This window comes from Rhizobium leguminosarum (assembly GCF_002953715.1).
In the GTDB taxonomy this organism is placed as follows: domain Bacteria; phylum Pseudomonadota; class Alphaproteobacteria; order Rhizobiales; family Rhizobiaceae; genus Rhizobium; species Rhizobium leguminosarum_V.
Genome location: NZ_CP025015.1, coordinates 57,672 through 115,342 on the forward strand (window position 1 = coordinate 57,672; position 57,671 = coordinate 115,342).

Here is a 57,671-nt window from a genome sequence, read left to right on the forward strand (position 1 = left end):
GACGGCAGCCGGTTGCGGATCTTGGCGGGCCTCGGGCTCGACGGAGTTAGCGTTGAGGACATCGAAATAGACGAACTTGTCGCACGCGGTAATGAAGGGGCGCGGTGTCTTCCGCTCGCCGAAACCGTAAACGGTCACGCCCTGTTCGCGGATGCGTGACGCGAGCCTCGCGAAATCGCTGTCGCTCGAGACGATGCAGAATGCGGAAAAGCGGCCGGTATAAAGAAGGTCCATTGCGTCGATGATCATCGCCCCGTCCGTCGCATTCTTGCCTGTCGTATAGGCAAATTGCTGGACGGGCTGAATTGAACGCTCCAGCAGGCACTCTTTCCAGCCGTTGAGATTTGGCTTGGTCCAATCGCCATAGATGCGCCTTACACTGGCGGTGCCATAGGTGGCGATCTCCGCAAGGAGCCCGCTGACGATCTTCGGCGAGGCGTTATCGCCATCGATGAGGAGAGCCAAGGTGTCGGATGTGCCGGCCATCTGTCAGCCTCTTCCTATGGCCATGCTCCACACGATGGTTGGCAGGCTGGATAGTTACAACGTCCTGGAGTTACAGGACCGATACATTCTCTGCTTTGGACTTTCCGGTTTTGCGATCCTGTCCAACTTCGAAGCTCACCTTATCGCCTTCACGGAGTGAACCGCCACGTTGCAGTGCAGACACATGGACGAAGACGTCCTGTCCGCCATTCTCGGGTGTAATGAAGCCGAAGCCCTTGTCGTCATTGAAGAATTTGACGGTACCGGTTGCCATGGAAATTCCAATCCTATCTAAGCGTGCCGCGATTTCGCAGCGAAGCTACAACGGGAGCTGGACCGCATCAACCAACAAAAGCCATTCCGTCGCTGGCGCTGTATGGCCAAGCTTCGTTAATATCGGCGGAACGGTCCGGCGGGGGCAGTCTATCCCGACTTCCGCTTTTGCGCACATCGCTGAAAGCTCCGATGCCTTCCATCGTTTGTTCGAGACTAGGCTTGGCCTCGGCGGAAGAGTGGAGGACGAGGGGGAGGCGAGACGCACTCGGTTCAGGCTTGGGAAGTCGAGGTGCCGGTTGCCGTGGAGGATCATCTGGACTGGCTACGGCCGGCGCTTGATGCGCCGGATTCGCGACCAGAGCAGGATCACGAGGATCGTCATCCGCAGCGTGACGGCGAGGAACGGCTTTTAAAGGAAATGCACCGCGAGGATTTGGAGCCGGAGGATTATCTGGATTGGTGGAAACGTTAAATTTAGGGACAGCCCGGCGTTAGCGGAGGGTGATTCACGGCCGGCAGCCGACCGCAGACGGTCCCAAAACGAGAACTGACAAATATTGAAAGCCTATGGACTTGGAAGCTATGTTTTCGCGGGCGCCGGCGATAAATAGTGTGAGTGGAAAAGTTCAACTCCCGTGGTCTCATCATGGGCGACGGCTGATACCAAGCTCGTGCCGTGAAGCTCGGTTTGGGCCCATTCCAAGAACTTCAGGTGTACCACCATTGCCAGCCCATTAGTCGCGACGGTTGCCGGCGTCGGCATGCGTAAGGAACCGTCACGCGTGAAGTCGTTTTCATCCTTGGTCTTGAACTTAATCAGAACGGTCATAATCGCACCAAATCTCTTTGCGTTTTCGAAGTAGCGCTTGCCGATCTCGGGCGAGAACATAGCTGCAGCGAATGAGTCGGCGACAGCGAGCGCCAAATACATGGTGAAGTCCGAAAGCTCGTCGGCGTGCTTCTGGTCGTCAGGCCGCCGTGAATCCCTTCGCTTGATATTGCCATGAAAATAGAAGCCCCGTCTCTCGACAAGGTGTTCGATCATGGCTTTGGCATCAGGATATTCCGCGACAAGCTCCTTTGTCTTTGAGCCATTATGGAGGGGATCGGTGCGGAAATCGCTGATCGTTGCCGAAACCATCACAACAAATTCGACGCTCGAAAGCATTTCATCCACCAACTGGGACTTTTTGAACTTTCCGTTGCCATACAAGGATTCAAACAAAAGGAAGCAGTAGCGGAACGCGTCGATATAACGACGTTCCATGGATGCCTCTCGGGCCATTTGCAGAAATGAGGTCACGAAGGACGGGTCGTCGCTGCTCTCTGTGGCAAAGAAGGCCTGCGCAACCATAGAAAACCCTATCCGCGATTTCGGTGTGACGGTGGACGATTGGAAATTAAAGATTTTGATCTGCGCCCGTTCCGCGTCATCCTTCGGGATGAAGGCGACCTCAACGTCATCGGCGTTGATTTCCAAAGAATGGTGGATGCTGAGAAAGTGTTGAAGGCGCTTGACGATCTGGACTGCGACGCTGCCAAGGCTGTCCCGCATCTTAATATCTGCGGCGATTGGACCGTGATCAGAAGTCGTCAGTTGAGGCGCCATGCTCAGCGGCTGGTCACGGAATGTCACCGTGATATGAGTGACCTCGTGGTCCTTCCGTTCCAATTCCAACACCGCGCCACCGTGTCCCTCCAAGGGCCAGGAGTCGTCGAGGATAAATGACCGTTTAAGAGGGAAGCGGTAGCGGATGTGCATATGGAAGCTATTACCTCATGAATACAATGGCGTCACGGAAATCGCCCGATCGTACCCGATGTATTCACTCCTTCGCGTACGCTATCTCCTCAACTTTCGGCAAATCTGCCGTTGAAGGCTGCAAGGTGGAGATATTAGCCTTCAAGACCGGCAGGCGATTCAGATAAGCTTCCGATTGCAGCGCTGCCCGCCGTTCCTCTAGCGTCGGATGTGTCGACAGCAGAGAGCCTGCCGCCACACCCCGAAACATCAGCCCGGCATGCTGACGCTCGAATTCGCTCAGTTCCGGCCCGTTATGCAATTTTTCCAGCGCGGCGATCATGTGTTCCTTGCTAGTGAGGGCGGCGCCGATGGCATCGGCCCAGTATTCCCGGCTGCGCGACAGGCGCAGCACTAAGCCAGGTCAGGAGCCAGCGGCCCCAGCGTTGCAAGGTGTCGGAGAAGCCGAGGTACCAGACCAAGGAATTCTGGAACGAGCGGGCCAGACCCATGCGGCGCATGTCATTGTTGGCGACATGGCCGAGTTCATGGCCGATAATGGCATCAACCTCGTCTTCGCTCAGGCTGTCGATCAGTGGCTGGCCGATAACGACCAGCGCGTTGTCGGCGCTGGCGCCGATGGCATAGGCATTGTTGTGCGGCATAACGGCCACCCATGGGCGGGTTTTGAGACCCAACTGCGCCGCCAGAGCATACACTCGCTGCGCAAGCCGGATCATCTTCCTTCAGCAGGCTGCCGAGCCCGACCAGGCCCCAGAGCGTACCCCAGACCGGCACCACCAGGAAACCGCCCAAGGCGCTTCCCGCCGCAACGCCAACGCCGATGCCGACCGGCGCGGAAATCAGGCTGCCCCACGCCAGTCCAACCCAGCTCCCGGCGACCAGTCCCAGCTAGGTCGGCAGGCTGCTACTTTTGAGGTGCCGATAGTTGATGGTCATTTCGGTCATCGCTTTCCCCTCTTGTCATCAGGCCGATGCGTTGTCGGCAGGTTTCGCTCTTTTCATGCACCACAAGCTGCGTCTTGAATGGCCTCGTGCCCGCAATATCGGTAATCCCGTAGCGCCAGCCGTCACCCTGCCAGCCGCCCAGCAGTTCCCTGACCTCGTCGCTGGTCAGCAGCGGGCGGCCAAGAAACTGGACGCTTTCAGTCATCGAGAAGCTCGTGTTGGTGGAGGCGTCGCCGTACCACTCGCCAAGATGGGACGAGATGCTGGCGCTGGCGCGGGTCGTCCGGATTGCATGGGTCTTGTGGCCGAGATAGCCGCCGATCATCTTTGCGGTGTCGTCATCATTGATGCCGAAGAACTGCTTGACGGCACAATTGAGGAACGGGCGCCAGCTGTTGCCCGGATAGTGTTCCTCGATCGAGTAGATGTCCTGCAGGAAGAACCAAAGCCGGATTCCAGCGCCGGCGTGAGTGCGGATCGCGTCACGGTATTCGGGGAAGGCGCCGATATTCAGAAACTCATCGAGTACGAACAGAACCGGGATGTCCGGAACGCGTGGATTGGTAAGCATGGCATCAAGTGCTGTTTTCAGCACCACCCGGAGCCATCCCGAGAAGGTCTTCATCATATCGAATGGAATCTCAATATAAACCGTGGCGGGCCGGTCCTTCAGGCTCTCGAAGCTGACATCGTTGCCGCTAACGCTGCGTTGGATATCCGCGTCCTTCCACTTATAGAGCTTGCTGGTCAGCGTCTCCTGCAGAACCTTCAGTCCCCGCAGCGGATCTTTTTCGAGGCTCGCGCGCGCGCCATCGGCGGACGGAGGGAAAGCTTCCATCTCCTTTGCGACTTTGAGCAGACTGGCGCCTTTCAGCGATGCCATCTGGCACACGGTTGCTAACGTTCGGCGGTGCGGCGGCGCCTTATATCGCACGAACATGACGATCGCGGTCATAAAACCGACCGCGTCATCGGCAAAGAACGCCGGTGATTTCGGGTCGCGCGGGAACATCTGCATGGCGATCGCGCGGGCATCGGACTCCCGGCGGACTCGGCTGACGGGGTCGAAACGGTGGACAGGCTTGCCGGATCCACCGTCCAGCGGCGCGATCCGATACACGGGCCCGAGTGTGCTACGCCATTGCGACGTTGCTTCGAACAGTTCCCCCTTCGGGTCGAGCACGACGCAGCTCCCCTGATAACGCAGCAGGTTCGGAATGATGGTTGTCTTGCCTTTGCCTGAACGTGTCGGGGCGATGGTGAGCAGATGGCCGTCGCCGTCCCAATGTGCGAACCCGGCAGGTGTGGCCTGGCCTTCGTCGCTGAATGTGCCGAGCTGGATCGACCGGGGATCGTCGAAAGCTTTCCTGTCCCGAAGGTACGGCCGAAGATCCTGCGACGTCGGCCACCTGGCCGACCCGTAGAGGGGCGGAGGATCGGCAATCTGGCGCTCGCGTTCCTGACGGGCCGCGAGATCACGCTTCGCACGTTCGATAATCGGTCCGGGATCTCGTCCTGAGCGCACCGCAGCGTCCACCGCGTCAGCCACTTCAGGCCCATACAATTCCTCGACGTGCTGCCGCGCTGAACGGGCCTTCAGATTCCTGCCGGTTTTTGCGCCCCATTTCCCCCATCTCAACGCAAGCGAGAGATGACGCTCCAGATCGCCAAACAGATCGAATTTATTACTCATTGATTGCCCCAGCCGTTATAGTTAGAGTAGCAATCACAAATTGGAACGCAACCGGCCTTTATTGCGCTATACTTGATTTGTAGGGCTATTACCGCAGTCGAAAGGCCCAGCAAGGGCGGGACCGACCGCGCGGCTTGGGCCGAGATATGAAACGCCATTTGACGCGTGAACACGCGGGCGCAAATGACAAAAAGCATTGTCATTGGTCATTGTTGCAATGGCAACACAGCCTCCGGAACCGGAGGCACAGTCAGAAGCTCTTAAGGTTGGACAACCTGAAGAGATATAGGTGAAGACATAACTGATTACGAAGCGCCTGCTGTCCGACAACCAGACAAACGGGGCGTTCTGCGTAGTGGTGCAACTTTATATGGCGGTTAGGATCTTGGATGCTCCTGGGGGAGGTGCATATGACGATCAGTGATAGTGAATTCACGCTTTTACTTGCAAGTCTAGACAGAAATAGTGACCGGACACGGTCGGCTGTCTATTTTTTTGTCATTGTATTTGCCGTTAGCGCGACGTTTGTCTTCAGCGCCTACTTTAACGACGTACCCAAAGCGCGCGTCGAAGCTCAGGCTCAGAGATACCGTGTGCTTTTGGATCACGCGGCCTCATGCGCCAGCCTCAAGGAGACCATGTATTTCGATCCTACGTTCAATGAGCATGGTCTTCTCACCGATACGGAGCCTTGCACCGTAGGGACACCCGATGAAAAGTCATCGCTGATCTCTTTGCGATACAGTTTGATAGCGCACCACATTCAGCAGTTCATGGATGATAGATTCAGAAAGGGCAGCACCTTTAGCATTCCGATCTTAGGTGTTGCGATCGATCGAACGGTCTTCTGGATTTTCAATGGAATTGCCGGCCTATTGGGAAGTTTCATCTTGTACTGCCTGATTCAGAATGAAGCAGAGCTGCTAAGATTTCTGATTGACTCAAGCAAAGGGAATGCCATTCGTCTCAGGTTGATACTCGCAACGCAAATATTAGGTGATCGTGGCCGGCCGCGCCTCGACCAGAAAACCGAAGGATCCTCGCTCGTGCAACGCGACGAGTGGTTTCGACCCATACGATGGGTGTTCGTGTTGCCGATCTTGGCATCGCTTTATGTGCTTTTGGATCAATTCTACGTATCCGAATTCTTGCTTACGATTAAGAATGATCTTTTTAGACTGACATTCCATCCAGCGGACGCCTTCATGACTGTCTACGGCGCGGAAAATGGGATTCGCAAAGACTTTAAATTTGCACCGGTTTTATTTGGTGCGGAGTTTGCGTGCCAGATTTTTTTCCTCGTCCTGCAGATCGCTTGGTTCGCCAGATTGCGGCATGCAATGATTGATCTGAGTTCCTGTTCTGGTAAAGCGCGCATTGACCTTGCGGAGGAAGAGCTGAGATCCGCCTACGATGGGGACGGTAACGATTCTGGCCGCGGTCGAGCTTAGATATCACCGGCCCAGACGCTCGCAGTGATCACCCCGCAGGAGGTATTTCAGGATGAATTGGCGGACTATGTGGTCAAGAAGAGCCGAGCACTGGCGCTTCCGGTATCTACCAGGCTTGGTGGACCTCCTAGTTACCGCTTCGACTTTCCAGGCACGAAAACGCCTGAGCGGGATATCTCGGCGCGTCCTGGTTGATAGCAGCGTGCTTGGTCATAGCATCACGCATGAGACGGCGTGGATATCCACCGGAACCAAGAAGTGGGGCGACATGGATATCGAGGGCGGATATGCCGCCAGAATCTGCGTCCACGGCCCCGATTGCGATACCGAGGTCTACAGGAACGTCACGTATATGCCCGGTATCGCCCATCTGGCGCGAAAAGGGATGCTGGAGCTCTGCACATCCGCCGACGAGCAAGCGCGGCAGCCGGTTGGTCGCTTTCGCGGCTATGGCTTAATGGATCACGGCTTATTCCGTGATATCCGGATGAGAAGCGTAGATGGCTTTGCGTTTTCAATGATGGGACCGGGCGGGCTCACAAGGTCTGACCCGAAAGAAGAGCAGCAAATACGTCTGGCTGGCTCAGACGATGTCCTCTATTCCGCGTTGTTGGAGAAACTTGGTCCGAGGAACAACCTGGACGCCTGGCATATCCGCACCGCCGAGCGCCACGACATGTTCTGCCTGTTGACAATGGATTTCCGCCTGAAGCGCCTGGTTGACGCTAATGCGCAGAAAGAGCCGTTCCGCAGCCTGCGCACGCGCGTCATGACACCGATGGACTTCGGGCGCCTGCTGGGCTTAACGCCGATCCCTCCGGCATTTTTCAGTTACCACGATGCGAGCTGGTTTGTCCGCCCTGACCTTCATTGGCCGGAGAATACCCGAAAGCCAAGAAGTTCGTACCGAAAACGAGGCCAGGATTAGGCTCGCTTGACCGATGTGTATGACATGACACCGATCAGTGCGGACCGCGCTTTTTAACAGGATTGTTTCCAAGCGTCCTATGGATGGCCGTTTCGATCTCTCCGCAAAGCTCAGGACGCGTGGCAGCAATTCCTTGCAATTGCGATGAGGTGTGAGATGCGCATAATAGCTTGTCTTCAACTCCGTTCGGAGAAGCGCTTATGGGAAAGTGCATGCGCTGCGATGGGACCGGTTCGATTGATTGCCCTGATTGCGGGGATCTGGTGACTACAATGATGACGGTGAAGTTGTTCCTTGCCTCAATTGCGGCCATGGGAACCAGCCTTCCGGGCAGGTTTGTTGTCCGGAAGATTGCGACGAGGGTTACGTCGATGATGGCGAGGACGACGACTAGACTGGCCGCGCAAGAATTCCGGCGATAATCTGGTTATCGGCAACAGCTGCGTACTCATTGGAGTAAAGTCGTACGTGCCGGGCAAACGACCGCCGCGCCGTCGTCTCGATCCAAACTGCGCAGGTTCCATCTGTGTGTGCGTGATCTAGCGCGTACGGATAAGCAACCCATTGCCCGTCGACCGGGGGTGAAATCATTGGTGGACACTCAACGATGCCGAGCTGGTGGGAAAAGAAATGCGCATACTCAGCCCATTTCGCACTTTCTAGAAAAGCCACCTCGGCCCGCTCAGATTTGAAGGTTTCGCCAATGGTCGCGCATTGGCGAAGGCGCGGGGCGTGAAGTTTGGTCGTAAGCCGAAACTTGGGCCTCGGGAGTTAAGGAAAATTGCTGAATGGCGGGCAAAAGGTGAGCCTTCTGCTCGTATTGCCAAGATATTCGGTGTCAGCGAAAGCACGATTCTCCGCACCTTATAAACAAGCGATTAATGCCACGTCCAGATCGCCATGGCGGTACTGCTGCACAGGGTGATCAGCGCCAATACGGTCAGCGCCAGTTTGCCTTCCGCTTTGAGTGATAAGTAGCGGCTGAGCTTCACCTCCAGCCTATCCGTGGGCTCGATCCTTTCGAGCTAGTTGCTATTTCTATTATGATGTCATATAAATTCACTGATGTCTGTGGATCCATCTCCTTCAGGCGCCACGGGCGCTATCACTCCCGCTCAATGTCGGGCGGCGCGAGCTCTTTTGGCTTGGTCCCAGCAGGATCTAGCGACTAATGCGCGGGTAGCCACGTCAACCGTTGCGGATTTCGAGCGTGGGCATCGAACTCCCATTTCACAAAACGCCGAGGCAATCCGTGGCACTCTTGAAGCGGCGGGTATCGCCTTTCGTGAGGGAGGAGCTGTCATCGGCCCTCCATTGCCTGCGCTCCCCGACCATGGCGGAGGTGGTTCACCTATCCGATGGGTTGATGCAACCGACCTTGCGCAATGGGCCGAGCGCCGCGATGGACAAGATTCTCTGCCTACCCTTCTGGCAAAATTGGCCAGGGCCGTACGGCCGATGTCTCTGCGGTTTCCCTCCGACGAGGGTGTACAGTATTCCGGTTGGGACGGCATAACCGAGGCGAACGAGGACACGGAATTCGTCCCGGCGGGTAACGCCGGTTGGGAGATCGGGTCGCAGCGGGACCGCATTGCCGCCAAGGCCAATGACGATTTCAAAAAGCGTGCTAAAGATCCGTTGGGTCTTGTGCCCAACCATACAACCTTCGTTTTTGTTACCCCCCGTCACTGGCCCGAAAAGGCGGCTTGGCTAAAGGCGAAGCGGGCTGAGAATATCTGGCGCGACGTCCGCGCTTACGATGGTAGTGATCTGGTCCACTGGATCGAGTTATACCCCGCCGTTGGCCTATGGCTTGCCATTGCGCTTGGTAAGCGCCCTGCAGGAGCGCTTGATCTTCGTGAGCATTGGCTTGAGTGGTCCCTCGCAACCCGCTGGCCGTTGTCGACCGAGTTGTTGCTTAGTGATCGCGATGAAAGCGCAACCCGTGTTCTCAGGTGGCTTCGGGAGCCTTCGTCAATTTTAGCTGTGAAGGGCGAAAGCCCTGAAGAAGTTTCCGCATTCTTCTATTCTGCCATCTCCCAACTTCCTCACGAAATTGCCGAACATTATCTTTGCCGATGCCTCGTTGCGGCAAGCCCTGAGATGGCGAGGTTGGCCGGTGATAGTGCGACACCCTTGATTATTGTCGCCTTGGACCCCGAACCGGGATTGGTGCAAGTTCTGGCTAAGAAGGGACATCACGTCCTCGCAGCTTATGGCCAAGACAGTTCGTCTTCAAAGGTTGAAGTCGTGCTAGAGCGTCCGTCACGCGAGAGTATCGAGGTTTCGCTAATGGGAATCGGCATTCAGCCAGAGACTGCAAACGGGCTAGCTCGAGAGTCTTCCCGCAGCCTGAGCATTCTGCGGCGCTTGATACCCAGCGTCCCCGGACGTGTACCGCGATGGGCGAAAGAGACTCCGTCACAATCGCTGATCGCGTCACTATTGGCGGGCGGATGGGATGAGAGCAATGAGGGGGACAGGACAATCTTGTCCCGTTTGGCCGATATGCCATACGAACAATTTGCAGCAGAGATAGCGGGTCTCGCAGGGAATTTTGACAGTCCACTCCGCCACGCCGGTTCCACTTGGAAGCTTGCCTCGCCGCGCGATGCATGGGGATGGCTCGCCCGGCACCTATCAACCATTCACGTCGAGCGGTTCGCTGCGGTCACTTTCGACGTTTTGAGTGCGACAGATCCCCGATTTGAGATGTCTCAGGAGGAACGCTGGTACGCGCCCATCCGGGGTGTGCATCCGCAGTTTTCCGAGCATTTACGCCATGGACTGGGTGAAGTGCTGATCTTGTTGGCTTTGTTCGGGAGTTTTGCGTCATCGGCGCCGTCCGCCGATCAATTGCCTGATCGAATTGTCCGCAATTTGCTTGATGGCGCGGACCGTCAGCGCTGGTGGTCTCTATCGAGGGATTTCCAGCTCTTGGCCGAGGCTTCTCCCCTAGGCTTTCTTAGCGCTCTTGATGATGCGTTAGGTCGAGACAATACTCCTATTGCCGTCCTGTTTGGGCAGGACGATTCTCCGCTTTTTGGGACCGAGCATCTGTCACCATTGTTGTGGGCGCTCGAAACTCTTGCTTGGTCACCCGACTATCTTGGCCGTGTTTCGTCCATTCTTGCCGCACTTGACGAAATAGACCCAGGCGGTCGCTACAGCAACCGTCCTGCTAATAGTCTGAGAACTACGTTCCTCCTCTGGGCACCGCAAACGCATGCAACCTTGGATCAGAGGCTCCGTGTGCTTGACCGATTGCGGGAACGATATCCCACGGCCGTTTGGAAGCTGATGTTGGGCATTCTTCCGAAGGGGCACGATTCCTTTTCACCCGCTCCACCCCCCCGCTGGCGAGACTTTTCCACAACGGCACCGGAGGTCGTCACATACGCGCTAATTGAAAAGGGTGCGTTAGCCATAATTGATCGCCTACTTGCCGATGTTTCGACGGATGTTCCTCGATGGGAGGCGTTACTTGATCTGTGGGCAAACTTGGGAGCAAAACGTGAGGAAGCCCTAGGGAAGCTTAAAGAACTCAATCATCAGATCACCGATGATGGTGCCCGCCGCGCACTGCGAAAAAAATTGCGCGCCATTCTGCACCATAACCGCAATTTCAGCGATGCAGCGTGGGCGCTCCCCGAAAAGGAACTAGCTCACTTTCAAGAAATCTACGATTCCCTGAATCCCGATGACCCGGCTGGGCAAATTTCTTGGCTTTTTGAGACCTCCGCAGCAGTTCCGAACCCTGTCGGGGGATGGAGTGAGAGAGAGGCGCAGCTTCGGGAGGAACGACGGAAGGCTGTTGAGATTGCATTCAGCAATCTTGGCGTCGAAGGATTGTTTGCTCTTGTCCACACAGTTCAGGAAAGAGGCTTTCTAGGAATGGCCGTGGCGGACGCTGATTTAGGTGATCCGATACGACAAGACGAAATCTTGCTGCGTGCGCTCACGAGTGAAGGGGAAGATGGTCTATGGCTGGCGCGAGGCATAATACTTACTCTTCGGGGAAATAGAGGTGATGGCTGGGTTGAAGCCTTGCTTGCGCAGGTGAGAGAGAGTGGCGCCACCGACGATGCAATCCTCACAATTCTGCTCGCGCTTCCAGTCTCTTCGGGGACGTGGTCATTCGCCCAACAGATGGGTGTAAATCTAGAGACACAATACTGGAAAAAAGCACCGATCCTTTGGGTTGACGAGGAGCCTGCCGATACGGCTTTCGCCTTGAACAAATTGATAGAGGTTGGTCGGGCTCGTCATGCGATCCACCTTGTCGGCCTACGCTCGCACAAAGGCATGAAGCTCGATTCCAATTTGCTCGTACGCACATTAAAGGAGGCTGCTCAGGAGCCTGTCGATTCCGAGACCGACGGTAATGAGGCAACCATGTTCCAACACTACGTAGCTGAAATTCTGACGGATCTGGACAAGCGCGAGGATTTGGACACAAACGAAATGCTGATGTTGGAGTGGATGTATCTTCCCCTGCTCGAATACTCGCAGCGTCCAGCCAAGATGATCATGCGCGAATTGGCTTCCAACCCGAAGCTTTTCATGGAGATGATCTCAGCAATTTATAAACCCAGCGACGAGAGCGGTGTTGTTGATGAGGTACAACTAGATCCAGATCGTGCGAAGATTCTCGCCCATAAAGCCTTTGACCTTTTGCGTCTTTGGAACGTCGTCCCCGGAACAACCGATGACGGCGGCATCGACCAAACGACTCTCGAAGGTTGGGTCAGAGAGGCAAGGCGATTGGCAAGGTCTGCGGGAAGAGAAGATATTGCGGACCAGAAAATCGGCGAGATACTCGCTTGCTCTGGGAATGGCAAGGACGGCGTTTGGCCCGCAGAAGCTGTTCGTGAGGTGATTGAAACTGTTCGAAGCGGACATGTCGATACCGGACTAATGATTGGTCGTCGCAATCTTCGAGGTGTCACAACTAGGTTGCCTCGTGATGGGGGATCGCAGGAACATCAGTTGGTCCTGAAGTATCGTGAATGGTCGCGCGCAACGGCGTTAGAGTGGCCGCGCACATCCGCCATTCTTGAAAATATAGCTAAAAGTTATGAGCAGGACGCTCGCTTGCATGATGATGATGCTGAGAGGCTCGATTGGTGATTGCACTGAGCCACATTCATAGGTGTCGGATCATGATTGCGCGTGGGTTGCTTCAAGACAGAATGCATGTCGCCGCTATGGTCGCAGGCGTGAGGCAGCCTGATCGATTTGCTGCTGTGCATCGCATCGGCTCAATGATACCGTCGGACCTCTTCGGATATTTCATCCAACTGACGCAACACCTCTTGGCCCTAATCTGTGATCGCCATTCCATGGACCAGCAACGGGAGTTTCTCACATCCAGGAAGTCTGGGCGTGAGGTTCATCGGCATTGGCCTGATGAGGTGAAAGCGCAGATCGTATCGGAGAGCCTTCGGCCCGGTGCGAAGGTGAATGAGGTCGCCGAACGCTTTGGATTGCGGGCGAACCGCCTTTCGAGTTGGCGGACCATGGCGCGGCAGGGCAAGCTGGTTCTGCCTGCACCCGAGGATGCGGTGGAGTTTGCAGCGGTGATCGTCGATCCACCCGTTTCGGAACCGCTGATCAATAAGACTAGCCGCCCCGCGATCATCGTCGGTTCGGTCACGATCCGCCTGGAAGAAGGCGCGTCTGCCACCCGCATCGCTGCCGTGGCGCTTGCCTGCGCGGTTCCGGCATGATCTTTCCATCGAACCGCGTTCGGACATGGTGGCGACCAAGCCGGTCGACTTCCGCAAGGGCCACGATGGCCTGGCGGCGCTGGTCAAGAACGAGTTGCACAAGGACCCATTTACAGGGACGGTCTTCGTATTCCGGTCGCGCAAGGCAGACCGATTGAAACTGATCTACTGGGACGGCAGCGGATTGGTGATGGCCTACAAGCGATTGGAGGAACACACCTTCACTTGGCCGGGCATCAAGGATGGTCTGATGACACTCGGCCACGCACAATTCGAAGCGCTGTTTGCAGGACTCGACTGGCGTCGGGTCCGTTCCGTGGAGGCAAGAGCACCGGACAAATGCGATTTCTGCTCCGACCTTGACTGTCTTCCGTCTGCACGGATCCTCGTAAGCATCGCGATCGCGAAACCCGGCCTGACAATTCCTGCCTGCGTCCCGGCAGCCGCGAAACTCAACCTGAGGAAACTGATCGAGCTGGTGAGGGCGACGTTGGTGTCATCCAACATTGCCACCACGGAACTTGATGTCTCGCCGCGCGCGGCGCTGCGGATTGTCGACAAGCTGGGATGGCGCGAACGCGACGGGGAGGGAGAGGTTTCGGGCAAAGGGCGTAGAATAGCGGCTATTTTCGTCGGACGCGCGGCAACTTTGAATCCAGACCTAGTCGGGAAGTCCAGCGTCGAGGGTTCAAGGGGAACAGGTGACCTTTCGCCCATTTGATCGCGAAATGTACCTTTCGAGTGCCCCGCTGGGGACATCTGCACTTCACCTATTCACAAACGACCGGTACGGGGTTGTTTGTATCGCTTGATATTCTGTAAGAGCCATTCATCCGATAATTGTCAGGTCAAACCTATGCCGCTTCACAAAGACGAGATTCTCAACTCCCTGGCCTCTACCGCGAATGTGGCTCAGTTTGTGAGTTTCCGCCCTGATAGCCACAGCTCCCTAATCCAGAGCTTTTGCCGAATTCTAGGACATGACGAGAACCATCGATTTACGTCGGTTCGCGAGGCGGTCACCGCGTTGCTGGAGGGTAGCTCCGACAAAATGGTAAATGTTCGGAGTTATGAACCTAATAGCCCACGGAGCAGGGAATTTGTTTACGGTTTGCAGCACGTTGAAGAGGTACTGGGGGTACTTCAACGGCTTGCGGCAGATAACCTCCATCTCATCGTGAATGAGACTATCGACATCAACGACGGGGGAGTGTCCGGTGTCGTTCAGGGACAGTTGATTGAATTCGCGCCTGATGATACACCGCGTTGCGTCGAAAAACCTGGCGCTGCCTCGCTTCCCTTTGCCCTAGGCGCCAAGCTTCTGGAAACAGTGTATCGTTTTCCTCCAGATCTAAATTTCCCAGCGAACACCCGTGTCGAGTTCAGCATTCATCCGAAGCCTAGGGGATACCATGGGCGGCACACAATTATTTGGGAGTTAGAGCGGGATGCGCCGAGCTTCCTTCCGGCAGCGATCACGTGGCCGAATAGATTTAGCCGCCATCTGGGCGACAAGGCATTCGGCCTTCTTGTCGCGGAAAGTCTAGGAGTGCCCGTTCCAAAGACTACTGTCATCGGTCGACGCACGGCACCCTTCACTTTTGGTCGAGAGACGGGCTCCTCTGAAGTTTGGACTCGAACGGCGCCCACTGAACCACAGCCCGGTCTATATACTACCGTGAAAGGGTGGCTCGATCCGTTTACTTTGCTGACAAACGAAGATTCATCGGGACAGGAAATTCGATCCGTATTGTGCCAGTCAGCTGTTCGCGCAAGGTTTTCAGGTGCCGCCGTGACAGGGCCGAGAGATCAGGTCATCATCGAAGGCCGCCGAGGCGAGGGTGATCAATTCATGCTTGGTCTCCAGTTTCCGGAATCGCTCCCTCCCTTTGTTTTGGAAAATGTTCGAGCGACATACGCTGTCTTGGCGAGCCGCCTTGGTCCCGTCAGGTTCGAATGGGTTCATGACGGCGACGTCGTGTGGATCGTGCAACTACATTGCGGGGCGACGGGCACGATGGCTGACGTCATCGTCCCCGGACTCGCTGACAACTGGATTGAATTTGAAACCTCGACTGGCTTGGAAGCTCTTCGTACATTGCTCGCCTCACTTCCCGCTCACCATGGGATCGTGGTTGTCGGCAGAGTGGGCCTGACGAGCCACGTTGCCGATCTGTTGAGAAAAGCTAAGGTTCCTGCCAAGCTCAAGACCCTCTGAGTTTGATTGACCCTTGCGGATCGTGTTGGGACACCGTCATCGGGTCGAGGTAAGGTAGCAGCTAAAGATTGCTGATCCCGCCCGATTGGGGAGGTCCTCGGATCCTCTTTTAACCTTCGTGTCGTATTTTTGCGTGGATACCTTCTCACAAGGGTAGCGATACGAATCGGTTCCTGAAAAGCTGATTTGCAGATCGCACTAAAACCAAAAGACGGCTCGTCACTTTCCATACTTGATGCCTTGGTGGGAATAGTGAAATATCGCCTCTAGGTAGCAGAACTGAACTGATTCGCTCAAGGATAATGACGATGAACGCTCAAGTCGCTGTGAAAATGAAGTCTGGCCCGAGCATCATGCTCGCAAGCGGCAGCTGGTTTGATCTGCTCGATCCTTGGGCGAGCGAATTTACCATTGCCGACATTGCCCAAGGTTTATCCAACATTTGTCGCTATGCAGGGCAGTGCAGGGATTTCTACTCCGTCGCGGAACATTCGCTTCACGTGTCTGAGACTGCAGAGCAGTTTAAGCTCGAAGCGCTTCTTCACGACGCCGCGGAAGCGTTTATTGGGGATATCACACGGCCACTCAAGCAGTTACTGCCGGAATACAAGACGATCGAAGCGAATGTTGAGGCGGCAATTTTCCATCGTTTCGGGATGGATGAGAAAGCGAAACCGTACATTAAGTCGGCCGATTTACGTGTCTTGGCGGCTGAGCAGGCACAGCTCATGCCGGCGGGAACGGATTTCTGGGCCGCCCAATCAAATATTCATCCTGCGCCCGTCAAGGTCGAATTCCTTGCACCAGCAGTAGCACGTCATCGTTTCCTTACAAGATTTCAACAGCTCCTTAACGATAGTTGACCGGTTCTCAGCCAATCGCCGCACAATCAGCATGGACTCTCCGGTGTTGTCCCAACAGGTCCTGCGTAGAGCTCACTTCCCGGTTTTCCGTCTGACCGCAACTCACGCATCCGCAATAGGACGTCTTCTTTTGTGAAAGTCATTACACAGTAGGTATTTCGCTCGCCGCCGGGTCTGCGGGCCGCAGAAACGCCGGCACTACCATTCGAGACAACGACGATCGGAGATTTTTGCTCCGCACCCATTAATGGAATTGACTGATACCGAGCCAACTTCGGCATGTGTTGATGCCCATGCAAGGCAATATTGACCCCTGCAAATTGGGCTGCGTCCAATAGCTCGGAAGCATCCAGGGACAAAGTAACGCCCTTTTTTGAAGGTGCCTCGACTTCAGATACGGGCAGAAGATGGTGATGGAGAGCCATCACGCGATAGGTTTCGCGTTCCGGGACTTCGTCAGCCATTTGCTGTAAAACATCCAGCCCAGACGGTCCAACGTAACCGTATTCCGTCCATTCGGTCGCCAAAATTCGACAGGAATTCAATAGGCCGATGATTACGTCCGCTTCTTTGAGCTTCAGCCTCTTATGATAATTTAGGGGCTCTTTTACGTTGCGGTTAAGCAACTCCGATAAGAAATACCGAAAATTTCGCTCGTGCTCAAATGCCGCCTGATTTTCGACCGCTATATTTCTGATGTCGATATTGTTGCCTGCCGGATAGCGCACGACATCATGGTTACCTGGAAGAGCCAAAAGGTTCTTTAGCTCAACCCCGAGGCGAGAGGCCAAGCCAGTAAGCTCGGTCACAATAGATCCCATCATGGCGTCGGTCCAATCGCCATTCGAAGTGAAATCGCCGGTAACAAGGATAGATTCAATATCGTCTTGCAGACCAACTCTGCGCAAATCCTCGAATACGCAATCCGTGAGCGACTTCTTTGGATCGCCGATAGACGGCTTCTCATTCGGCCGTAAAAAGTTGTAGTCAGGCCCGAAATGTAAGTCCGAGAGATGCAGAATACTCGATCTTTCAGACTTAGGGCCAGCAACTGGGGCAGAGGGCCGGACCGACAAGCTCTCGTCCACGACGATAAAAGTTCCGTCGCCGAACTTGCTACCAATAGAATCATCATAGGTCTCGGCCTTCTCGAGTGAGATGAGCTTAAACCAGCCATAGATTTGATGTGCGGACTGCCGGTAGTAATTAGGGACGAGCGATAGCTCCGGAAGCTGATCGGACCCTACAAGCCTGTCAATTGCGGTTGCACGGTACATCCGACGTGTTGACCTGTCGATGATGAGCACATCAAGCTGCCGTTTTGCGCTCTTGAGAAAGTCGGCATGATTGTTCTCAAAATCTTTTTTCCACCAACCCCACCAAACAGCGCCTTCTGCTTCTAGGATGCTAGCGTGAGAGCGGATAGTATCGATCCCGACTGTCGTGTCTCGGAAGCGCAACGCTATTGCTGGTGCTGCCATTCAAACGTTCTCCAGTAGGGCGGGCGCGGCAGACGCCACTCCAACAGTTGAGGGAAATTGGACAGAGTGCGTTCAAAGGATCGCTGGTCGTTCAGAGTAGCGAGGGTACGTAGAGCGTCAACCAACGCACCTGTTGTCGCTGATACGGCGATTTCGTTTTGCGAGCTCCAAACGTCGATTAAGTCGCGTCCCGGAGCTCGACGACTTACGAAAGGCCAATTCCAACCCTCAACATTCGGCAACCGTGCAAAATGCGGCGGCTGTGCATTTCCTTCGTGCGCTGGGCGAACTGCAATCTGATACTCGTTAAACACGAACCTGTGCCACAAAACCGGTTTCGGCCGCGACGCTGGCACCGCGCAGGGCACGTTAACCTTCAGATGAAGCAGGCGGCCCATCCTAGGGCTCGTTGACAAGCCTCCGCCGAAGGCGGAATGGGACGCCGCAACCTCGAAGGATGGCACCTCATACGTCGGTTTCAAGCCATATTCGCTTACCTCTGACCAAGCCGCCATCCACGTCAGCAGTTGTTCATATTCATCCCGATCTCCCGGCCTCGTTCCCGAGGGCCATACCGTCACAAACAAAGAGCCGTCTATCCCAACACAGTTACCAGCCCATGCTGTCCAGGTGCGAACGTCTGCCGGATACCATGGAGGGTCAATAACCGCCGTTTGGAAACCTTTCTCAACGGGTGTGGGAGCGTCAATATCGGCGACGCGATGATTATCGACACATTGGAACGGCTGGCGATCTACCAGACAAACTTCCCGGCCAGCGCGCTCAAGATGTCTTGCGAGAGACGGAGCGCCTACAGCAAGAATCCCTTGGCTGACTGGCAGTAATTCCGCGAATGCTTGAACGCTCGCCTCGCTGTAGCGCCAATCGTAGTCCAATGGATGAGGTTCAGGCAATCGACCCATAGATTACTCCATTTGCGTGCGAGCTGCAGCCGAGACGCTCTATTTGATGTTGGGAGGGGAGCGCCCGCAATCAGCGCGCAGCTGAGGCTCAATTTCGTGGCTATTCGTGCGGACCGTCATCAGCGGTCGCGCCCGGACGCCGCCATAGTTCAACCAATTGCTGGTTTGAAAACTGATGCGCCGCGACGAGATGGTCCATGATGTCGTGAACGCCATAGTCGACCGTGAGTTCAACTAGTGCATTGTGGACCGGTCGCGTTTTCCTGCGCTCGTGAAAAGGATAGTCTTTGATCGGCACAAAAGTCGCCAAGCCACGCGGCTGCGGCTTCATGATGGTCGAGCCACTGTTTATTGGACTAAGCAATATCCTATCGTGATGCGAGGCGACGAGCGATGCGGTATCAATTGTAAGAATGGTTTGCGGATAATCTCGATATGCATCCGCGCCTAGCAACTTCCAGAGGCGCTTTTTGTGCAACCAAAAGAAAGTTTTCCGGTTGAGCGTTCTATACCATTGTTCGGGCAAAACACCATCGAGAAGGCACTTTATAAGTGCGCTGTCGCTCATCGGCTTGTTGTCACGAATGACAGCATCAGGCAATCCTGCCTTTGAAATAACAACGCTTTCGGGACGGCGCTGCCCCTCGATTGCCTCGCGATGCGTGCCGTTGATTCCATAGAGGTCTAGAAGCGCGGTTGCGCTCAGAAGGCCTTGTTGCTGGATTGAGGGGAAAGAACCGTCCTCGGCCATATGGTAAAGTCGCGGATAAGTCTGCACGAGAAAATCTACATCCATGGTCACACTGTCCCTTTACGCCGATCGATAACGATGGCATCCGGCCCGAAATCCTTTGTGATCCACGAGACCCTCGTGTTTGCAACGCGCTCAACCTCCGCCACGAATGCTTTCGTTCGAACACTTAGCATATCGAATTCCACAGCGTCTTTGTTCGACGCATCTATATAGTCTGCAAAAGTCAGTGCGATGTCCGTTGCTCCGTTGAGGACGGCAGACCGCCGAGCTTGCTCCCAATCAAATTCACCTATACGCCGTATCTTGCCCGACACCGTCCCCTTTTCTATGCGCTCGAGCGCCGAGACGGGCATCCCGCTGCGGTCTGCGATTGTTTGGAAGTCTATCTGTTTCATCATAGGGCCTGAGGTGCCGCCGACCCGGATCGGATAGGTCCTCATCACCATGATGACGCGACGCACCCTAGTTGGAGGAATTCCGGCATCGGCAAGGCAACCTGATGCTGTCGTCTCCCTGGAAGTGACGTAGGGGTACTCACCATGATGAATGCTGAGATCCGTACCTTGTGTGCCCTCGAGGAGGACACGATCGCCCCGAGCGTATGCTTTTTCGAGCTCAACCTTGGTGCACCGAAGAAAGTCTCTGAATTCTGGAATGTGTTTTGCCAGACGAACGGGCGCCTCAAAATGAATATGGTCTCCGCGACCCAGAATCTTCCGTGCGGTAGCTACTCCGACGCCCTTTTTTGTGGACCCGATAACTTCCAGGCTTCCCATCTCGACGGCGACGTCATTGTCTTCAATAATAATCGCCTGAGGATCAATTGAGAGACGGTCACCCGTCAAACCAAGATCTGCGATCTCTTTGAGGACCTGTTTGACAGATAGAGTGGCACCAGCCCCGATTAAAATTTTAGCTTCGGGGTTAGACTGCGTTCCCGATGGGAGCTGAATGTAGTCGTACTTTGGGTGCGCCACTTTGTGTCCGGCGTTCGGTCCACCAACCCGCACAAGCACTTGGTATTCCTTCGCTATATGAGCACAGATGTTCCCCTTACCTTCGCTGCCATATTGAGCACCGACGAGCACATCAACAAGTCTTTCATCGCGCTGTGGAAACAGGTTCAGTCCACCGGCAGCAAGCGCCAGAAGTGAGGCTGGCCCATTTATATTTGCGTCCAGTTTGCGATCTGCTATTGATGCCAGATCCTCTATGTTCTTTTCTGTCCCATGTTGTTTGGCTTCATCGTAGTTTGCAAATTCTTGTAGTTCAGGTGGCCGATCCAAATATCGTTGCCGAAGCACCCCTATCGGAGCGGAAAGATGGACGTGAACAACTCTGTCCCCAAACCGCTCACGAATATGCCGGATCTGGTCTTTTGTTCGAACAGCGTCAATAAGCCAAATTTCCGTATCCAGATCTTTCCCGGCTAGAGTTAGGAAATTGTCTAAAACCCATTTACCTGCTGTCGTCTCATCGAGTTCCAGGCCAAGCTTGATCAACGCGTCCCTCTCACCACCCGGTTCCTGTCTTAATAGGAGCTGTCGTGTCGAGACCTTCATGGCGCCAAATCGCAGTTCGAACTCTTTAACCAGCGCGGATTTTCCAACGGAAATCGGTCCGGAAAGCAAAAATATTGGCAACATTTCCTCACCTCGACAACCGTTGTCCAATCCTAAAAGCCGTCGTACTACTCGACATTGATTCGAGCGAAAGTTGAAGCGCTTTTATGCAATTTCCAATAGCAGGTCAGCGATACCCACAGCCACTGCAAGATTGTGACCGCGTATAGCCTCCCGTTAGCACCAACGCAGAGTGTGAAACCCCTCTTTCATTGAGCCACGGTTCGTTTGGCGCCGAGTTGTCTCACGTAATCTTCTCAGGGTAGTTCTGCACGGGGTTCCCTTCGCCACCATGCTAGGCGATCTGGAACTGGCGGCCGAAGCTCTTCGAGCCGTGCAGAGTATGTAGTGCTACTATGAGCGCCAGCGCGAAGGGGAGTGGATCGACACGTTCAACGACCTCTGAAATATACGGCTACGCACGTGTTTCCGTGCCCCAACGCTCACAGTTTCAAGTGGAATCTGACGGGAGTTGTGACCGTTAACAGCCCACGCGTTCCGCCATTTGTCAAAGCCGATGTTTTGATTCTGTTCAAGTATACGGTACAAAGATTGCTCCGCTTAGGTCATCCTTTCCAAGATGCGATCGGGATCAGGGCATCTCTTTGTTATCGTTGACAATACTTTCTGATTGAAGTTACCTGCAGGTTCAAATCCCTTCAAGAGGGTATGGTGTGCGGCAATGACCGGTAGAAATCACGAGGGCTATCTCAAATTCGAGTTTCGCGCGGCGCAACTTTCCTTGAAACAAAAGGGGGCCTGATTTCGATCAGAAGCGAGAGGGTGTACTCCCTCGCTTGCAACTGAACTGTGAATGTAGCGGACCGGATGCGTCGGCATCATCTATGCCGGTGTTGATGACAGCAAAAATATTCGCGACTCGCGTGGTAGTATCAGTTCTCTGGCCGATGGTTCAGTGTGAAGATCTAGCTGGATACGGGCGAGTTCGGCCGGAAGCGATGAATCCGCCCATTGTTGTTCAATGTTTCCAAAATCTCTGCAGCTTCTGCGGCTGATTTGCCGAAGTCCGAGCGTAGAACCGACGAAATGACCGCATACTCGTTCTGGATGTTTGTGCAGAAAATTCCAGGATCGTCACTTCCGATGACCACTGTCGGTCTGTTGTTCAGCGCTGGTCCCGCTAATCCCAGCCATCTAAAGATGTGGTGTTCAGCCATCGTTTGATAGACGCTGATCCTTATGTTGCTCGTCGGAAGTGCCTCAAGCGCAATGCCCCGTCGTGTTGTCTCCGCAAGGACAATGTCCTGAAGGGCACAGAGCGCGGGTATTGACAAGAAGTCCGTCAGGCTTTCGCAAAGTGGCCTCTTTGTCTCGTCAAGCAGATGCCGCTTTCTGTAGAAAGCGTATCCAGATGCGGCATGCTCGACCCGGTCGGCAACCAGATCGAGCTCCCGAGCACGGAGTTTGTCCATCACTTCCTGTGCCAGGACACGGGCCTCTCTAACCACATTGCCCGCCGTGACAGGCAGTAAACGCTGCGCAAGACGGTGCTCGATCTGCCTGATTTCGCGGATATCAAGATCTCTGAGTCGCCAGGCTTGCGACAGCACGACCGGACTCACGTCCAGGCCGTAGATATCGTGCGAAAGCCGCGTGATCATGTCCGTCAGCCTCCTGACATCCTCACCGAAGCCGTGGATCTGAACCAGGTTTTGCTGCGCGAAAACAGCGTCATCCAGAAGGTCGTGCCGATTGAGCATTATCCGGTCAGCGGTCCGCGCGCGCCAGAGATTGGGATCGACGCCCAGTGCGATCGCATGACCGATACGATCGCCCGCGCGCAGGTCAAGATATGCTATAGCTTCCGCGACAGAGCGAATTCCCGAAAGCAGATGGCGGAAATCTTCGCCTACATGAAAAGTTGCTCTGCCGACACCCGCCTGTCGCATGATTCGAAAAGCCGGGGCGAACGGTTCCGGCGGCGCGTGCAGCTCGTTTGAAGCTGCGTCAATCCCGACAAGAACGGTTCTGATCAAGTCCCTTCGTGTGACTAGTTCACGAAGATGACGCGCTTGTTTGTCTAGATCTGCGCGCAGGTCGCTGTCCAAATACCCTCTGGACTTATCTTTCTGACTATTGGGCGGCCTCTTTATGAAATGCGCAACCAGGGAAAGTTCTGCGTCGGGCCGCCCGCGTCTTGCGCAACGATCGCCGTCACAAGGCCGTGAAACAAGGCATGGTGGCACCTTGCCATGCAGCTTGCGCAAGTGCCCGCGATGACCGCAGCCGCGAAACGCAAGATAGTCTTCAATAATCTTAAGGACGAGATTTTCGGTTTCGGTAATGCTGCTCTTAGGGGCAAACCGACCCTCCAGATGTGACAGCAATGTGTGAGGTGAAGTGACGTTGAGTTGACGGAAGCGTGCTTCGTAATGCCGCTCAAGTTTTTCGCGCGTTCCGAGCAGGGTATATTTCTGGAACTGGTCAAATCCAGACTCTTCTGGCTGCTGGACCGCCAGCCGCGTCACCTGGTTCAGCAGCAAAAAGTTGAAATAAAGACCCGTTCCGATGATCGTATCTGAGCGATTATGACGTAGGTGCGACAGGCAACGATAGAGCCATGCCGCTTCGTTGATGAGCCTACTGTACCGACGCCGACCGTAAAGCTTTGAACTCGGATGTTCGGACAGCGATGACTGTCGCTCATAGTTCCATCCGCCGTCGCTGAGATCGGCTGTCATTGCCTCAATCAATCTGGAAGAACCACGCAAATGCGGCCCATAGCCTGGTGCCGCACCAAGTATATCGGCCATGTAGTGACGTACGCGTCTTAAAGCACGCATGCGTTTATAGAGATCATAAGGCGTCAGTCCAAACTCCAATTGCTCATAAAGTTCTGCCACTGGAAGCTCGTTTTTTCGGGAGGCTGCCAAAAGCTCTCCGTAGAATCCGTCAGGATCGGTGCATGCGTCGGCCCAGACGATATCCAGTTCGGTGCTGCCGTTCAGATGCATATGCAGTTCGTTCAAACCCTTTCGCTCGATAAGATCGTCAAGCGCCAAGTCGTGCGGACTCAGGACAGCCGTGTCGCCGATCTCGCGTTCGAGATCTTCGCGTGGGTCAAGCGCGGGGTTGCTGGCGGGCCGGTCTTCGTTCACGAGAAAAGCGATAAGGACGCCAAGCGGAGAAATGAATGGCAGGAGCTCGTGCCATTCGGCAAACTGGTCCAAGCACACGACGATCTTTCCATCCCGACGCTCCAGATAACGCTCCGCAAGCCTAGTGAGCGTGTGATACGGCAGCTCACCAACCGCACCCACGTCATCCAGACGATCGGCCAGATAGCCCTTGTAGAAATGATCCGGAAAACCGAAATTGGTTCGACGTTCCGTAATAAAGATCCGGCGTTTTGTGTCGATGATTGATGGAATCACTCCACGGCATAGTTCTGCTAATCCGTGGCTGTCGCTGAAGGCACGCCGATCGATCAGAGCCGCCATCAGGACTTGTCCGCGTTGCCACCGCCGGACGGATTAAGCCTGCTTCGAACGACCGGGCGACGTGTAGCCGGCTTCGGCTCGGCTGTACGTGCAGCCTTGTGCCCTTGCAAATAGACGCTGTTCAGGAGGAAAAACAAGCCGTCGAACTGTGCTGTTCGCCCGTCATTCGGCTGGCGAAAGCTCACGCTGTAATCGAGTTCGAGACCGGTGAAAGCGCGTGATTGTTGCCGGTAAAGATCAAAAATCTCGCCCGCTGCGTCGCGGCCTTTGGATCCTGTGAGATCCTCCTCGTGTCTCGCGAGAAAGTAGCCCCAGAGGGGGCAGGCAAAAATCCAACGAAAGAAACGGACCTCCTCGTCGTCGTCAGAATCATCGTCTTCGTCTTTGTTGGTATTGGCGTGGACTTCTCTGATGTCCAGCTCCTGAAGCATAGCCAGAAATGGTTCGCTTGAACGGACCGGGTTATCTGCCACCTTCGGGCCGATGGTGTTGCCTTCAGCGCGATAGGTCTCGACCGCCAGCGCGTGCAGAAAAGCGATAATAGAGCGATGCATTAGCACGCCAAGATAACGCGTTTTGGCATGACGAAGTTCATCACGAATGGAGTCGAACGCATAGGAAAACCGCGTCCATACGCGCGCCAGCGTTATCGGCGCCAGCGACAGCGTATTGGCATTCAGCGCATCAAGCCATTTGATCAAAGCATTGACAGCTTCGTCGTTCGAAGTCCCGTAATCTGCGCCCAGCTCCTCTCTTTCGCCCGCGAGATTAGCTGGGATCTCACTGTCTTCGTCGAGATTGCTCCCGGCTGTGCTGGTCGCCGCCCCGCCGGGGGTGGGATAGCTCCGCGGCATCCCCGAAGTAACTAAAAACTGATCGAGGCGGCGCCGAAGTGCGCGGGCCGTAAGGCTGCCACGGCTGACCCCGAGTGTGCCACTGATAAATCCCAGAATCCGAAGCAGGGAATAGCTGCCATTGTCGGACTGCTGACCGCTTGTGATCCGGCTTGCCGGAATCATTGCAATCGACGCAACTTGGCCACTTAATCCCGCGCGCAGGCTTTCCAGAGTGTTGCCGAAAACAGGAACGAAGCCTGCTTCTCCCTTGCCACTGTAGGAGTAGTCCCAACCAGACCGGGCAAGTCGCAAATGGAAGCCGCGAAGCGGTGCTGGCAATTTCTGAAGTGCATGGTTGATAGAGTTCTCGCTCTTTGCCCCTAATTCTCGCCTGAAGCTTTCAAAATCGAAATCGCCATATAGTTCTGAAGAGGCAGCTCCGGTTTCCCGAACGCGCGGGCCGGCTGGCACAGCAGCACCGCTGATGCGTATTCCCCGGGCGATTTGCTGTCCTTCAGCGGCCTCCCAGGCAGCTAGGCGGCTGACAGTCTGTAGCGCTTCCTCTTTGCTGCGGATGTTGAGATGATCCAGAAGCTCTTTAAGTCGCTCAGGCGTTGTGATGTCCCCACGATCAATCTTTTCGCGGATTGTACAAACCTTCAGCCAGTAATCGATCATCGCCCTTGGCTGGCGACGAAACAGGTCCACGAGAGTTGCGCCAACCGACATCGCGGCAAGATCGCTACTCTCTTCAAGGCCCTCCGGATAGAACCGCGCCATCGTGCGCCAAAGATCCTTTTTCGTCATCCAGCCCGCAAACACTCCGAAAATCCGGTCAGGATCGGGATTGCGCAACTCGTTTTCGTCGAAATCAAGTACCATAAGACCGGTCGATGCGACATGACGGAGCGTGTCCAACGCTATCTCGTATTGTTGCGATTGGTCGTCGCGGCTTCCGTTAGACAAAAGAGGCCATACTGACGAATACAGCTGCAGACTACTACGCATAGGCAAGCGAAGCATGATCGACTGTATCGTTGCGACATCCTCCGGAGCGCCAAGCCCTAGCAGGAGTTTCGCGTAGCGCCGCGACACCATCCGCTCTGTGACGGCTTTCGTATTGCCAATTGTGAAGGAGATGGACGCGCGCTCAGCGTAGTAAGTCAGGGGCTGCAGATCGATCCTGTTTTCTGGGCGGACAATTTTTACAAGATACTGATCCTGGAGCACGTCAATCATTGGTGCAATCTGATCACTGTAGGACTGATTTCGGGGAACCTGACGCTCTGCATTGATAAAGTCCGAAGTCATCTGCTTCCATTGCTGCTGTCGGACCAGCAGATTGTAAAGTTTCATGTCGCCAGCGAGCAAAAGCTTCAACCGGGGTGTCGCAAGATATTTTCGGATCGCCTCGAGCACCGGCCAGCCGCGTTCAAACGAGGTATCGACATCGTCCACTGCTAGCACGAAGGCGTCTACGGTCAGGAAACGACAAGCCTCGCCGACATAGCGATAAAACGAGCGTTCGAACGCCGCCGCTGCGCTCGCCCGGTCCAGCCCTTTGTCAAGTACATAGTCCGGATCGACCCACTCCTTCCCGTGAAGCGATTCATCACCGATGCCGTCGAGGAGTGTCAAACCGGCCGCGAGTTCACGGAGCCGCTGCTTGAATTCGCGATACTGGTCTTCCGCCGCAGGCCTGTCGGCACGTTTCGCCTGGTCGACCGCTGCCTTGATCTTTTCTATGATCATCACAACGATGTTCTGTTTGGTCTCGATTAGAGTCGGATCGACAATGCCAAGGCTATAGAGTGACGCTGGACCACCCTCCATTTCAATATATTCAAACAGCTCATTGGGAGCGTCCCCGGCCTGCCTCTTCTCGATGAACCGCAAAATATCCGTCAGGAATGTCGTTTTCCCATCACCACGTCGCGCGCTGATCATGATTGTCTCATGGCGACGGGACTTCATTACGTTGAGAGACGACGGGCGATACCCCGATCTTCTTTCTAGATTTTCGTCATCTTCCGGTCGGCGATAGAGCTTCTCTATTACGCGTTTAAAGGCATCGCGGCGGACGATTTTGTCGAGCTTGAATTCGCCATACATCGAGGCGAGGTCTATCGTAATCTTGTCGGGCATCTGGAGCCAATAATACGAGGGGTTGAGCGCAAGCGGCGAAGGTAACGAAATAATTCTTGTGAGCCGACGAAGACGACGAAGACGAATCGGGTCAGTTCAAAACTGATGATCAGAGATTGCATATTTTCACGAAACTTCAACTGAAATTCCGCATGGCTGGTGGAGTGGTTTTTGGCTTGGCTATCCAGGTCGCTAGAAGTGTGAAGGCGCCGGACTTGTTTGACCGAAATCGGCGCCAACAGAGGTATTTATCAATAGCTTAATGCTGAACGGACTACGGGGCGAAGGTTCATTCTGGTTTAAGGCCTGTTAGGGCGTGTGGACTGATCACTTTGACCCGGACTCAAAAAACCTAGTGTGGCTTAACCGCAATCACCGCCGCCGTGACGCCTCTTCATCCTACGCTGGGATCTGGCCGACGACAGTCTCGATGATATGAACGGCGTCGCGACCGTCATCTCCGCGCCAAGCGATGACCTGGTCTGGCCGAATGAGCACAAGCGGCTCGCGATAAATTGCCCTGAGTTGATCCTCTTCTATATCGACGACGGTGATATCCATTCCGGCCATTCTAGCGGCTGTAACGAACTCGGTTCCTGGCGAGGAGGAGGGGCGAAGCCGCAGGAGGGTCCATTCAAACCCAAATCGGTCGAACAATGACGTTTGAGAGTTCAACCAAACATGGGGCGCTCTGCCCCCCGGCGCGGCATTTGGAACGTAGACTTCCGGCAGGTCCGGAGCTTGTCCTTCCCCTTCGGCGAGGATTATCGGCGAATGGTCGTAGCGAGCGCCGAACGTCACGCCGGGTATGTTGAACTCGGACCGCCCATGTGCCTCCAGATAGGAGCCGGCTTCCCGTCGCAAATCCGATCCGAGATCCGAGTCCGCCTCGATGTCGGGGTTCGGGACGTAGTTTCCGATGGATTCGGCGAAAGCCCGAGCGAAGCCTGTGTTTCGGACGGCCACCGGGCGTCGCTCCAGTTCATAGGTATCGAGAAGGAATGACGGTGCATTTCCTTTCACAACAGAAGCGAGTTTCCAACCTAGATTGACCGCGTCATCCACCGCCGTATTGTACCCCAAGCCACCGGCTGGCGTAAAAAGATGAACCGCGTCACCGCCGAGGAATATCCGCCCAGCCCGAAACTTCTCGGCGACCAGGGCAAACCCGGCCGTCCAGGTGCCGCGAGAAAGAATTTCCCCCTCAACGGGATACCCGACCACCGTCTGGAACATCTTCAGCGCTTGCGCATCGGATATATCGTCTTCGCTCTCGCCTTCCTTTAGTTGGGTGTGAAAAGCAAACTCGCCTTTGCCGTCGACGGCGGCCATAAACGCCCGGCGCTCAGGATTGAACGCCACGTTCATCCAGGCGGGTGCAAAGGGAACAACCTCATAGAACTGCGGGCAGCGAAGATAGAGGGCAAACATTTTCCCGCCGAAGAAATCTCTGACTGCCCCGCCATCGCCCTGATATCGAATGCCAAGTGTCCGACGTATGAAGCTTTTCGCGCCGTCTCCTCCAATAAGATACTTGGCTCTTACGGAGCGCGTGCTCTCGGAGCCGACCTGACTTGCGGTCATGGTCACGGCGTCACCAACGTCTTCGAACCGGGATATCCGCCACCCGTAGTTCACCGAAACCGTAGACAGAGCTTCGGCGTGCTTACGCAGAACTCGCTCGACAAACTTCTGAGAGACACGGTGGGGCAATTCGGCCGCGCTCCAGGATCCTGTCATTGTCAGGATCTTCTCGCGCGCCTCTTTGGCTGAGGGAAGGCGAAAGCGCGCCAATTCATGGCGAGCATATCGCGTGAAATATGCGATATCGGTTGGAAAATCTTCAGGCATGCCGAGTGCACGGATCTCATCCGCAAATCCCAGGCGTCGAAAATGCTCCATGGTCCTGGCCTGAGTGGCATTGGCCTGCGGATTAAAAGCCGTCGAAGATTTCTCGTCAAAAAGAACGGTTGAAACGCCTCGGCGGCCAAGCTCATTGGCCAGCATCAGTCCGAATGGACCGCCACCCGCGATAGCGACATCGTAAACTTCGTGAGTCACGGTAAAACCTCCCAAATCCGCTGGCGCGAAAATAGTAAGGAAACCGGACCAATGTCAATCGACTTGATCACTCTCTTTGTTGATTTGACACTCTACATATTTCCCGAGTGCTTCCACCATGAGATCGACCATTGCCGGCCCGAGCTGATCACGCATCTCACCTTCTGCCACCTCCAGGCTTTGATGAAAGGCCTCCAGCCAAACGAAGCCGCTGTCTGTGAAGCATACGAGCTTTGCCCTGCCGTCGGCGGGATCTTGGCGTTTTTCAATGAGGCCGGTTCGTTCCACCTGATCGACCAGTTCACTCATCGATTGCTTTGTGAGAGAGGCGCGTCGCGCGAGTTCAGTGAGCCTGGTCCCGTCCTCGTCGAGGTTTCGGGTTAGATTAATGTGTGCCGCGGTAAGTTCGGAATGCCCTTTGGCTTTCAGATTTTCGATGATCCTGTTCTCGAATATCCTGACGGCCTCATTCATCCGGCGGCCAATGTTGCTCCTGCGCCATGCGTTTCGTAAAATCATTTTATACCACCTCGGAAGCTATCAATTTATACGAGTAAGCCTGCGGCAAGTATTTTTCCAGCCCCTCGATTTAAATTGGTTGACATGTACCGCTCTCACAAAATATGGTCAGGATACCGTACTAAATAAGGCGTCTTGGAGGAGGCTTTCTGAAGGCGAGGCTCTTGCGGCCGAAATGGGGACCCACTGTGCTGCACATGGTTCTCGCCACCAAAAGAACAGTCGACTCAATAGGCCACCCGTCGACGTACAGTCAAATCGCTCAGCAGAGCGGAACATAAGAGGAGGATGTCCGAGCAATGGTAAAGGCAAACGGCGCGCGATCACTACAGGATTTGGTCGACGAGAAAGCTAACCTCGTCGAGTATTTTTACAACGACACGCTTGCGCCCCATTACCGGGCACGTACCGGGCTCACCGCTGCGTTCATTCCGCCGGAATTCACAAACTGGCGCGACGAGCAGCGTGCCTGGCGCGAGACCGCGATCCTGTTCGACCAGTCGCACCACATGCCGGAACTGCTGCTCAAAGGTCCCGATGCATTTCGTCTGCTTGAAAAGCTCGGCATCAACAGCCTGGCGAATTTTACGATCGACCGCGCCAAGCAATTCGTCGCTTGCACGCCACGCGGCCATGTCATCGGCGACTGCGTCGTCTACAGACTTGCCGAGGAAAAGTTCGAGCTAATCAGCGGCATGCCTGTCCTGAACTGGGTACAGTTTAACGCGGAACAAGGCGCCTACGACGTGACGATCGAGCGCGACGACCCGACGCCTTACAACCCGACCGGCAGGCGCTGGTTCTACCGTTTCCAGTTGGAAGGTCCCAATGCCGGCCTGATCTTCAACGCTGCGGTCGAGGGGCGCGCCCCGGAGATTGCGTTCTTCAGAACCGCGAAGGTTAAAATCGGCGGATGCGAAGTGCTCGTTCTGCGGCATGGAATGGCGGGCCATCTGGGAGCAGAGCTGTCCGGACCGTACGAGGACATGGAAAAGGTGCGCGCCGCGCTGCTTAGAGCCGGTGAGGCGCATGGGCTGAAGCAGGGCGGGACGAAGACCTATTTTAGTACGATCTTCGAATTTGGCTGGATGCCTTACCCACTGCCGGGTATCTACACGGGGGAAGAACTGCGCGATTTTCGCCAATGGCTATCTGGAAACGGTTGGGAAGCGAACGCCCAACTTGGCGGCAGCTTCGTCTCGGATAATATCGAAGATTACTACGTCACCCCGTGGGATCTCGGCTACGGCCATATTCTCAAGTTCGATCATGACTTCATCGGGCGCGAAGCCCTGGAAGCCCTGCCCGTGGAGAAGCGGCGCCAAAAGGTCACGCTGGTGTGGAACCGCGACGACGTTGCGGCAATCTTTGCGTCTGCCCTCGGAGACGGGCCACGATACAAGGCTATAGACCTGCCGGTCGCCTATTATGGCTGGCCCCAATTCGATGAAGTGCGGGGTCGGAATGGCATGCTCTTCGGTCGCTCCTGCCATTGCGGTTACAGCAACAATGAAGGCGAAATGCTGTCTCTCGCCATGCTCGACGTCCAAAACGCGACTCCCGGGACGGAAGTGACGCTCACCTGGGGAGAGCCTCGTGGCGGGTCCCGGAAGCCGCATGTCGAACGGCACGAGCAGTTCAAGGTCAGAGCGGTCGTGGCGCCCGTTCCCTATGCAAGTTCCGTTCAAAAGATGAAGCGCGCTGCGATCAGCTGAGCATTGCCGGTATTCGCTCAGCGCCTTTTCGTCAGAGCGAACACCGGTGTTGTCCTGGCTACGGATACCCTGCGGTCTGCTACTCGGCAACGTTCACATTCTTCTTGCTCAATGAGAATTCGCCTGTCTCGCAGGCGGGATGGGTTTTTATGGCTATGTCGCAAGCAATACATCTCCGAGACCAGAGCGGTGTACTGGATGACTTTTCGGTGGAAGTGACGACAAAAGATACCGCACAGCTGGCGGCCATGTCTGGCGCGATCCCCAAAGGCACGATCATCTCGATTCCGTTTCTGTCAACGGAAAGCGATGCCGACCGGATTAGGGCGGCCAAAATGGTCCGACAGGCGGGATACGTACCCTTGCCTCACATTGCCGCCAGACGTCTGGGGTCGGAATCCATGCTATCGGCAATGCTGTCGGCGCTTGTCAATGACGCCCAGGTGAGCCGATTGCTCCTAGTCGCGGGCGATGCCGACCCTCCCAAGGGCCCGTTCTTGGATACCGCTACGATCTTACGTAGCGGTATCCTCGAACAGCATGGGATCAGCAATGTCTCGATAGCCGGGCATCCGGAAGGACACCCGGTCCAGAACGCTGCCATGCTCACCAGTGCGCTGCTGGAAAAGCGACTAATCATGGAAGCAGCAAATATCGAGTGGTCGATTTTCACTCAGTTTGCGTTCGCATCGGAACCCGTACTTGCCTGGATAGGTGAACTGCGTCGATTGGGTATCGAAGTCCCGATCCACATCGGTATTCCTGGCCCGGCAAGCGTCAGAACGCTATTGAAATTTGCAGCGGTTTGCGGCGTTTCCGCATCCACATCCGTCCTCAAGAAGTACGGTCTATCGATCACTCAGTTGTTGTCGAGCGCGGGGCCAGACGCTCTGGTCAATGAGTATGCTACCGGCTTGAGCAACGCCGAATATGGCGATGTTCGTCTGCATTTCTATCCGTTTGGAGGACTACACAAAACAGTGGACTGGTTGCAAGAGTACCGGACGCGACCTTCCTAAGGCGCCGATGTGATTGTCAGGACGCCTGACTAGACTGGAGCATTTCCGACTCGGACAACACGGATAGGCGGTCCATGAATGCGGAGAAAACTTGACGTATTAGTACGGTTTCCGTACCAATACTAGCGGAGGAAGTGGCGCTTCAGCGTCAAGGCGCCCGGACGCTTTTCCGGTTGGGAGGGAAAAATATGACATTTTCGAAATCGACGTTGTATCTCGTCGCATCGGCTGCGTTTTTCGTGACCGGCACGCTCGCTCAGGCCGAGACAATCAAGGTCGGCGTTATCGCTACATTCTCCGGGCCAAACGCAATCTGGGGCAAGCAATTCCGCGAAGCGATCGATGTCTATGTCGCGCAGCACGGAGACGAGGTTGGCGGTCACAAAATTCAGTTCATCTACAAGGATGTTGGCGGACCCAACGCCGACGCCAGCAAGGCAGCGGCCCAGGAACTTCTTGTCCGCGACGGCGTGAAGTATCTTGCTGGATTTGACTTCACCCCCAATGCCGTTGCGGTCGCTCCCCTGACAAAGCAGGCAAAGGTGCCGGCGGTGATTTTCAATGCCGCGACATCATCGATCAACAAGCAGTCGGACTTCTTTCTGCGCACCAGTTTTACGTTGACGCAGCTCGCTCAACCGGCAGCCGAGTGGGCGGCCAAAAATGGCTCCAAGAAAGTCGTGACTGCCGTTTCGGATTACAATCCCGGCATTGATGCAGAAACGGCCTTCTCCGCCTCTTTTGAGAAAGACGGCGGGGCGGTTCTCGAAAAGATCCGAATGCCGCTTCAGACCAATGATTTCGCGCCATTCATGCAGCGTATCAAGAGTTCCGGTGCCGATACCGTCTTCACTTTCCTGCCGGTGGGCCCAGCGACGTTCGCTTTCACCAAGGCCTATAGTGAAAATGGCCTGAAAGCTGCTGGCGTTTCTTTCCTTGGCGGTGGCGAGACCGACGAGACCACACTTGATGCGCTTGGAGACCAAGCTATCGGCCTGGTGACCGCATACCACTATTCCGATGTCCACGATTCTGCGCTGAACAAAAGCTTTGTCGCAAAACTGCAGGAACTTCATCCGGGCTCGCGCGCCAACATGGCATCAATCGGCGCCTATGACGGCGTGGAGTTGATCTACCGGATGATCAAGGCTGCAGGGTCTGACGGCACAAAAGCCATCGAGGCGGCCAAGGGCATGGAATGGGAAAGCCCACGCGGGCCGGTGAAGATGGATCCGGTCTCACGGACGGTGGTGCAGAATGTCTATCTTCGGCGTGTTGAAAAAGGCGCGGACGGCAAACTGGTCAATCGGGAGTTCGCGACTGTCCCGAACGTACCGGACCTCGGCTTCAATCCCTGATCCACGGTGAGCGCGGCGGGAGTTTTCCGCCACGCAACGCCCGACCTCGCAAATCTCAGGTTAGAGAATGTCCCTCATTCTAAGTATCGTCGTCGATGGCGTCGCCTACGGGATGATATTGTTCATGATTTCCGTCGGGCTTTCGATCACGATGGGGCTCATGCGCATTATCAACCTCGCGCACGGCGGGTTTGCCCTGCTTGGCGGCGCAGCCGTTCATCTGCTCACCACACGTCTGGACGTAGCGTTCATTCCGGCGTTCCTCGTCGCCGTTCTTGCGGTTGTCCTCGTTTCCGTGCTTCTCGAGCGGCTGCTCTATCGCCACATCTATGGCTTCAACGAGCTGGGCCAGGTGTTGGCGACCATTGGAATCGTCTTCATCATGATCGCAACCGTCAATCTGTTCCTGGGCTCCACGATCCTGCCGCTTGGCGCCCCGGCGATTTTCACGACACCGATCGATCTCGGGTTTAGGACGCTACCGTTCCACCGGTTGGTCGTTATCATTTCCGGTTTGCTTGTGCTGGCCGGTCTCTGGTTGCTGATGGAAAAAACAAGGTTCGGCATCTACTTGCGCGCAGCTGTCGACAACAGGATTGCGGCCGCCTCGCTCGGCATCAACACGCCGCTCGTCTATCTCGTTGCATTCGCCATGGGCGCCGGTCTCGCGGCGGTAGGAGGTATACTCGGTGCGGAACTGCTTCCGATCGAGGCCTACTATCCGCTTCGTTATATGGTGCTGTTCCTGATTGTTGTGTCTGTGGGTGGACTTGGCAGCATTTCCGGCTCCTTCCTTGCTTCGATTAGCCTTGGTATTCTCGATACTGCTGGTCGCTATCTATTGCCGGGCATTGGTACCATCTTCTTTTTCGTGGCGATTGTGGTGTTGCTCGCGCTTCGGCCCAACGGTCTGATGGGGAAAGCGCAATGATGGACCCCGTCCTTTCGACGTCGCCGAGGCGCGCGCCGACCGCCCTGAGCTTCCTCATCCCGTCCATTTCCGTCGTGGTCGGTGCGAGCCTTGCCTTTCTGATATTCCCGTACGACCTGTCGTTTCTAACCCGGATCGTCATCATGATGATCTTCGTCGTGTCATTCGACCTCATTCTCGGGCAGGCGGGAATAGCAACACTTGGTCACGCGGCCATGTATGGATGCGGCGCCTATGCCGCGGGACTAATTTCGCTTCACCTGTCGCCCGACCCGCTGCTCGGGCTCCTGGTCGGTGCCGTGGCGGGCGCAGTGATGGCGTGGATTTCGGGGCTTGTCCTGCTTCGCACCCACGGCATAACTCTGTTGATGATTTCGATAGCCGTGACCCTGGTTCTTCAGGAGACCGCATCCCAGGCACGTTGGCTAACGGGCGGCGCCGACGGCCTGGCCGGCATCACGGTTGGACCGCTGCTGGGGCTGTACGAATTCGATTTTGTTGGACAGGTCGCCTTCATCTACAGCGTGTCCATTCTTGCGGCCGTTTTACTGCTCTGTCAGGTTCTGATCGGCTCCCCGTTTGGGCTCGCTCTTAGAGGAATTGAAGGCAGCGCCAGCCGGATGCGCGCAATCGGTACGCCGGTCTATCGCCGAAAGGTGACGGTCTACGTTATCGCTGGCGCTATTGCCGGAATTGCCGGCGCCCTTGCGGCCCAGGTGACAGGCCTGGTTGGCATCGAAGTGTTCAATTTCTCCTTGTCTGCCGACGTTATGGTGATGCTGATCCTGGGAGGAGCCGGGCGGCTGTATGGCGCGCTGGTCGGGACATTGATCTTCATGGTGGTCCATCATGTCGCGGCAAGCATCGATCCCTTGAACTGGCTCTTCGTGATCGGCTTCATGCTTCTCATCGTGGTGTTCGTGCTCCCAAAGGGTCTTGTTGCTCTCCCAGGTCGCTTGGCGCGATTGCTCAGGAGGACGTCATGAACGACGGGCTTTCCATTGTTGGACTTTCTAAAAATTTCGGAGGCCTGCAGGTCGCCCGGGACCTGACCCTCACGTTGCCGCGAGGCTCGCGCACCGCACTGATCGGGCCAAATGGTGCCGGCAAGACGACTTTCGCAAATCTCCTGACCGGTGTCCTGAAGCCGACATCGGGCAAGATCGTGCTGAACGGTCAGGATATAGGATCCCTGAGCGAATCGGCACGGGTGAGGGCAGGCGTCGCGAAAACCTTCCAGATAACCAACCTGTTTCGCGACCTGACCGTTCGCGAAAATCTGCGGCTGCCGATACTGGAGCGGGAAGGCCGCACGCATCAGTTCTTTCGTCGGGCGGACGGGTGGAGCGATATCGAGGCTGAGATCGCCCGGTTGATGCAGGATCTCAATATCCTGTCGCTGGCCGACAAGCCGGTGCGTGGACTGGCTTATGGGCAGCAGCGGCTGGTGGAATTGGCGCTGACGCTGGCGGTGAAGCCGAAGGTTCTCATTCTCGATGAACCGGCGGCAGGGGTACCCTCTACCGAAAGCCATTTCATCGTGGAGGCCATCAAGCGGCTTCCCCAGGATCTGTCGGTTCTCATCATCGAGCATGACATGCAGTTGGTGTTCGAGGTCGCAGACCGTATCATCGTGCTGGTGAATGGCGCGATCCTGATGGAGGGCACGCCCGACGAGGTTGTCGCCAACAAGCAGGTTCGCGAACTCTACCTGGGAGCGGGCCATGTCTGACGTTCTCCTCGAACTGGACGGTGTCGTGGCCGGCTATGGCGATACCCATATCATCCGCAATGTTTCGATCCGCGTTCCAAAAGGCGAGCGGCTGGCGATCGTTGGGAGAAACGGCGTCGGTAAAACCACCTTGCTCTCCACGATCATGGGCCAGACACGGCAACACGCCGGAAGCATCAAACTCAGGGGGGCGGCGATCGATACGCTCGCCTCGCATCAGAGGGCGAGACTGGGGATTGGCATCGTGCCGCAGACCCGCGACATTTTCGGATCGTTGACGGTCGAGGAGAACCTGGTTGCGGGACTTCGGAATGGATCGACTCTGGAAGAGGCTTACGATCTGTTTCCTCGGCTGAAGGAGCGTCGTTCCAACGGCGGGCGCCAGCTTTCCGGAGGCGAACAGCAAATGCTGTCGATTGCCCGTGCTCTTCTGGGAAAGCCGGAAATCATTTTGCTGGATGAGCCGCTGGAGGGGCTGGCACCGGTTATCTGCGAAATGCTTATGGAAGTGTTCCACAAGCTGGCCGATCAGGGCCACACGATCGTTCTGGTGGAACAGCATGTCGGCCTGGCACTCAAGTTTGCAGAGCGCGTCATTGCGCTCGACCAAGGCAAGATCGTCTTTGAGGAACAGGCGGCAAAACTGGCCGCCAATCGCACCGAACTCGACCGGTATATCGGTCTTTCCGCCCAATAACCGGCGCGGACGGCAGACTAGGCACGATGGCCTTCCATGAGCTCAGCGGGCTGAAGCATTTGTCGGGAAAGCCCGATGAGTATCTATTGAAGAGCCCTAACAGATACGGGGATAGAATGAAGAACTATGTCTTGACGGGTTCCTGCCAAACCACACGTGGCGTTGTCGCGGCGATTTCCGGCTTCCTCGCGGCCAAGGGTTGCAACATCGTCGACAGCTCGCAGTTCGATGACCGGGACACCGGCAAGTTCTTCATGCGCGTCAGCTTCATCTCCGAAGAAGGCGTGTTGCGGCCCGAGCTGTCGGAAGGCTTCATGACGGTAGCGGACAAATTCGGCATGGAATGGGATATTTTCGATGCGCAGGAGCGCATGAAAGTGCTTCTCATGGTGTCGCGTTTCGGCCATTGCCTCAACGACCTGCTGTATCGCTGGAAGATCGGTGCGCTGCCGATCGACATCGTTGGCGTGGTGTCAAACCATTTCGATTACCAGAAGCTGGTGGTCAATCACGACATCCCCTTCCACCACATTCCAGTGACCAAGGCCAACAAGGCGGAGGCGGAGGGACGCATCATGGCGCTGGCCGAGAGCACCGGCACTGAGCTGATCGTACTCGCCCGTTACATGCAGATACTCTCCGACGAGATGTGCCAGAAAATGTCCGGGCGGATCATCAATATCCATCATTCCTTTCTGCCGAGCTTCAAGGGCGCCAATCCCTACAAGCAGGCCTATACGCGCGGCGTGAAGCTCATCGGCGCGACGGCACATTACGTCACTGCCGATCTAGACGAAGGGCCGATCATCGAGCAGGACATCGTACGCATCACGCATGCGCAGTCGGCCGAAGACTATGTCTCCCTGGGTCGTGACGTGGAGGCACAGGTGCTCGCCCGCGCCATCCACGCTCACATCCACCATCGGACCTTTATCAATGGAAATCGCACCGTCGTCTTCCCGCCGAGCCCGGGAAGCTATGCCTCCGAGCGCATGGGCTGACCCGGCAGCGACGACAGTTGCACCGTTTGCATCCAGGAGGAGAAGACCATGCGCGAGCCGTTTATCTACAAAGGCACTATTCCTCGCATCGTGTTCGGTGTGGGGGCGATCTCTCAGGTGGCCGAAGAATTGCGTGGCCTTGGTCGGCATAAGGCCCTTGTCCTGTCGACACCGTTCCAGGAAAAGGACGCGCAAAGGCTTGTCGAACAGTTGGGATCCGTCTGTGTGGGGGTCTTCAGCGGTGCCATGATGCACACGCCCGTCGACGTGACGATCGAAGCGCTTCGGGTCTTTGCTGACGCCGGTGCGGACTGCGTCATTTCCTTGGGCGGAGGTTCAACGATCGGGCTGGGCAAGGCCATCGCCTACCGGACTGATACGCCCCAGTTAGTCATCGCCACAACCTATGCCGGATCGGAAGTGACCCCGATCCTCGGGCAGACAGAAAACGGCATCAAGACCACTGTGCGTGATGCATCAATTCTGCCCGAAACAGTGATCTACGATCCGGAACTGACTTACAACCTGCCTGTCAAAATGACAGTTAGCAGCGGCCTCAACGCCATGGCCCATGCCGTGGAAGGGCTGTACGCCCAGGATCGCAACCCGGTGTCCTCAATGATGGCGATGGAGGGCGTCGCAGCACTGCACAAGGCACTGCCTGCCATTATCGGCGCCCCCCACGATCCAACGGCCCGCACCGACGCGCTTTACGGCTCCTGGCTGTGTGGCGTCGTTTTAGGTGCTGTCGGAATGGCACTGCATCACAAAATCTGCCACACACTGGGCGGCAGCTTCGACCTGCCGCATTCGGAAACGCATGCCATCCTTCTTCCTCATACAGTAGCGTATACAGAGGCGGCGGTGCCGCACCTGCTTGCACCTGTTGCCGCCTTTATGGGGACTGATCGTGCCTCGACAGGGCTTTACGATTTCGCGCTCGGCATAGGCGCCCCGACCAGGCTCCAAGATTTCGGACTGGCCGCCGAGGATCTGGACAAAGCCACAGATATTGCCATGCGAAACCCTTACTGGAACCCCCGGCCTCTGGAAGCTACGGCAATCCGAGAGATGCTTCAGATGGCATGGGAAGGGGCGAGGCCGGCTTCGTCGTGAACCCGGAGGCCAGAGTGATCCACATCAGGAACCAGGTCCGCGCCTTTTTAGCAGGTAGGCTTCGGGATGAAGGCAAGCCAATTCTCACTCGAAAGGAACAGGTATGACAAATTATTTCACCGAAGGAGCCTCCGTCGAGGCGGTAAACGGGCGCATGGCCTCCGACATTGATCCTCGCGTGAGGGAGGTCATGACCTTGCTTGTGAAGCATCTGCATGCCTTCATCAAGGAAGCGAAGGTTTCGCAACAGGAATGGGAAACCGCAATTCGGTTTCTGACGGAGACCGGCAAGATTTGTTCGCAAGAACGGCAGGAATTTATCCTGCTATCCGACACGCTAGGCGTATCCATGTTGGTGGATGCGATCAACAACCGCAGGCAACCGGGCGCAACGGAAAACACCGTGCTTGGACCGTTCCATGTCGCCGGGGCTCCCCGTCTTGCGATGGGCGATCGCATCACGCTTGACGGGAAGGGCGAGAGCTGTGTCTTCGAAGGCACTGTGGTCGATCTGGACGGACATCCGATCGAGGGTGCAATCATCGATGTTTGGTCAGACAATGCCGAAGGCTTTTACGATGTGCAGCAACCTGACATCCAGCCTAAATGGAACAACCGCGGAACCTTCGTGACCGGCTCCGACGGACGCTACAGCTTCGTCGGAATCAAGCCCGTCTCATACCCCATTCCCGCAGATGGGCCTGTGGGCCAGATGCTGAAGCATCTTGGCCGGCATCCCTATCGGCCTGCACATATGCACTACATCGTCGCGGCCGCCGGCTTCCAGAAACTGGTAACCCATACGTTCGTCGGCGACGATAACTATCTTTCATCCGACGCCGTCTTCGGTGTCAAAGCCAAGTTGATCGCGCCGTATGAGCGTGTGCTCGGCGGTGAAACCGTCTGGCGTTCGCCATTCGATTTTGTCCTTAACCCACCGTGAGGCGGCCGAGATGCCAAATATGAAGATTTACGTGGATCGATCACTGCCAGAGCAGTCTCATCTGAAGATTGAGGCCGCTCTGGTGCCGCTGAGCAAATTGTTATGCGAAAGGCTGGACGTCAACATCGACGCCTGCCAGTTTGCTGTCATTCCAGTCTACGCGATGGCAAACCTTCCGGCGGTGAACCTCGAGCTTTTCCTCCTGCCGAAAGCAGAACGGACGCGTCAGAAACTCATGGATCTTGCCAGGGAAATCCAGCAATTGGTCGGGGACGCTGCGATCACACAAGTTGCCGTTCGGATTTCCCAGCTCGACCCTGCGACGTTCATCGCCTTGAAGTGACTCGCTGGTCGGGGACTGTGCTTCGCAGGGTCGATTCCTGTCAAGGCGTGAGGTTCGAAGACGGTCGAGCAAGTTGGATGAGCGCTACTAGCCATGTGAAAACCGGCCTCCGCGACCCTTCTGCGAGAAACGGGCGCGAAGGCGCTACGTGAATGCGGTCGTAAGCGCGTGTTGTTCCCGCGCAGATCAGGCTCTCAGGTTATTTGGTTGATGGCACCCCTTCTGCGATGCGGGCCGTGGAGGAGCGCCATACCCAGCATTGGCCCGGCTCGCGGGATTGCGCTCACGGCTCACAGAGACAATATCTGGGCTGTGACGCCGTGATCGGCTGACGGCGGGCACTTCGGCGATCTGGTCCGCCGGCATTCCCCGGGCAAGGGCACTGAGATGGAGCCCGGAGGCCGACGGCACACTCCGCAAAATCGTTGTCGTGGGCGGCCGCAACGATCTGGGGCCGTTTCGGTAGATTACGTTCAGCGTGAGCCAACGCTCGCCTCGACCTATTTGGAGGCGGACTTGATCTGCTCGAGATAGCTATAGACAGTGAACCTCGAAATCCCGAGGCTGGCGGCGGCGACGTCGACGCTGGAGCGGATCATGAACAGGCCGCGAAGGCTCATGTTGCGGACCGCTTCCATCTTGTCTTCCTTCTGCATCTGGCCGACGGTCTTGCCCGTGGCCTTGATGCTGGTGTCGATGATCTCGGTAACGATCTCCTCGACCGAAAGCGCGCCGCCCTCGCCAGGATCATCCGCCTGCTGCTGTTCGTTGGCGAGTTCCAGAATCAACGCTTTGAGTTCTCGCATCTTACTTCGATCTGCATTCACGCAGATGGCAGCATAGGCCGTGCCTTCGTTGTCTCTCAAAAGGATGCTCGTGGATTCGAGTTCCAGCCCAGTCCGCGTCCTGGTCTTGTAACCATCGACGATCGTCCGAGGTTCATTGACTTCATTCATATCGCCGGCGATCAGCTTCTTCAGGCCCACATCGCCGAAGGGGCCGCTGATGATGGAACTGCCGACGGTCCGGCCGCTCAGCTTGCCATTGGCGATAGCGACAATGGACTCCTCGGGCTTGGCGAGATCATGCAGTACGATCTCGGTATTTGGCCCGAAACATTTGGCAAGACCGGCGACGACACTTGCCAGCGCATCGATCACGAGTCTGCGTTCAGCGTCGGTAGAAGGCCGCATACGTTCAACTGCCATTGAATTCGATCTTCTCCGCGATAAGTCACAAATCTGTCTAGCAAGCTCTTGACTGCGTGCGACGGCAATTCAGTGGGCACGCGGCACGGTCACAGCTTTACTTCTACCACCATCTCGATTTCGACGGGAACGCCGAAGGGAAGCGTATTCGTACCGACCGCGGCACGGGCATGCCGACCGGTCTCGCCGAAGATCTCGACCAGCAATTCCGACGCACCATTGATGACCAGGTGTTGGTCCTCGAAATCGTCGGTGGAATTGACATAGCCATTGAGTTTTACGATCTGCGTGACCCTGTCGAGATCGCCGATCTCGCGATTGATAACTGCGAGCCCATTGACAATGGACATTCGCGCCGCTTCCATACCCTCCGCGACAGTGAATTCCCGGCCAAGCTTGCCGCGCATCACCGCTTTGCCGCCGGCAATCGGCCCCTGCCCGGCAATGAAAACCAGGTTTCCGGAGCGACGGGACGGAACGTAGGATGCCAGTGCTCCGAATTCATCCGGCAGCGTGATCCCGAGTTCAGCAAGTCGTGCTGCGACGGACATGAATTCAATTCCTTTCCAATTTTTTGAGACGATCGATGAACGCGTCGATATCGGCTTCGTCATTATAGAAGTGCGGGGATGCCCGGACATTGGTGCCTCGGGCGGCCACGCTCACGCCCTCCGCATTCATTGCCTCGACCAGACGACCGGCATCCCCGGAACGAAAGCTCACGATCGGAGCCGATCCGGCCGGGCTCACGAGCGGAACGCCGAGTGCTGCTAGTCCATCGGCCAGCCGCCTGCAGAGCGATCGATTGCGGCGGAAGATGTTGTCCCAGCCTAAACCCTCAAGATAGGCCAGTCCGAAATCGAGCGTGGTGAGCCCGGGATAGTTGGAATGGCTGTATTGCAGTTCCCTAGACGGTGCGGGGTTCGAGTATCCCCGAAATACCGGCTCCAGCGATTGCCTGAATCGCAGGCTGGTGACCGAGATCGCTAGGCCAAAGCCGGAGAGTAGCCATTTGAATGTCGATGCCGCGTAAACATCTGCAAACCGCGCCGATACAGGCACGGCGCCGAGGCCGTGAATCCCGTCCACCACGAGAAACGCCCTCTTGGCCTGGCAGACCTCGAAGAGGACCTGCAGATCGACTTCGGTTCCGGTTTCCCAATGGACATGTGACACGAGCACGACGCCGCCACGCTTGATCGAGGTGGCCAGCGCCGCTGTCCGATTGGTCTCCGAATCCACCGCGACGGTCACGAGTTCGGCGCCGCGCCCGCTTAGCGTATTGGCCACGGCGAGCACCGTGGGAAATTCGTCCTGGCAGACGACGACCTGATCGTTGGCGCGGACAGGCACGGACCATGCGACGAGGTTCAGGACTTCTGAAGTGCTCGACGCGAAGCCGATATCCTGGCTTTCCACTCCCATGAGCCGCGCGAGTTTCGCTTTCACGCTACCAGCCACGCTCTGCCATTCCTCGGCGGCGTCGTAGCCACGGCTGAACATGCCGTCGAGCTTGCGCCCGACAGCCTCGCCGATATTAAGGGGCATGATGCCGGTCGCAGCGGTGTTGAGGTAGACCCGCTGGCGGAGGTAGGGGAAAGTCGACCTCACCGCGTCAATATCAAGCATTGTCGTTTCATCCATGCCAAATGCTCTTATCTGTCCCGACGAAGCCGCTTTTCCAGCCCGGAGCCGAAGCGCGCCATCGAGAAGCAGAAAGCGAAATAGATGGCGCCCACGAAAATATAGGCCTCGGCGCCGAAGCCTTGCCATGCGGGTTCGGCGATTGCGCGCTTGCCCGCATTGAGGAGATCGAAGATGCCAATGATCATAACGAGCGACGTGCTCTTGAACAGGCCGATGCAGAGGCTGATGATCGGCGGCAGGACGAGCGTGAGCGCCTGCGGCATGACGACGAAATACATCGTCTTCCAGTATCCCAGACCGAGCGATTGGGCGGCCTCGGATTGTCCCGCTGGCACGGCCTGCAATCCGCCGCGGATCGTCTCCGACAGATAGGCGCCCATGAAGAGGACGATGCCGAGTTGGGCGCGCAACAGCTTGGAGAAGTTCATCCCGTCGGGAAGGAAAAGCGGAAACATGACGCTGGCCATGAACAGCACGCTGATTAGTGGTATGCCGCGGATCAGCTCGACATAAATGACGCACATCGTCCTGACGGTCGGATTGGCCGAGGAGCGCCCCAGCGCCACGACGACCGCAAGGGGCAATGCGAGCGCGATGCCGAAGGTCGCGAGCATGAGTGTGACCGGTAGCCCGCCCCATTGATCCTCGGGGACATAGGCAAGGCCCATGACCCCGCCATACATCAGGACGAAGACGGTCGCCAAACCGGCGACCCAGAGCATGACAAGCGTCCATCCCCACAGTCGACGGTCGGCGGAGAGTGGATAAAGCGAGATGAAAATCAGAACGCTCAGCGCCGGCCGCCATTGTTCGGCATGCGGATAGAGGCCGAACAGGATGAACCGGTACTTCTCACGGATCAACGCCCAGCACGCTCCGGCATCGGCGGAGCGGCAGGCCTGCGTATCAAGAGACGGCGCCGACCAGACCGCACGGAACACGGCCCAGTCCAGGAACAACCACGCAAGCTTGCCCAGCACCAAGAGCATAATCAAGGTAATCGCTGTCGATAGCCAGGAACTGAAAAGGTGCCGTCTCAGCCAGCCGGCAACGCCGCGGTCGGACGGATCTACTGGCCTTGGTAGAGCGGACTTCTCGACGGTCACGATAAAATGGCTCATCGAGTCACCAGGGCGACGGAGCGGTTATACCAGTTCATCAGCGCGCTGACGGCGAGGCTGATCGTCAGGAAGGCCAGGATGATGATGGTGACCCCTTCCACCGCCTGCCCGGTATCGCTGATCATCGAATTCACGATGGCGAAAAGATCGGGATAGCCAACCGCCACGGCAAGCGAGCTGTTCTTGATCACGCCGAGATATTCGCTGCTCAGCGGCGGAATGATAATCCTGAGCGCCTGCGGCATGATGACCTTGCGCAGCGTGACGATCGGGCCAAGGCCGAGCGCCATTGCAGCCTCGCGCTGGCCGGAGGGAACGCCGAGAATGCCAGCCCGAACGATCTCGGCGACGAAGGCGGAGGTATAGACCGAGAGGCCGATCACCAGCGCCGACAATTCCGGCGTCAATGTTGCGCCGCCCCGGAAATTGAGTCCTTTCAGGACCGGCACATCGGGCACGGTGACTTGCCCTGACAGCAAGACCGCGGCGACCGGCAGGCAGATGGCGAGGATCAGGAATATGGGAAGGGACAGCAATCGACCGAACCGTATCTTGCCCTTGCGCTGCAGCCCTGCTGCGAAGATGAAGGCGATGATGACGACCAGAAGCGTCAACCCGGCGATGCCGACCGCTGTCCCGTCTCCAACCGAGGGATAGCGTATGCCTCGGTTGGAAATGAAGAACCCGTCCGCGAGCTTGAAGGCAGCGCGCGGCGCCGGCAGTTGCAGGATCAGCTGGTACCAGAAGACGAGCTGCAGCAGCACCGGAACATTACGCACGGCCTCGACATAGGCACCGCAGGATTTCGCTAGCAGCAGATTGGGCGACAGACGCGCGATGCCAAAGAAGGTTCCGACGGCGGTGGACACGATGATCACGGCAGCTGAGACGGTCAGCGTGTTCAGAAGCCCGATCAGCAGCGCACGGGCATAAGTGTGCACGCCCGGCGTGAACTCGATCCAGCTGTTGGCGATCGGCATGCTGACAATGCGCCAGAGGAAGGCGAACCCGGTCGACACCCCTCGGGACTCGAGGTTCCCAAGCGTTGTCGCGACTAGGAACCAACCAATACCCCCGACCGCCAGGATCAGGAGCATTTGGACGACGATCGAACTGACTACGTCACGGCTTGCGTATTTCATGTCGCCAGCTTCGGTGGATCGGGAGAAGACGGTGGCACGGCGAAGGCCGCGCCACCCATTCGGCTTCAACGGAATGGCGGGGAGTACTGCAGACCGCCCTTGGTCCAGACATCGTTCATGCCGCGGTCGACGCCCACGATGTTGCGATCCCAGACCTCACCGAAATTGCCGACCTGCTTGATGATCTTCTGGGTGAAGTCGTTCGACAGGCCGAGGGTCTGGCCGAGTTCGCCCTCTAGGCCGAGGAAGCGGCGGACGGCGGGATTTTCCGATGCAAGCGACTTGTCGAGATTCTTGCTGTCGATACCCAGCACTTCAGCATTCACCATCGCGTAATGCGTCCAGCGAACGATGTCGAACCAGCGCTCGTCACCCTTGCGCACGACGCCCCCCAAAGGCTCCGCAGTGATGCGTTCTGGCAGGATGAGCAGGTCGTTTCCAGCTTCGCCACGCGCTGCCTTCGAAGCCGCGAGGTCCGAGGCATCCGAGACGTAGGCATCGCAGCGGTCGGCGAGCAGCGCCTTGCGAGCCTCCTCGCCTTCCGAGAAAAGGACGGGCGTGTAGGTCATTTTGTGAAGCGAGAAATATTCCTGAACCGAAAGTTCGGTCGTGCCGCCGGTCAGCATGCAGAGGCTGCCGCCATCGAGTCCCGAGGCATCGGCGATGCCGAGCGACTTCTTCACCATGAAGCCGATGCCATCGTAGTAATAGATATTGGGGAATTGCAGACCGAGCTGGCTTTCCCGGGTCATCGTCCACGTGACATTCGCATAGACCACGTCGACCTCACCGGACTGGAGTGCAGTGAAACGCTGTTGCGGCGTAAGCACGACCCATTTGACCTTCTCGGCATCGCCGAGCGTGGCCGCGGCGACCGCTCTGCACTGATCGGCATCAATGCCGCGCATCACGCCCTGGCTGTCGGGCAACGAGAATCCCGGGCTAACGCCGATGACGCCACAGGACAACTGACCCCGCACCTTGACGGCGTCGAGCGTCTTCGATGTCAGCGGTACCGTTTCCTGCGCCTTCGCCATGCCGGCGCTGGCCATGAAGGCCGCGGCCACGAAGCCCATGATCGAGAACTTCATATTCACTCCCCCTCCGGATGAGGTCTTCAAACACTTATTGGATATCAACATAATGTTTTGATTGCAACAGAATGTTGATATTGGTGCTGTTGCCACTGAACATCCGACCACGGCAATGTCGTGCACCGCTCCCTCTCGAAACCGACGTGATCGATCGTGGTTCTGGTGCGAATACAGGTGACGACGTCCCGCAGCTGACGGCGAGACGGTTCGTGGAAAAGAACGTCATTCGTCACAACGGTCTTCACCTTGAAGTGTGTGGCCATGTTCGACAACTCGTGTAGCCGCATCTGGTCGTTCGGCCGCCGGTCATGCGGATAGATTCCTCAAGCCGCCCGAGGAGATGCAGCGGCTGTTTCCCCGTTACCCGGACGCATTGGCCCGGACGATGGAAATCGCCGATCGCTGCCAGTTCTCGCTCGAGGAACTGACCTACCAATATCCTGAGGAGGCAATCGTCCCAGGCAAGGACGCGCAAAGCTCTCTCGAGCATTATGTCTGGGAATGCGCGCCTAACGTTGAGCTCTGTTCAATCGACGAGGTGCTGCTTGGCGGCTGCCATGACAAGGTCGGTGAGCGTCGCAAACCGTTCTGCAGCAAGTTTGTTGACCTGCCAGAAAAGTGAGACGTCGAGAGCCTTATTAGGGATTAGCTCCACCAGCCTTCCCTTCTGTAGATGAGGGCGGGCAAGATGCTCCGGGTTCATGCCCCACCCCATGCCTTCGACGCTTGCGTCAATGAAAGCCTGTGTCGAGGGGAGAAAATGCGTCGGACAAGCAATCTCTTCACCGAGTATCTGGGCAATCCAACGGTCCTGAAGCTTGTCTTTCTGGTTGAACGTTAGGGCCGGTGCAGTCCGCAACGCCTCGGCGCTAACGCCTCCTGAAAAATGGCGTTCTACAAACTCCGGGCTTGCCGTAGCACGGTAACGCAGCGAACCGAGGGCGGTGCGCCGGCATCCAGGAACCAGCCTTTCGCTGCCTGTCACAGCTGCAATCACCCGCCCGCGCTCTAACCAATCCGCCGTGTCGCCCTCGTCATCAATAACAACGTCCAGGAGATAATTTGAAGACTTGGCGAATGCCGAAAGGGCCCCGAGAAACCAAGTTGCGAGACTATCGGCATTTGTTGCGAGGTGCACAGTCACCCGTTCAATGAACTCGGTGGCCGGCGCGAGCGACGGTAGGTGCTCGTAGAGGTCTCGTTCAAGCAGCCCAACATTTTCCAAGTGCCTACATACCCACTGACCCTGCTCCGTAGCAACGCACGGATTTCCTCTGACGACCAGCGCGATCCCCATTCGCTCTTCGAGGTTTTTGACGCGCTGCGAAATTGCGGATGGTGTGACGTTGAGCGTGCCTGCCGCTTTTTCAAAACTTCCAGTCTGCACGACGGCCGCCAAGGCCCGCAATGCGGAGTAGTCGAGCATGTAAGTTTGCCTTAAGAGAGGTAAGTTTCTTTAATTAGCCTAAGCCTCAGCTTTTTGATAGTGGCTGATCGAACGGCTTGCATTTCCTAACTCAATCGCGGGGCTCTGATTGACGATAGCAATTGCGCGGTCTTCGGATTGTCCATCGAAATCAGAATGGTCGCCCCAATTGGCGGTTGCGCATCGGTCGGACCCTGGATCAACAAAGGACATGCGCATGGGCCCGGAGTTTCAGCACCTTCTTCTCGTTTACACAGCCTATGTGATAGCGGCTGGAAGTCCCGGTCCAAGCAACATGCGCATCATGGGCGTGGCGATGGACCAAGGACGGCGCGCAGCGCTCGTGCTGGCTGCCGGTGTCGTAAGCGGCTCGATCTTCTGGGGCGCGATGGCTGCCACCGGAATCTCCGCAATCCTGACCCGGTATGCCGAAGCCCTGATTATCCTGAAAATCTTCGGCGGGCTCTATCTTCTATACCTGGCGTTCAGGGCAGCCAAAGCCGCCCTCACCGCTGGCGAAAAACCGGTCGAGACAGCAGGAACGAACACCCCCGAGACGACTTCGTCACTCTACCGACGCGGCTTGCTGATGCATCTGACCAACCCGAAATCAATTCTCGCCTGGATCGCCCTGGTGGCGCTTGGCCTTGGCCCGGGTGCGTCCTCCTACACCGTGGCAGCAATCCTCTTTGGATGTGCTGTCCTGAGCGTAACGATCTTTTGTGGTTATGCTATTGTCTTTTCAACAGCGCCTATGGTGCGCTTCTACAGCCGGGCTCGCTGCTGGATCGAGGGGACGCTTGCGATCTTCTTCGGCGTAGCCGGCATCCGTCTCCTGCTTTCCCGCACATAACCAAGGCAACATTCATGTCTCTCTTCGAAGGCCTATCTGCTTTTCCAATTACTCCGGCCGACGCGTCCGGGCGCGTTGATCCAGCCGTGCTTGCGGCGCTCTTGCAGCGCATAGTTGATGCGGGTGCTGACTCCATAGGCCTTCTCGGAAGCACGGGCGCCTATGCCTTCCTGACGCGCGATGAGCGCAGGCGTGCCGTTGAAACAGCTGTCAAAACCGTCGGTGGGCGAATTCCGGTAATCGTCGGTGTTGGTGCGCTTCGCACTGACGAGGCGCAGGCTCTGGCACGCGATGCGAAGGGGGCGGGGGCAGATGGCCTTCTTCTGGCGCCCGTCTCGTATGTTCCGCTGAAGGATGACGAGGTATTTGAGCATTTCGCAGCCGTCACCGAGAGTGGCGGTCTTCCGCTTTGCATCTACAACAATCCGAGCACGACCAGGTTTACGTTCAGCAGCGCACTGATCGCCAGGCTCGCCACAGTTCCAAACATCGCCGCGATCAAGATGCCGTTGCCGGCGAACGAGGACTTCAAGACCGAACTTGCAGATCTGCGCGGCAAGTCGCCGACGGGGTTTTCGATCGGATATAGCGGTGACTGGGGAGCTTCCTCCGCTTTGCTTGCTGGCGCCGATGCCTGGTATAGCGTCGTCGCGGGGGTGCTTCCCGCTGAAGCGCTCGCGCTTGCGACGGCGGCGCGGGCCGGCAATGCCGAGGAGGTCGAGAGATTGGAAAAAGCGTTCGAGCCCCTCTGGTCGTTGTTCAAGCGGTTTGGCAGTTTCAGAGTGATGTACAGGCTCGTGGCGCTTCTTGGCATCGGAGATTTCGAGCCGCCGCGGCCAGTGAGGCCGATACCGGACTCCGCAGTACCGGATGTTGTACATGCTCTCAACCATTTGCGGGCTGCCTTTACGTGAGGCTCCGGGCAATCGTCGATGTCTTCCAGTCCGCCGATCCACGCTTGTATTCGCTGCATCGCTCCGTGATGGCTAGGAGCACTGGAGCTACAGTGCTGTCCAACATGATGAGTTCGGGACCGACAGCTCACTTCCGAATGACAGAGGAGAGTGCAAATGCCGTGAGGGTATCCCTTACGCCGGGAAGCGCTGAAATTTGTTGCCAGATTTGGCGTATGCGATCGGCTTCCACGGATTCGACCCGTACCAGCAGATCAAAATCGCCCGTCATCACATCGCAAGCGACGACCTCCGGAATTTTCCGCAAAGCGTGAATGACCTCGCCGCCCCTCATTCGGTCCTGGCGGTAGACAAACATCAATGCGGTGGTGATGGGACTGTCGTTCCCGCCTTCGCCAGTGACAATTGTATAGCCCTTGATAAAGCCTTCGCGTTCAAGCCGTTCTATTCGAACGCGAACAGCATTGCGCGACAAATTGACCTGACCGGACAGCTCGGCATGAGAAGCACGCCCGTTCGATTTCAAGGCGCATAGGATTTGTTCATCGACGCGGTCGAGAAGATACTTCATGCCGGGGAGGGCTCCGTTTTCCCGACAACTGCACCAAATCTCACAGATTCAAAGGCGCGAATCGCAGCATCAAGGAGGTAAGTCTTGTCGTTTGCACGGGCATAGCGACTGGCGGCGGACGCCAGGACAAAGGCGGGAAGAGCCGCTGTCTCTGCCTCAGTTAGCAGCCTCACACTTTCATAGCCGGCCAGAATGGCCCGAGCTTTTTGTTCCTCCAACGCTCCGCTCGGCAGGCTCGTCCAGCCAACAAGCACGTCCGCAATCTCGGAAATCAGCACGTCATCGTGCCGAAGCCGAAAGTTGATAACCCCACTGACGTCTTCTCCAAGGAAGAAGATGTTGGAAGGTATCAAGGCTCCATGCAGAGGACCGGCCGGCAGCTCATTTAGAGAACGCTTTTTGCCTCCTTGCAGGGTCATGTGGATCCGCGCCATGAGGCTGCCAAGGCTTTTACACTTTCCTGGCGTTGGATCGTTTGTCGACGAACCTGATACGAAACTCACGACGGCAACGAGACGGCCGGCCGCCCGGAAGGTCGCATCGCCATCAATCGTGCGCGTTGGTTTCGGGCAGGGAATACCGCTGTTGTTCAGCGTCTCCATCGTTGCGAACGCCCTCTCGAGATCCAGCGGCTCGGCGCCGTTTTCGAACAGTGTGACGATGAACTCACCCTCCGCCGTCCGGAAAAGATAGGTTGTTTCCCTGTCGCCGTCGGCAATACCGATCACCGATGACAGGGAGGTCATGCCATAGGCCGCCGCGATCGAGTTTCGGTCCTCGTCGGATATTTCCGTGAAAACGGCCATTCTTTCCTCCGTTCAACCGCGCATAATCTTCGAAACATTGGCAAATTCCGCGGCGTCTCCAAAAATCTGATGAGCCTGACTTTCGGTCAGAACGCTTTCTTCTTCGACGACATCTCGCAAGTTTCTCTTCTCGACCAGCGCCTTCTTGGAGAGGTATGCCGCTTTGCTGTATCCGATCAGCGTCGCCAATGGCGTGGCAAGAACGAGAGATTGGTCGAGCAACGCCTTGCAACGATCGACGTCGACTTCGATGCCATCGATGCAGCGTTCCTTCAAGACCACCATGCCTCTGGTCAGCATGCGCATCGATTGAAGGATGTTCAAAACGATGACGGGTTCCATGGCATTCAGCTGTAGCTGGCCGGCACTTGCGGCGAGCGTCACCGTCAGATCATTGCCGATGACCTGAAAGCTGATCTGGTTCATCATCTCCGGGATGACGGGATTGACCTTGCCAGGCATGATGGACGAGCCGGCTTGAACAGGCGGCAAGCGGATCTCACCCAGACCGCCGCGGGGTCCACTGCTCAGGAGCCGGAGGTCATTGCAGATCTTGCTCAGTTTAACCGCAATTCGCTTGAGCACGCCTGAAAAGGAGACGAAACCGCCTGTGTCCGATGTCGCTTCGATGAAGTTGCGGGCAGGGATTAACGGATAGCCAGATATTCGGGACAGGTGACCGCAGGCCAACTGCGCGAAGCCTGAGGGTACGTTGATTGCCGTGCCGATCGCCGAGCCGCCGAGGTTTATCTCTTTGAGAAGCTTAGAGGCGTACTGGACCTGGACGATATCCTCGTCAATGAGTTCAGCGAAGGCTTCAAATTCCTGCCCCGCGGTCATCGGCACGGCATCTTGCAACTGTGTCCGACCGACCTTTAGAGCGCTTGCATATTGCATGGCCTTGCCGCGAAAGGCGTCGCGAAGCGCGACCTCAGCTGCGATAAGCCCTTCGCATGCTCGCAAGATCGTCAGCCGGATAGCTGTTGGGTAGACGTCGTTCGTCGACTGGGACAGATTGACGTCGTCATTTGGGTGCAGCCTCGAATACTCACCGACGTCGGCGCCCATCTTCAAGAGAGCGAGGTTTGTCAGAACCTCGTTCACGTTCATGTTGGTCGAGGTGCCGGCCCCTCCCTGCATCATGTCGACGGGAAAGTTCTCATCGATATCATTGAGCGCGATGAGTTCGTCGGATGCTTGAGAGATGGCTTCGGCCTTTTCCGCAGAAAGAAGCCCGAGCTCCATGTTGGCGAGAGCAGTAGCCTTTTTCACCATCGCCATCGACTGGATGAGCTCAGGAAAATCCCTCAGGCGCAGGCCCGATACGTCGAAATTCTGCTCCGCGCGCCGTGTATGGACGCCGTAAAGGACGTGTCGAGGAATAGCGAGCGGCCCGATAAGATCTGACTCGATACGCTCAGCAAGCTTTGTCCTGTCCATCAAATCAGGATCCCCGCATGGCGCATGGCGCTATCGATCTCTTCTTGAACGGAAGGACTGATCGTAACGAGGGGCAGCCGCAGATCCCCACGTATGCGACCGAGACGCTGCAAGGCATATTTCGGCCCAGCAGGGTTGGTTTCGAGAAAAAGCGCCCGGTGCAGGGGCATCAGACGGTCCTGAAGCTTCAAGGCAGCGGCGAAGTCGCCGTTCAGGCAGGCCTGCTGGAAGTCAGCGCAGAGGCCGGGTGCGACATTCGCGGTCACCGAGATGCAACCATGTCCGCCATGCGCCATGTAGCCGAGCGCCGTGCCGTCTTCACCGGTCAGGAGATTGAACGAGTGCCCGCAGGCCATACGCTCGAGGGACGGGCGCAACAGGTTGCCGGTTGCATCCTTGACGCCCTTCACGTTGGGGCAGTCTTCAAATATGCGAGCCAACGTTTCGACCTGAATATCGATGACGCTGCGGCCGGGGATATTGTAGACGATGATCGGAACAGTGGATGCAGCATCGATCGCCTTGAAATGCTGGTAGATCCCTTCCTGGGTCGGCTTGTTGTAATAGGGCGCGACAATCAGCACACCGTCGGCGCGGGCGTCCTGCGCATGGCGAACGAAGTCGATTGCTTCCGCCGTGCTGTTTGATCCGGCGCCCGCGATGACGGGCACACGGCCCTTGGCGGCCGCGATCGTGATCTCGACCACCTGCTTATGCTCGGAATGGCTCAGCGTCGGACTTTCCCCCGTTGTCCCGCATGGAACGAGACCGAAGGATCCTTCTTCGATCTGCCACTCGACGAGGTCGCGCAATGCAACCTCATCGACACGACCATCAGCAAAAGGCGTGACAAGCGCGGTAATAGAACCCTTGAACATTTTTACTCCTGAGTTGCCGATGGATTTGAGCCGGCCTGGCGTTACGTCTTCAGCCGGTTGATGCACACGACTTTCGGCTGGGTCATGTCCTCATAGGCAAACCGGACGCCCTCGCGGCCCATGCTGCCATATTTGAAACCGCCAAACGGCATTGCATCGAAGCGATAGTCGGAGGAGTCGTTGATCATGACGCCTCCAGCCTCGAGCTTGCTTGCAGCCTCAAGCGCCCCTTCCAGGTCGTTTGTAAAAATGCCGGCGTGAAGGCTGTATTCGGGGCTGTTTGCCAGATCGATCGCATCCGCCAGCCCATCGAAGGGTTGAAGAATGACGATTGGCGCGAACACTTCCTCGCCCCAGGCGTCACAGGAGGCTGGAACATTCTCCAGGACCGTCGGCGGATAGAGGTTGCCAGTCGGCTTATGGCCCCAAAGCAATGTCGCACCGGCAGCGAGCGCCCGTTCGACCATTGCGGCCGCTCTTTCGACCGCCTTTTGTGAGATCATCGGGCCGACATCAGTGTCGGCTTCCAAAGGATTGCCGGTCTTCAGCTTCCTGGTTTCTGCGACGAACGTCGCCTTGAATTGCTCATAGATCGGCCGCTGGATCAAAATTCGCTGCGTGCCAATACAGTTCTGACCGGCCGCCCAGTAGGCTCCAGATACGCAGGCCTCGACGGCGGCATCGAAGTTGCAATTCTCCATGACGATGACAGGAGCATTGCCGCCAAGGTCCATGGCAAGCTTCTTGAGGCCTGCTGTTTTGGCAATCGCCTCGCCGGTGGCAAAGCCACCGGTGAAGGAGATCATGCGAACGTCTCTCGCTGCAACCAGAGCCTTTCCAAGCTCAGGGCCGCCAATCGCAATCGTTATGATTTCCTCGGGTAGACCGCATTCGACCAGGACCTCGACGAGCTTGATGGCAGAGAGAGGGGTAAGTTCGGACGGCTTCAAAAGCACTGCATTGCCGCCGGCAATTGCCGGACCAAGCTTGTGGGCAACAAGGTTGAGCGGGTCGTTGTAGGGCGTGATGGCGGCAATGATGCCTAGCGGTTCTCTCGTGTACCAACCTTGGCGAGACTCCGAGCCTGCGTAGGCGTCGAACGGGATGACTTCGCCCGCATTGCGTTTGGCCTCGTCCGCAGACAGCTTGAGCGTATTGACGCACCGGGTTGTCTCTTTGCGGGCCTGCGTAATCGTCTTGCCCGCCTCCTTGACGATGAGAAGCGCGAAGTCCTCGCGCGCGGCTTCGATGGCCGCAGCGGCCTTTTCAAGGATCACCGCTCGCTTGTGACGCGGCAGCGTTCGGGCAATCTGCGCCCCGCGCCTTGCCCGCTCCAGAGCCACGTTCACGCTTGTAGCACAGGTTTCCACGACCGTTCCGACCATCGTACCGTCGAACGGGCTGGTAACAGCAATTTCTGCAGGAGCGTTCGTTTGGGTGAGTGCAAGGTTGTGCATCATGCAGCCTCCTTAACGATGGCCGAGGCGCCGGCGGAATGAATGGCGACGATATCGGAAAGAAGCGCATAGGCGGTTTCGATGCGGCCGGCGCCAGGTCCGGTGATCGTCACGGCGCCCAGCAGTTCGGTGTCGAGCGACACCGCATTGGTGGCACCATTGACGCCTGCGAGGGGATGATCGAGGCTAATCCGCCTCGGTGCAACACTGCCGGTCACGCTGCCATCGTCATTGTGGACAGCCGATCCAACTAGCTTCCAGCGGCTGTTTGCCTGTGCTGCATCCTCGATGTCGGAAGGTGAAAGACCGGAGATACCCTTGCAGCTTACATCCTCGGGCTTGAGATTTGCACCAAGCAGTTCGTTTGCCAGGATGACGACCTTCAGACGCACGTCGAAACCTTCGACATCGGCGGTGGGATCGGCCTCGGCATAGCCGAGTTCTTGGGCTTCCTTCACAGCGGATGCGAAATCCAAACCCGCTTCCATGCGACCGAGGACGAAGTTGGATGTGCCGTTCAAAATTCCTTCGAAGCCCTTCAATTCGGCGCCGGCAAGCGTCTTCTCAGCCATGCGAATGACCGGAGTACCGCTCATCACGGCGCCCTCGTACTCGAAGCGTACACCGTTGGCCTTTGCCAGCGCCTTGAGCGCCTGGGCCTCAATGGCGACCGGGCCCTTGTTGGTGGTAACCACGTGTTTGCCAGTCTCAAGCGCCCAGCGGCAATGCGAGACAGCAGGTTCGCCGTCCTTGGGATTGGTGAACGTTGCCTCGACGACAATGTCTGCGGGTGCGGTCTTGATAATGGTCTCGTTGTCGGCTTCGGCACTTCCCCCGGAAAGCTGTCCAAAGCCGCCCTTTTCGAACTTCGCCTCGACCAGGGTCCTCGCATCAAGACCGTTCGGCGAAATCACGGAGCCAAGATAGAGATCGCTCACGGCGACGATATTCAGGCGGAATCCAAGATCGCGCTCCCAGAGCTGGTTCTTGGCGGCAATGAGTTCGGCCAGGGCGCGATTGACGCCGCCAAACCCGATGAGAGCGATATTGTAAACTGTCATAACGATCCTCCAGTGAAGTCTATGCGGGTAGAATGGGATGCGGATTGCTCTGCAGGAACCAGGCAAACGGACCAAAGAGCAGCGCACTTTGCTCAATCTGCTGCCGGACGTAGATCAGGTTCTGGCGAGCTTCATCATGAGAATCCCCGACACGATCAAGGCGCCCGCTGCCAGACGCATGGGTGACGCGGGCTCTCCAAGGATCGCCATTCCGAGCAGAAAGGAGCCAACTGCACCGATCCCTGTCCAAACCGTGTAGGCGGTACCGAGCGGCAGCACCTTCATCGAAAAGGACAGCAGCACGCCGCTGGCAATCATCGCAATGACGGTGATTGCCGACGGGATGAGCAGCGTGAAACCGTCGGATCTTTTCATGTAGAACGCCCAGACGACCTCAAGCAGGCCGGCGACGAACAGGATTATCCAGTACATAACATCCTTCCTGGCGGACCTCCGGGTCTGCCGCGCATCAGGCTTTGACAGCGACATGAATTGCCCGGCGAGCGGCAATTCATATCCAACTCGACTTCGTGTTCAGCTTTGCCCGAACGTCTCGTCGAGGGCGTTATTGATGTCGGCAATCAGATCCTCGGTGTCTTCCAGACCGATCGAAAGCCGCAGATGCCCGTATTTCTGGAAGTTCGGCGGATAACGATCGGAACCGCCTCGGCCACTGCCGCCGACATGGACGATCAGGCTCTCGTCGTGACCAAGCGAGACGGCGGACGTGATGACCTTGAGATGTGCGACGAACCGGTTCTGCGCATCTGGATCGCCATCGACGGCAAAAGCCATGACCGCTCCATAGCCCTTGCCAGCAAACTGCGTTCTGGCAAGCGCGTGCTGGTCATGGCTGTCTAGACCGGGATAGGTGACATAGGCGACGCGCTTGTCGGCTGCGAGGGACCGGGCGACGATCTCTGCCGATGAAAACTGCTGCTTCAGGCGCAGCGGCAAAGTCACTGAGCCTCGCATGATCAGCCAGGCGTTGAACGGGGAAATCGTGCCGCCGAGATCGACGAGCGCGTCTGCCTTGATGTGA

The 57,671-nt window shown here is 56.6% G+C and carries 50 protein-coding genes and 3 pseudogenes (2 of these 53 cut by a window edge); 24 read left to right on the forward strand and 29 right to left on the reverse strand.

Going from position 1 to position 57,671, the window contains the following annotated elements:
• Both CUJ84_RS32500 and CUJ84_RS32505 read right to left on the reverse strand, forming a co-directional pair.
• Nucleotides 1-486 carry the 5' portion of an NYN domain-containing protein gene (locus tag CUJ84_RS32500; protein ID WP_105009697.1) on the reverse strand. 312 nt of this gene lie to the left of the window's left edge, so the window shows 486 of its 798 coding nt (coding positions 1-486); its start codon is at nt 484-486; its stop codon lies off the left edge, out of view.
• A gap of 70 nt (nt 487-556) precedes the next feature.
• Nucleotides 557-760: a cold-shock protein gene (locus tag CUJ84_RS32505; protein ID WP_012760580.1), complete on the reverse strand. Its 204-nt coding sequence runs from the start codon at nt 758-760 to the stop codon at nt 557-559.
• A 291-nt stretch (nt 761-1,051) separates the two neighbouring features.
• On the opposite strand from CUJ84_RS32505, the gene CUJ84_RS32510 reads away from it, so the two are divergent.
• Nucleotides 1,052-1,234 carry a hypothetical protein gene (locus CUJ84_RS32510; RefSeq protein WP_199788883.1) on the forward strand — a complete coding sequence of 61 codons (183 nt, stop codon included), beginning with the start codon at nt 1,052-1,054 and terminating at the stop codon, nt 1,232-1,234.
• Between the two features lie 108 nt (nt 1,235-1,342).
• Here the strand turns inward: CUJ84_RS32510 and CUJ84_RS32515 are convergent, their stop codons facing one another.
• From CUJ84_RS32515 to CUJ84_RS32525, 4 genes are all read right to left on the reverse strand, one after another.
• Nucleotides 1,343-2,524, reverse strand: a complete 1,182-nt coding sequence (locus CUJ84_RS32515) for a hypothetical protein (protein WP_105009698.1) — start codon at nt 2,522-2,524, stop codon at nt 1,343-1,345.
• 64 nt (nt 2,525-2,588) lie between these two features.
• Nucleotides 2,589-2,918 carry a M48 family metalloprotease gene (locus CUJ84_RS39220; RefSeq protein WP_281069969.1) on the reverse strand — a complete coding sequence of 110 codons (330 nt, stop codon included), beginning with the start codon at nt 2,916-2,918 and terminating at the stop codon, nt 2,589-2,591.
• Nucleotides 2,857-3,243, reverse strand: coding sequence for a M48 family metalloprotease (locus tag CUJ84_RS39225; RefSeq protein WP_281069970.1), 387 nt, complete (start codon nt 3,241-3,243; stop codon nt 2,857-2,859). Before CUJ84_RS39225 ends, CUJ84_RS39220 begins: the two co-directional genes overlap by 62 nt.
• A 188-nt stretch (nt 3,244-3,431) precedes the next feature.
• A complete protein-coding gene (locus CUJ84_RS32525; RefSeq protein WP_105009699.1) occupies nt 3,432-5,165 on the reverse strand; it encodes a type IV secretory system conjugative DNA transfer family protein in 1,734 nt (577 codons plus the stop codon).
• Nucleotides 5,166-5,575: 410 nt separating this feature from the next.
• Here CUJ84_RS32525 and CUJ84_RS32530 point away from each other — a divergent pair, with 410 nt between their 5' ends.
• The 9 genes and pseudogenes from CUJ84_RS32530 (at nt 5,576) to CUJ84_RS32570 (ending at nt 16,354) form a co-directional block, all read left to right on the forward strand.
• A complete protein-coding gene (locus CUJ84_RS32530) occupies nt 5,576-6,616 on the forward strand; it encodes a hypothetical protein (RefSeq protein WP_158686994.1) in 1,041 nt (346 codons plus the stop codon).
• Between the two features lie 268 nt (nt 6,617-6,884).
• On the forward strand, nt 6,885-7,544 hold the full coding sequence (locus CUJ84_RS32535) for a hypothetical protein (RefSeq protein WP_158686995.1): 660 nt from the start codon (nt 6,885-6,887) through the stop codon (nt 7,542-7,544).
• Nucleotides 7,545-8,276: 732 nt separating this feature from the next.
• On the forward strand, nt 8,277-8,414 hold the full coding sequence (locus CUJ84_RS32545) for a helix-turn-helix domain-containing protein (protein WP_245457641.1): 138 nt from the start codon (nt 8,277-8,279) through the stop codon (nt 8,412-8,414).
• A 195-nt stretch (nt 8,415-8,609) separates the two neighbouring features.
• The gene (locus tag CUJ84_RS32550; protein ID WP_105009704.1) at nt 8,610-12,674 is read left to right on the forward strand and encodes a helix-turn-helix domain-containing protein; all 4,065 of its coding nucleotides are present in this window, start codon (nt 8,610-8,612) and stop codon (nt 12,672-12,674) included.
• A gap of 32 nt (nt 12,675-12,706) precedes the next feature.
• Nucleotides 12,707-13,273 carry a transposase gene (locus tag CUJ84_RS32555; protein ID WP_245457642.1) on the forward strand — a complete coding sequence of 189 codons (567 nt, stop codon included), beginning with the start codon at nt 12,707-12,709 and terminating at the stop codon, nt 13,271-13,273.
• Nucleotides 13,274-13,298: 25 nt separating this feature from the next.
• Nucleotides 13,299-13,613 (forward strand): annotated as a pseudogene (gene tnpB / locus CUJ84_RS38995) (IS66 family insertion sequence element accessory protein TnpB); the annotation flags it as partial.
• Nucleotides 13,614-13,766: 153 nt separating this feature from the next.
• The gene (locus CUJ84_RS39000; RefSeq protein WP_245457658.1) at nt 13,767-13,994 is read left to right on the forward strand and encodes a hypothetical protein; all 228 of its coding nucleotides are present in this window, start codon (nt 13,767-13,769) and stop codon (nt 13,992-13,994) included.
• Between the two features lie 135 nt (nt 13,995-14,129).
• Entirely contained in the window at nt 14,130-15,491 is a 1,362-nt protein-coding gene (locus tag CUJ84_RS32565) for a hypothetical protein (protein ID WP_105009705.1), read from the forward strand.
• A gap of 308 nt (nt 15,492-15,799) precedes the next feature.
• Nucleotides 15,800-16,354: a hypothetical protein gene (locus CUJ84_RS32570; protein WP_105009706.1), complete on the forward strand. Its 555-nt coding sequence runs from the start codon at nt 15,800-15,802 to the stop codon at nt 16,352-16,354.
• Nucleotides 16,355-16,380: 26 nt separating this feature from the next.
• Here CUJ84_RS32570 and CUJ84_RS32575 read toward each other — a convergent pair whose 3' ends face one another.
• The 7 genes from CUJ84_RS32575 to CUJ84_RS32615 all read right to left on the reverse strand — a co-directional run bounded on the left by CUJ84_RS32575 (nt 16,381) and on the right by CUJ84_RS32615 (nt 30,111).
• Nucleotides 16,381-17,835 (reverse strand): metallophosphoesterase family protein, encoded by a 1,455-nt coding sequence (locus CUJ84_RS32575; protein ID WP_105009707.1) that lies wholly within the window; start codon nt 17,833-17,835, stop codon nt 16,381-16,383.
• 1,023 nt (nt 17,836-18,858) lie between these two features.
• The gene (locus CUJ84_RS32580; protein ID WP_105009708.1) at nt 18,859-19,554 is read right to left on the reverse strand and encodes a DUF7002 family protein; all 696 of its coding nucleotides are present in this window, start codon (nt 19,552-19,554) and stop codon (nt 18,859-18,861) included.
• Nucleotides 19,555-19,556: 2 nt separating this feature from the next.
• Nucleotides 19,557-21,158: an adenylosuccinate synthetase gene (locus CUJ84_RS32585; RefSeq protein WP_105009709.1), complete on the reverse strand. Its 1,602-nt coding sequence runs from the start codon at nt 21,156-21,158 to the stop codon at nt 19,557-19,559.
• A 902-nt stretch (nt 21,159-22,060) separates the two neighbouring features.
• Entirely contained in the window at nt 22,061-24,595 is a 2,535-nt protein-coding gene (locus tag CUJ84_RS38125; protein ID WP_158686997.1) for a hypothetical protein, read from the reverse strand.
• On the reverse strand, nt 24,595-27,576 hold the full coding sequence (locus CUJ84_RS32605) for a hypothetical protein (RefSeq protein ID WP_105009713.1): 2,982 nt from the start codon (nt 27,574-27,576) through the stop codon (nt 24,595-24,597). Before CUJ84_RS32605 ends, CUJ84_RS38125 begins: the two co-directional genes overlap by 1 nt.
• Nucleotides 27,577-27,975: 399 nt before the next feature.
• Entirely contained in the window at nt 27,976-29,637 is a 1,662-nt protein-coding gene (locus tag CUJ84_RS32610) for an FAD-dependent oxidoreductase (RefSeq protein WP_105009714.1), read from the reverse strand.
• Between the two features lie 54 nt (nt 29,638-29,691).
• Entirely contained in the window at nt 29,692-30,111 is a 420-nt protein-coding gene (locus CUJ84_RS32615) for a MarR family winged helix-turn-helix transcriptional regulator (protein ID WP_018516649.1), read from the reverse strand.
• 344 nt (nt 30,112-30,455) lie between these two features.
• On the opposite strand from CUJ84_RS32615, the gene CUJ84_RS32620 reads away from it, so the two are divergent.
• From CUJ84_RS32620 to CUJ84_RS32670, 11 genes are all read left to right on the forward strand, one after another.
• Nucleotides 30,456-31,871: an aminomethyltransferase family protein gene (locus CUJ84_RS32620; protein WP_105009715.1), complete on the forward strand. Its 1,416-nt coding sequence runs from the start codon at nt 30,456-30,458 to the stop codon at nt 31,869-31,871.
• 149 nt (nt 31,872-32,020) lie between these two features.
• A complete protein-coding gene (locus tag CUJ84_RS32625) occupies nt 32,021-32,890 on the forward strand; it encodes a methylenetetrahydrofolate reductase (protein WP_105009716.1) in 870 nt (289 codons plus the stop codon).
• Nucleotides 32,891-33,078: 188 nt separating this feature from the next.
• Nucleotides 33,079-34,248, forward strand: coding sequence for an ABC transporter substrate-binding protein (locus tag CUJ84_RS32630; protein WP_105009717.1), 1,170 nt, complete (start codon nt 33,079-33,081; stop codon nt 34,246-34,248).
• A gap of 67 nt (nt 34,249-34,315) precedes the next feature.
• Nucleotides 34,316-35,179, forward strand: coding sequence for a branched-chain amino acid ABC transporter permease (locus tag CUJ84_RS32635; RefSeq protein WP_105009718.1), 864 nt, complete (start codon nt 34,316-34,318; stop codon nt 35,177-35,179).
• 143 nt (nt 35,180-35,322) lie between these two features.
• Nucleotides 35,323-36,165: a branched-chain amino acid ABC transporter permease gene (locus tag CUJ84_RS32640; RefSeq protein ID WP_245457643.1), complete on the forward strand. Its 843-nt coding sequence runs from the start codon at nt 35,323-35,325 to the stop codon at nt 36,163-36,165.
• Nucleotides 36,162-36,911 carry an ABC transporter ATP-binding protein gene (locus tag CUJ84_RS32645; protein ID WP_018484500.1) on the forward strand — a complete coding sequence of 250 codons (750 nt, stop codon included), beginning with the start codon at nt 36,162-36,164 and terminating at the stop codon, nt 36,909-36,911. The genes CUJ84_RS32640 and CUJ84_RS32645 overlap by 4 nt, the downstream gene beginning before the upstream one ends.
• Nucleotides 36,904-37,608, forward strand: a complete 705-nt coding sequence (locus CUJ84_RS32650) for an ABC transporter ATP-binding protein (protein WP_105009720.1) — start codon at nt 36,904-36,906, stop codon at nt 37,606-37,608. The genes CUJ84_RS32645 and CUJ84_RS32650 overlap by 8 nt, the downstream gene beginning before the upstream one ends.
• A gap of 116 nt (nt 37,609-37,724) precedes the next feature.
• On the forward strand, nt 37,725-38,609 hold the full coding sequence (gene purU / locus CUJ84_RS32655; protein WP_105009721.1) for a formyltetrahydrofolate deformylase: 885 nt from the start codon (nt 37,725-37,727) through the stop codon (nt 38,607-38,609).
• A gap of 48 nt (nt 38,610-38,657) precedes the next feature.
• Entirely contained in the window at nt 38,658-39,725 is a 1,068-nt protein-coding gene (locus CUJ84_RS32660) for a maleylacetate reductase (RefSeq protein ID WP_105009722.1), read from the forward strand.
• Between the two features lie 103 nt (nt 39,726-39,828).
• A complete protein-coding gene (locus CUJ84_RS32665) occupies nt 39,829-40,668 on the forward strand; it encodes a dioxygenase (RefSeq protein ID WP_105009723.1) in 840 nt (279 codons plus the stop codon).
• Between the two features lie 10 nt (nt 40,669-40,678).
• On the forward strand, nt 40,679-41,011 hold the full coding sequence (locus CUJ84_RS32670) for a hypothetical protein (RefSeq protein WP_245457644.1): 333 nt from the start codon (nt 40,679-40,681) through the stop codon (nt 41,009-41,011).
• A gap of 500 nt (nt 41,012-41,511) precedes the next feature.
• On the opposite strand, the gene CUJ84_RS32675 is transcribed toward CUJ84_RS32670, so the two are convergent.
• The 7 genes and pseudogenes from CUJ84_RS32675 to CUJ84_RS39005 form a co-directional block, all read right to left on the reverse strand.
• Nucleotides 41,512-42,219: a helix-turn-helix transcriptional regulator gene (locus CUJ84_RS32675; protein WP_080642921.1), complete on the reverse strand. Its 708-nt coding sequence runs from the start codon at nt 42,217-42,219 to the stop codon at nt 41,512-41,514.
• Nucleotides 42,220-42,308: 89 nt separating this feature from the next.
• Nucleotides 42,309-42,770 carry a RidA family protein gene (locus tag CUJ84_RS32680; protein WP_018484493.1) on the reverse strand — a complete coding sequence of 154 codons (462 nt, stop codon included), beginning with the start codon at nt 42,768-42,770 and terminating at the stop codon, nt 42,309-42,311.
• Between the two features lie 4 nt (nt 42,771-42,774).
• Nucleotides 42,775-43,863: an aminotransferase class V-fold PLP-dependent enzyme gene (locus tag CUJ84_RS32685; protein WP_105009725.1), complete on the reverse strand. Its 1,089-nt coding sequence runs from the start codon at nt 43,861-43,863 to the stop codon at nt 42,775-42,777.
• Nucleotides 43,864-43,874: 11 nt separating this feature from the next.
• Nucleotides 43,875-44,987 (reverse strand): amino acid ABC transporter permease, encoded by a 1,113-nt coding sequence (locus tag CUJ84_RS32690; protein WP_105009726.1) that lies wholly within the window; start codon nt 44,985-44,987, stop codon nt 43,875-43,877.
• Entirely contained in the window at nt 44,984-46,129 is a 1,146-nt protein-coding gene (locus CUJ84_RS32695; protein WP_105009727.1) for an amino acid ABC transporter permease, read from the reverse strand. The genes CUJ84_RS32690 and CUJ84_RS32695 overlap by 4 nt, the downstream gene beginning before the upstream one ends.
• A gap of 65 nt (nt 46,130-46,194) precedes the next feature.
• On the reverse strand, nt 46,195-47,220 hold the full coding sequence (locus CUJ84_RS32700) for an amino acid ABC transporter substrate-binding protein (RefSeq protein ID WP_018484489.1): 1,026 nt from the start codon (nt 47,218-47,220) through the stop codon (nt 46,195-46,197).
• Between the two features lie 125 nt (nt 47,221-47,345).
• Nucleotides 47,346-47,528 (reverse strand): annotated as a pseudogene (locus CUJ84_RS39005) (PHP domain-containing protein); the annotation flags it as partial.
• On the opposite strand from CUJ84_RS39005, the pseudogene CUJ84_RS39010 reads away from it, so the two are divergent.
• Nucleotides 47,528-47,737, forward strand: a pseudogene (locus CUJ84_RS39010) (PHP domain-containing protein); the annotation flags it as partial. The pseudogenes CUJ84_RS39005 and CUJ84_RS39010 overlap by 1 nt on opposite strands.
• Before the next feature lie 12 nt (nt 47,738-47,749).
• Here CUJ84_RS39010 and CUJ84_RS32715 read toward each other — a convergent pair.
• Nucleotides 47,750-48,649 carry a LysR family transcriptional regulator ArgP gene (locus tag CUJ84_RS32715; RefSeq protein ID WP_018484486.1) on the reverse strand — a complete coding sequence of 300 codons (900 nt, stop codon included), beginning with the start codon at nt 48,647-48,649 and terminating at the stop codon, nt 47,750-47,752.
• A 217-nt stretch (nt 48,650-48,866) separates the two neighbouring features.
• Here CUJ84_RS32715 and CUJ84_RS32720 point away from each other — a divergent pair, with 217 nt between their 5' ends.
• The gene (locus CUJ84_RS32720; RefSeq protein ID WP_105009728.1) at nt 48,867-49,502 is read left to right on the forward strand and encodes a LysE family translocator; all 636 of its coding nucleotides are present in this window, start codon (nt 48,867-48,869) and stop codon (nt 49,500-49,502) included.
• A 14-nt stretch (nt 49,503-49,516) separates the two neighbouring features.
• Nucleotides 49,517-50,416 carry a dihydrodipicolinate synthase family protein gene (locus tag CUJ84_RS32725; protein ID WP_105009729.1) on the forward strand — a complete coding sequence of 300 codons (900 nt, stop codon included), beginning with the start codon at nt 49,517-49,519 and terminating at the stop codon, nt 50,414-50,416.
• 127 nt (nt 50,417-50,543) lie between these two features.
• On the opposite strand, the gene CUJ84_RS32730 is transcribed toward CUJ84_RS32725, so the two are convergent.
• The 8 genes from CUJ84_RS32730 to CUJ84_RS32765 form a co-directional block, all read right to left on the reverse strand.
• On the reverse strand, nt 50,544-50,987 hold the full coding sequence (locus tag CUJ84_RS32730; RefSeq protein ID WP_018484483.1) for an Lrp/AsnC family transcriptional regulator: 444 nt from the start codon (nt 50,985-50,987) through the stop codon (nt 50,544-50,546).
• A complete protein-coding gene (locus tag CUJ84_RS32735; protein WP_105009730.1) occupies nt 50,984-51,793 on the reverse strand; it encodes a phosphotransferase in 810 nt (269 codons plus the stop codon). The genes CUJ84_RS32730 and CUJ84_RS32735 overlap by 4 nt, the downstream gene beginning before the upstream one ends.
• Before the next feature lie 12 nt (nt 51,794-51,805).
• A complete protein-coding gene (locus tag CUJ84_RS32740; RefSeq protein WP_105009731.1) occupies nt 51,806-53,233 on the reverse strand; it encodes an aspartate ammonia-lyase in 1,428 nt (475 codons plus the stop codon).
• Nucleotides 53,233-54,111, reverse strand: coding sequence for a 4-hydroxy-tetrahydrodipicolinate synthase (gene dapA, locus CUJ84_RS32745; protein WP_105009732.1), 879 nt, complete (start codon nt 54,109-54,111; stop codon nt 53,233-53,235). The genes CUJ84_RS32740 and dapA overlap by 1 nt, the downstream gene beginning before the upstream one ends.
• 41 nt (nt 54,112-54,152) lie before the next feature.
• Nucleotides 54,153-55,571, reverse strand: a complete 1,419-nt coding sequence (locus CUJ84_RS32750) for an aldehyde dehydrogenase family protein (RefSeq protein ID WP_199788884.1) — start codon at nt 55,569-55,571, stop codon at nt 54,153-54,155.
• Nucleotides 55,568-56,629 carry a homoserine dehydrogenase gene (locus CUJ84_RS32755; RefSeq protein WP_105009733.1) on the reverse strand — a complete coding sequence of 354 codons (1,062 nt, stop codon included), beginning with the start codon at nt 56,627-56,629 and terminating at the stop codon, nt 55,568-55,570. The genes CUJ84_RS32750 and CUJ84_RS32755 overlap by 4 nt, the downstream gene beginning before the upstream one ends.
• Nucleotides 56,630-56,743: 114 nt before the next feature.
• A complete protein-coding gene (locus tag CUJ84_RS32760) occupies nt 56,744-57,061 on the reverse strand; it encodes a DMT family transporter (RefSeq protein WP_105009734.1) in 318 nt (105 codons plus the stop codon).
• Nucleotides 57,062-57,163: 102 nt separating this feature from the next.
• Nucleotides 57,164-57,671: the 3' portion of a trans-sulfuration enzyme family protein gene (locus CUJ84_RS32765; RefSeq protein ID WP_018484476.1), read on the reverse strand. It continues 704 nt past the right edge of the window; the window shows 508 of its 1,212 coding nt (coding positions 705-1,212); its start codon lies beyond the right edge, outside the window — the gene reads right to left on this strand; its stop codon occupies nt 57,164-57,166.

What these genes read in the sequence shown, in the direction of transcription:
- CUJ84_RS32700 (WP_018484489.1), bottom strand. Translation starts at nt 47,220, where the DNA reads ATGAAGTTCTCGATCATGGGCTTCGTGGCCGCGGCCTTCATGGCCAGC.
- CUJ84_RS32695 (WP_105009727.1), bottom strand. Translation starts at nt 46,129, where the DNA reads ATGAAATACGCAAGCCGTGACGTAGTCAGTTCGATCGTCGTCCAAATG.
- CUJ84_RS39225 (WP_281069970.1), bottom strand. Translation starts at nt 3,243, where the DNA reads ATGATCCGGCTTGCGCAGCGAGTGTATGCTCTGGCGGCGCAGTTGGGT.
- CUJ84_RS32690 (WP_105009726.1), bottom strand. Translation starts at nt 44,987, where the DNA reads ATGAGCCATTTTATCGTGACCGTCGAGAAGTCCGCTCTACCAAGGCCA.
- CUJ84_RS32760 (WP_105009734.1), bottom strand. Translation starts at nt 57,061, where the DNA reads ATGTACTGGATAATCCTGTTCGTCGCCGGCCTGCTTGAGGTCGTCTGG.
- CUJ84_RS32580 (WP_105009708.1), bottom strand. Translation starts at nt 19,554, where the DNA reads ATGGATGTAGATTTTCTCGTGCAGACTTATCCGCGACTTTACCATATG.
- dapA (WP_105009732.1), bottom strand. Translation starts at nt 54,111, where the DNA reads ATGTTCAAGGGTTCTATTACCGCGCTTGTCACGCCTTTTGCTGATGGT.
- CUJ84_RS32670 (WP_245457644.1), top strand. Translation starts at nt 40,679, where the DNA reads ATGCCAAATATGAAGATTTACGTGGATCGATCACTGCCAGAGCAGTCT.
- CUJ84_RS32515 (WP_105009698.1), bottom strand. Translation starts at nt 2,524, where the DNA reads ATGCACATCCGCTACCGCTTCCCTCTTAAACGGTCATTTATCCTCGAC.
- CUJ84_RS32715 (WP_018484486.1), bottom strand. Translation starts at nt 48,649, where the DNA reads ATGCTCGACTACTCCGCATTGCGGGCCTTGGCGGCCGTCGTGCAGACT.
- CUJ84_RS38125 (WP_158686997.1), bottom strand. Translation starts at nt 24,595, where the DNA reads ATGGCGGCTCTGATCGATCGGCGTGCCTTCAGCGACAGCCACGGATTA.
- CUJ84_RS32635 (WP_105009718.1), top strand. Translation starts at nt 34,316, where the DNA reads ATGTCCCTCATTCTAAGTATCGTCGTCGATGGCGTCGCCTACGGGATG.
- CUJ84_RS32660 (WP_105009722.1), top strand. Translation starts at nt 38,658, where the DNA reads ATGCGCGAGCCGTTTATCTACAAAGGCACTATTCCTCGCATCGTGTTC.
- CUJ84_RS32730 (WP_018484483.1), bottom strand. Translation starts at nt 50,987, where the DNA reads ATGAAGTATCTTCTCGACCGCGTCGATGAACAAATCCTATGCGCCTTG.
- CUJ84_RS32620 (WP_105009715.1), top strand. Translation starts at nt 30,456, where the DNA reads ATGGTAAAGGCAAACGGCGCGCGATCACTACAGGATTTGGTCGACGAG.
- CUJ84_RS32605 (WP_105009713.1), bottom strand. Translation starts at nt 27,576, where the DNA reads ATGCCCGACAAGATTACGATAGACCTCGCCTCGATGTATGGCGAATTC.
- CUJ84_RS32535 (WP_158686995.1), top strand. Translation starts at nt 6,885, where the DNA reads ATGGATATCGAGGGCGGATATGCCGCCAGAATCTGCGTCCACGGCCCC.
- CUJ84_RS32550 (WP_105009704.1), top strand. Translation starts at nt 8,610, where the DNA reads ATGTCTGTGGATCCATCTCCTTCAGGCGCCACGGGCGCTATCACTCCC.
- CUJ84_RS32680 (WP_018484493.1), bottom strand. Translation starts at nt 42,770, where the DNA reads ATGTCCGTCGCAGCACGACTTGCTGAACTCGGGATCACGCTGCCGGAT.
- CUJ84_RS32525 (WP_105009699.1), bottom strand. Translation starts at nt 5,165, where the DNA reads ATGAGTAATAAATTCGATCTGTTTGGCGATCTGGAGCGTCATCTCTCG.
- CUJ84_RS32640 (WP_245457643.1), top strand. Translation starts at nt 35,323, where the DNA reads ATGATGATCTTCGTCGTGTCATTCGACCTCATTCTCGGGCAGGCGGGA.
- CUJ84_RS32585 (WP_105009709.1), bottom strand. Translation starts at nt 21,158, where the DNA reads ATGTTGCCAATATTTTTGCTTTCCGGACCGATTTCCGTTGGAAAATCC.
- CUJ84_RS32735 (WP_105009730.1), bottom strand. Translation starts at nt 51,793, where the DNA reads ATGGCCGTTTTCACGGAAATATCCGACGAGGACCGAAACTCGATCGCG.
- CUJ84_RS32665 (WP_105009723.1), top strand. Translation starts at nt 39,829, where the DNA reads ATGACAAATTATTTCACCGAAGGAGCCTCCGTCGAGGCGGTAAACGGG.
- CUJ84_RS32630 (WP_105009717.1), top strand. Translation starts at nt 33,079, where the DNA reads ATGACATTTTCGAAATCGACGTTGTATCTCGTCGCATCGGCTGCGTTT.
- CUJ84_RS32530 (WP_158686994.1), top strand. Translation starts at nt 5,576, where the DNA reads ATGACGATCAGTGATAGTGAATTCACGCTTTTACTTGCAAGTCTAGAC.
- CUJ84_RS32505 (WP_012760580.1), bottom strand. Translation starts at nt 760, where the DNA reads ATGGCAACCGGTACCGTCAAATTCTTCAATGACGACAAGGGCTTCGGC.
- CUJ84_RS32555 (WP_245457642.1), top strand. Translation starts at nt 12,707, where the DNA reads ATGATTGCGCGTGGGTTGCTTCAAGACAGAATGCATGTCGCCGCTATG.
- CUJ84_RS32720 (WP_105009728.1), top strand. Translation starts at nt 48,867, where the DNA reads ATGGGCCCGGAGTTTCAGCACCTTCTTCTCGTTTACACAGCCTATGTG.
- CUJ84_RS32575 (WP_105009707.1), bottom strand. Translation starts at nt 17,835, where the DNA reads ATGGCAGCACCAGCAATAGCGTTGCGCTTCCGAGACACGACAGTCGGG.
- purU (WP_105009721.1), top strand. Translation starts at nt 37,725, where the DNA reads ATGAAGAACTATGTCTTGACGGGTTCCTGCCAAACCACACGTGGCGTT.
- CUJ84_RS32740 (WP_105009731.1), bottom strand. Translation starts at nt 53,233, where the DNA reads ATGGACAGGACAAAGCTTGCTGAGCGTATCGAGTCAGATCTTATCGGG.
- CUJ84_RS32645 (WP_018484500.1), top strand. Translation starts at nt 36,162, where the DNA reads ATGAACGACGGGCTTTCCATTGTTGGACTTTCTAAAAATTTCGGAGGC.
- CUJ84_RS32570 (WP_105009706.1), top strand. Translation starts at nt 15,800, where the DNA reads ATGAACGCTCAAGTCGCTGTGAAAATGAAGTCTGGCCCGAGCATCATG.
- CUJ84_RS32685 (WP_105009725.1), bottom strand. Translation starts at nt 43,863, where the DNA reads ATGGATGAAACGACAATGCTTGATATTGACGCGGTGAGGTCGACTTTC.
- CUJ84_RS32650 (WP_105009720.1), top strand. Translation starts at nt 36,904, where the DNA reads ATGTCTGACGTTCTCCTCGAACTGGACGGTGTCGTGGCCGGCTATGGC.
- CUJ84_RS32750 (WP_199788884.1), bottom strand. Translation starts at nt 55,571, where the DNA reads ATGATGCACAACCTTGCACTCACCCAAACGAACGCTCCTGCAGAAATT.
- CUJ84_RS32755 (WP_105009733.1), bottom strand. Translation starts at nt 56,629, where the DNA reads ATGACAGTTTACAATATCGCTCTCATCGGGTTTGGCGGCGTCAATCGC.
- CUJ84_RS32625 (WP_105009716.1), top strand. Translation starts at nt 32,021, where the DNA reads ATGGCTATGTCGCAAGCAATACATCTCCGAGACCAGAGCGGTGTACTG.
- CUJ84_RS32725 (WP_105009729.1), top strand. Translation starts at nt 49,517, where the DNA reads ATGTCTCTCTTCGAAGGCCTATCTGCTTTTCCAATTACTCCGGCCGAC.
- CUJ84_RS32615 (WP_018516649.1), bottom strand. Translation starts at nt 30,111, where the DNA reads ATGAATGAGGCCGTCAGGATATTCGAGAACAGGATCATCGAAAATCTG.
- CUJ84_RS32565 (WP_105009705.1), top strand. Translation starts at nt 14,130, where the DNA reads ATGCCGCTTCACAAAGACGAGATTCTCAACTCCCTGGCCTCTACCGCG.
- CUJ84_RS32675 (WP_080642921.1), bottom strand. Translation starts at nt 42,219, where the DNA reads ATGGCAGTTGAACGTATGCGGCCTTCTACCGACGCTGAACGCAGACTC.